The sequence below is a fragment of the Maribacter sp. TH_r10 genome, from assembly GCF_033101095.1.
GTDB classification, from domain to species: domain Bacteria; phylum Bacteroidota; class Bacteroidia; order Flavobacteriales; family Flavobacteriaceae; genus Maribacter_A; species Maribacter_A luteus.
The window spans coordinates 230687-288357 of record NZ_JAWMPY010000002.1; the positions used below are offsets into that span (position 1 = coordinate 230687).

The window sequence follows — 57671 nt, forward strand, 5'->3', positions numbered from 1 at the left end:
TGAATCGCCTACGATTTCTTTAGTTTCCTTCTGTTGTTCAGTATTTTCTTTCTTTGCTTGTTTGCAACTAAAACCTAAGATCAAAAGTAAGCCTAGGGTAATTAAATTGATTCTTTTCATGATTATGGATTTTAGATTAGAATGAATAGGATAATACTTTGCCTATTTAGACATTTGATGCAATAATAAAGATAAATGAAAAAAAATACGGTCTTAATGGATAATAATTCTTGATACTGACATTTGATTTATAAACATGTTTTTATGTTCTGGTATTGAAAAGTCTCTGAAATACCATGTTGAACGCATGATTATTTAATAAGATGGGTCAATACATTTACTTCATTATGAAGGGTTTTATGTACCGGGCATTTGTCCGCTATTTGAAGTAATCTATCAAGTTGTTTGTCGTCTAGGCTCCCTGTTATTTTAATTTCACGCCGAAAAGTATCGATTTTAGCATTGGATGATTCACAATTCTCACAATCCTTTACATGGGTTTTGCTGTATGATGTGTGTACTTCAACATTTTCTATATTCCATTTTTTGCGCTTTGCATACATTTGAAGGGTCATCGCCGTGCAGGCCGATAATCCTGCAGAGACCAATTCATAAGGTGACGGACCAAAATCGTTGCCGCCAAAGCTTACAGGTTCATCGGCGGTTAGGTAATGGTTGCCTACTTTCATACGGGTCGTAAATCCGTCTTCAAAATCCAGACTGGCCATAACCTGATGGTCGCTTTCTATTAGGTGTTCTTCATCATCGATTTTCAGGTATCTTTTTGCCCAACCGGCTATCATCTCCCCAACATATTGGGAATCTCTTTTTTTCATTAGTAAATGGTCGGCACTATCTAACGAAACGAAACTTTTTGGATGGTGAGCCGCTCTATAAATCTCCTCGGCGTTCTTAATGCCAACGGTCATGTCCTGTGGTGAATGCATGACCAGAAGGGCTTTACGCATATTTTTAACCGTTGTGGAAAGGGTGTTTTTTTGTAGGTCTTCTAAAAATTGCTTTTTAATCGTGAAATCCCTTCCGCCAATATTTACCAAAGCTTTTCCATTTTGTTCAATTTCTTCCAGACCACTTCGAAGAAGGTGCTTTACGTGTTTGGGATCCGATGGGGCCCCTATGGTGGCCACTGCCTCTATACTCGTTATTCGGGCCGCAGCGAAAATTGCTGCAGCACCACCTAAAGAATGGCCGATCAATAGGGTGGGAGCTTGGTAATGGGCAGTTAAATGGTCAGCTGCGGCAATTAGATCTTGAACGTTGCCGGAAAAATTGGTATCGGCAAAATCACCTTCACTTTCACCCAATCCGGTAAAATCGAACCTAAGGATACCAAAACCGTTCGCCGTTAGGGCCTTACTGATATTACGTATCGCAGTTAGGTTTTTATTACAGGTGAAACAATGTGCAAAAATCGCAAAGTTATGAGGTTGTTGCCTGGCTGGTAGTTCTAACCTACCGACCAATGATTTTCCTTCTTCGTTTTTGAAAACTAATTTTTGCAGATTCATTCCGTTCAAGTTTAGTGATATTTTCAATAAGTCGATAAATACCCGAAATACTTAATCAGAATGTTTTAAAGTGTGTTCGTTTTTTTTCGGAGATGGGTCTTGAACAGGATTCCGATTCTAAGGATATCATCCATATGCGTATTGAAATGGTTTTTTACATAACCCAATTCAACCTTAAAATCAGGGGAAAAGGTATAGCCGATTCCGCCATGCAACCGGTTTTGATTGAATATGGTTTGTTCTAGATTCAGAAAAACCTCATCAAAGACCTTGATATAAAAGTTGGCTCCTAAAGGGTGGGTGACCTGTAATCTATATCGCATTCTATTGATGAAATCGGTGACCCCATAATTGTTTATCCAACGGTGTTCCAATCGATAACGGTTAGATATGCTCAATTTCTTTATTTTCCTTTTAAGACATATCTCTTCATATGGTCGGTTCTCGGAAGTACTGATACTCGTTCGTGTTTCGGAATAATGGTGAACATAACCCGCACCTACCGAAATTTCCGGTGTTATTCGGTAACCAAGTCCTATTTTATAGAATTGGTTGTCCAAAACATCGAATATTTCATAATGGTGTAATCTGAATTCCGTAACAATATCAAGATTTTTTGAAATCTCATTATCCCCATACAACATGATCCATGATCCCCATTCATCTTTGCTTTGGGAACTTAAAATTGATGAGAAAAGTAAATAAAATAGTAAGATGCCCCTCTTCATGATGGTCATTTTTATGGTTGATAAAGATTTGGTTTCGCAGTGTCTATGTATGCAGAAAATACAGAGACAAAATTGGAAGCTGCAAATGTACTTTGGTGTTTAGAGGGAAAAACTGATAAAAGTCAATTTTAACCAAATTGATCAATCTTTTTTGAACCAAATCAAAATTGCATGTTTAAGCATTAAAAAACCCCTCTTTTTCGGAAGAGGGGTTTCTGTTTTTTTGGGGAGAGGGGTTGTTAATCCAGACTGAAAGTTTTTGTTTCTTTGAACGGACTAACATCTTGTTTTTCAATTTCTTCCCTATAAGGTTTCCATTTTTCATTGAAGAACGCATTGGTTTTTTGCAACGCTGATGTAAGCTCGTCGGCCGCAAATTGGATCATTTGGTTTTCGGTAGCCGTAATTCCGTTCTTACGGGTACGCACATAGCGACTGGCGTTACCTATACGCTGCATTACGGTTATCTCAGGATTTCTGGTGATACCTTGCCTTTTATCTTCTTTACCTAAATATAGTGCAATGATGCTGTCTATCGCTTTTTTTATGTCCTTTGAGGCTTTTATTTGATCTTTGTATTTTTCCTCGTCGAGCTCTTTGAATTCTTTTTGGTACTTATCGGCCACGGTTTTACTTTCGACCAATTGTTTTACGGCTTCTGCTGCAGTTTGGGTGAAGGATTCCAGCCTTTTTGAAGCTTCATAGACTTCATTGATTGATGTTGCTGAAACGTTTAACCTTGGATCGGATTTTACTTCGATCATGGTATCATCGGTCATTTCCCCGTAAGTGACCTTGACTTTATAGGTTCCGGGTTTTACATTGGTTCCACCACGCTCATTCTTGTTTTTAGGGATTTTTCTAGAAGGTCTGTCACTTCCTTTTTCATCCATTTCCCAGTAAATACGATGAAAACCTGCCTTTTCAGGGGTTTTCGTCTTAATGGTGCGAATTAATCTATCCCCATCATAAAACTGGAACATAATAGAGTCTTTTTTCTGGACACCGCTCAACTTTTTCTTTGCGGTATCTTTTCCTGAGACCGAGTCGGTCTTGTTCATTTCATTTTCCGTTGCATTATCATCTTTGTTTTTCTCGGACGATTTTTTCTTTCCTACCTTCAAATAATAAGTGATCATGGCCCCTTCTTTCCTGTTTTCGGCATTGTAAAGGGCGTCGGCACCAAATCTGCTCCCAGTTGGTTGTTGGTAAGCCGCTTGGTAGGCCGTGGGTGGACTGAAGATTTTGATATCTTTCTGTAAAATGGATTTATCGGCCGTAATGGCTCGCAATGGTCGAATATCATCCAACACCCATGCTGCACGACCAAAGGTTCCGATGACCAAATCGTGTTCCCTTGGTTGAATAACCAAATCTTTTGTAGAGACCGTTGGGAATCCTTCAGTCCATTTTTGCCACTTTTCCCCGGCATTGAAAGAAATATATAGTCCGTCATCGGTACCCAGGAACATTAGATTAGGGTTTTCTATATCTTCTATAATAGAAAGGGTATAGCTATTTACATCGGTGGCATCTACAATGCGCTCCCAGGTTTTTCCATAGTTTTTGGTGCGATACGCATAGGGCGTGTAATTGAACCGTCTGTAGTCGTTGGCGATTAATAAAGCTTCGCCTTTATTTTTGTTCGATGCTTTAATTTGTGCCACCCAACTCCCTTTAGGTAAGCCTTTTATGTTTTGGGTAACCTCGGTCCAATTGGCACCTCCATTTTGAGTGTAATGTACGCGCCCATCATCGGTTCCTACCCAAAGCATGTCTTTTTCCAGCGTTGATGGTTCAATAACTAAAATAGTACAATGGTTCTCGGCACCTGTGGCATCCATGGTAAGCCCGCCACTTTCCGATTGTTTTTGTTTTTCCGGGTCATTGGTGGTCAAATCTGGGGAAATAACTTTCCATGTAAGTCCTTTATCCGTGCTTTTATGTACAAATTGACTACCGAAATAAACGGTACTATTGTTAAACGGGTCTTGACCAATACCTGAATTCCAGTTGAATCTAAGTTTGGTTTCGGCATCTGGTGGAGTAGGGCGTACGATATAATTATTACCTGTTTGCCAATCATATCTGGATACATATCCTTGTTGGCTCATGGCATAACCGTATCTGGAATCATCTTTGTCAGGTACTACATCAAAGCCATCACCAAATGCTATTTCTTGCCAATAACTATTTCTTATTCCCTGCGCTTTCCATACATATGCTGGGCCTCTCCACGATCCATTATCCTGCATTCCCCCATATACGTTATAAGGGAATTCATTATCAGTGTTTATATGGTAAAATTGGGCAACGGGTAGATTGCCAATAAAACGCCAGGTTTTACCGCCATCTTTGCTAATGTTCAGCCCACCATCATTTCCATTTAGCATAAACTGTCCGTTGTCAGGGTGAATCCACCATGCGTGGTGATCGGGATGCACACCATTGGTGGCATTATAGGCAGGCATTAGCTGGGAAAAGTTCTTGCCCCCATCTTCAGAAACATTGACATACGTAAAAACCGAATAGACCCTATTTTCGTTCTGGGGATCTACGTAAATTTCGGAATAGTAGAAGGGGCGATTACCTATGTCTTGCTTATCATTGATTTTTTTCCATTTGAATCCGCCATCTTCCGATTTATAGAGAGCGTTCTTTTTTGATTCGATCAACGCATATACGATATTGGGCTTACTAGGGGCAATGGCTATACCGATTCGGCCCAATTCCCCTGGGGGAAGTCCGTCTTCCTCCGATAGTTTCTTCCAGTTTTTTCCTCCGTCATGGGTCATGTAAAGTCCACTGCCTTCGCCACCTGACTTAAAGAACCATGGGTCCCTTTTATGTTCCCACATGGCTGCGATCAATTTGTTGGGGTTGGTTGGGTCCATGATAAGATCCGCAACCCCTGTTTTGTTGTTCACGAAAAGAATCTTTTGCCAGGTTTCCCCACCATTGGTCGTTTTGTACACACCTCTTTCCGGGTGCTCGCCCCATGGTGAACCTATTGCCCCAACGTAAACGGTATTGGGATCCATTGGGTCTATTTTTATTCGATGGATGTGTCGGGTTTTTTCAAGTCCCATGGATTTCCAGGATTTACCTCCGTCCAAAGATTTATAAATACCATAACCACCGTTTAAACTATTTCGGGGGTTACCTTCTCCGGTGCCTACCCAAATCACAGAGGGATTGGATTGCTGAATAGCAACCGCCCCCACTGAAGCAGTAACTTCTTTGTCAAAAATGGGCTCCCATTTTATACCTCCGGAGGTCGATTTCCAAAGTCCGCCAGATGCCGTACCTACATACATGACATCGGGCGATTTCTGCACTACATCTATTGCGGTAACTCGCCCACTCATACCTGCTGGGCCGATGTTTCGGGGTTTTAGGTCTTGGACAAGGTCCATTTTAAAATCTTGGGCAAATAGCGAAATGGATGCTAAAAGCATCACTAGGGAAAGAGTTTTTTTCATTGGTTTTGGTGAGTTAATTAGTCTCGTAAATATAAATAAATCCTGTCGGTAATTTCTTAAATGGTTGTTAATGAATTCGATAAATGTCGTTTCCCAAGTAGTGGTCGATCAGGCTATTCCACCCGTGTCCAAACTTCGTTATTGTCATTGTTGGTACCTGTCAGAATCAGGGTGTCCCCTTTTACTTCCAATCCATAAGACCGCGTTTCGCCCAAAAGATATAAACTACTACTGTTGGAGAAAGTCGTGGTTTCTGAATAAATGGAATCGTTTAGGTCATAGTTACCACTTTGGTAAGAATCCATTTTGTTGGTAAGGATATTCGTCTCGGTCATGGACCAATAACCGTTCGCAATGGTTTTTATACGGTCGAAGGTGGCTGAAGGGGCCGGTTTTTTACCTTTTCGACTGTAGTATTTCCATTGTCCTAAGAGTTGGTCGTTTAGTTTTTCGGTTGATGTTTTACTTGTTGAAGCATGTCCGTTTTTTGCTGCTATTCTGGCAAGTCGTTTATTGATTTCCACTTTCGGGATAAAACGTCCTTTACGGAATACTGCGGAAAGCTCTTGTAGGTTGTCCAAGTTTTCGAGAGGATTAGCATTTAAGAGTATCAAATCGGCATCAAGTCCTTCCTTTACTTGACCAAAAACATCTTCTTTATTAAAATATTTAGCGGGATTTATAGTGCCGGATTGTATAATCTCCAGAGGTGTAAGTCCGGCAGCCAACAATCCATCTATCTCACGATGAATGGAAAAACCGGGAACATTGAAAACTTGAGGGGCATCGGAACCCAAAAGCATCCCATAACCATTTTTTTGTAGTTTAAAGATGAGCTGTTTACGAATGTCATCAAATTTTTCCCATTGCTTTTCATTGAATCCTGTGGAGGGGTCTATTATGGCGTTTTTGCGTTTGGACCACTCGGTCAAAGTCTCAATAGGCATGTAACGCATCTCTGGCTGTTGCAAGAGTTCATCAGTGGGAATAGGGGAGAACCATCGTTCGAAAAGGCTTTGGGTAGGTACCGTCCAAACCTTGTTCTCTTTCGCTAAGGCCACAAGTCCATCAATTTTAGTCGTATCGGCCAAAGGAACAAAATCATATCCGAAAAAACCGTTTTCTTCAGGATTTACATGGGCCGATTCAGGTACCAATCCTTCCAAAAAACCGTCAATATGGTCAATGGAAGCGTATTTACTTTTTAAGGCATTATCAATGCCGACATCAACAGGAACGTGCCCTGCAAAAGGAATATGAACTTGATGGGCGGTTTTAACGATTTCATCAAATACTTCATTCTTAATTCCCGGATGTATTTTTAAAAAATCGTACCCATCTTTTTTATATGTTTCTACTGCATGTACAGCTTCTTTGATAGATGTAACTGAATTGCCATTTAAAGAAGGGCTCGAGGTAAAAATCCTTGGACTTAATAGTTCGCCCGATTCAGTATTGCTTCGCAAAACCAAGTGGGTTGGGTGCCCCAACATTCCTCGTACCGTAGTGATGCCATTTGCGAGATAAAGGAAGAGCACATCTTCAATTTGCCCATTGTTTTCTGAAGGATGGGGAATATGGGCGTGCATTTCGGTAAGTCCCGGCATTAAATATTTTCCTTTGCCCAACACCATATTTTCATATTGTGCGAGATTTTCTTTATGGTCAGTAATGCTTTTGATCATACCGGAATCAATAACCACATCAAGATGCTCCCACATTTCGCCTGTAGCAACGTCAAGAACATTGACATTGATGATAATGGTTCCTTTTTCAGGTTGGTTGGTGCAAGCAAGAAACAATAACGCGAATACGAAAAGTACATATTTTCCCATGGTCATAAAATTAGGGCTGTTTCGTTAAAATTTAAAAAAGAGCTTGTGTTTTTTTACACTGTAATAGTAAAAGGTAAAAAGAACAATAAATGTGAAAATTATAATTCCACTTAAGATGTCTCAAAAAAATCACCTGTTAATTGCCTTTCGAACAAGGATAAAAACAAAAATCAATACAGAGTAACCAATAAAAAATGGGATGACGAACCGGATCCATCCTAAAACCAAGAACAGGCCAATAACAAGCAATTGAAAGCCCAGTCCAAAAGTCGATATAGCTGTCATGAACCATTTGGGCCATTTTTCGCTGTATGGTGCTTTAGGATCGAGCCAATAAACGATTTTATCGAAAACCCCGTAAAGCAATAGATAGGTGTTAAAAAAAAAGTTCACCCAAGTTTGTTTTTCCCCCTTCATGGCAACGGGAGCCGTAATCTCAAAGATTCGGCTTGTAGTGTCACCCTTATATTTGTTCCTTAAAATTACATAGTAATAATTATATAGGGTGCCTTGAAGTTCTAACCCTATAAATGCCGATAGCATATAGATCCAATGAATTTCCTCTAAGTGTCCAATGGTGAATATGAGCATGAAATTCAACACAAAGTCGGCGATAGAATCAAAATATCTACCCACATAAGAAGGGGTGTTTTTAATTCGTGCCAGTTCCCCATCAGCGGCATCCAAAATTGATTTGGTAATCAGGAAAAAAAAGGATGCAACATATTCATGTTCGAGAATACAAATTAGGGCAATGATTCCTGAAATAAAAAAGGCGATGGTCAAATGTATAGGGGTAACCGCCGTATTTTTGAATATTTTAGCGATGGTCATGGCTATTGGTCGCCCATAATCAGATAGATCTAGAAATTGGTCTGCTTTGGGCAATTTAGACATATAAATTCTTTGTTTATTGAATTGGTCTGATAACTTTTTTATTTTGTAATTCAGTGAGTTAAGGATTTGTTACGAAATTCCCTAATGCAGCATGTTTTATCTCTTCTTTTAAAATATATAATTATAGCATTGAGGTTTGGATGATATTTTATGGCCATTATCAGGATTTATATCACACCTTATAGTGTCCAAGCTTATTGCAATGCCTATATTTATGGGTATTTAGAATATATTAAAGATAAGGTTAATCAATGAGAAATATACTGTTCTTAATCATAGTAACAATTGTTTTTATGAATATGGGTTGCGCTAATAAAAGGGGTGATAAACCTAAGGTCCTCATTTTTTCCAAGACCATGGGGTATAAACATGCTTCTATTCCAAAAGGTATTGAGGCCATACAAAAATTAGGAAGGGAAAATGGCTTTCAGGTCGATACTACTAAGAATGCAACCTTTTTTACCGAGAAGTACCTTTCGCAATATTCAGCTATTGTTTTTCTGAGTACTACTGGGGATGTTTTGAATGAAAACCAGGAGACTGCTTTTGAACGTTACATTCAATCTGGTGGAGGATTTGTTGGCATACATGCCGCTACCGATACGGAATATGATTGGGAATGGTATACTAAAATGATTGGCGGTCAATTTCTGAGCCATCCTAAAGGCACACCAAACGCGGACTTTATCATTAAAGACCATTTGTTTATTGCCACGAAACATTTTACTGATACTATATGGAACAGGAACGAAGAACTGTATAATTTTAAGAAATTGAACCCGAAGGTGAATGTTTTGATTACGGTGGATGAAAGTACGTATGAAGGTGGGGAAAACGGTGATTTTCATCCTATGAGCTGGTATCATGAGTACGATGGAGGTAGAGTATTCTACACAGCGGCAGGTCATGCAGATGAAAGTTTCGAAGAAGAAAAGTTCGTTAAGCATATACTGGGAGGTCTCCTTTATGCCATAGGTGATAATTGAAAATAGGGTTTTTAAAGGGCTATTGGCCAACTTGTTTTTGATATGGGTGAATCGGGTATTGAACACCTTGGTCACTGACATTCCTTTCAAAGTTGTAGGATAGGGTTAATTGAAAATTGGAAAACATTTTTATGTGATATGTTGAAGCCTGTGGTTGTTAATGTTTGTTCAACCATTCTAAAGCTCTTTTGCGATTTGGAAAAATATCAGCATCCCATCCCAGCTTTTTAACCGCATAAACATAAAACTCCGCTTTTGTTTTGGCATCTATATCTTTGGGCTCTATTATTGAGACTATTGAACCAATAGGTATGTCCCACTCAGGAAAGAATCTATTTATAAGTTCAAATATTTGACCTCTGCCGAATTCTGTCATAACAAGTCTACAATCAGCCAAATATTTCACTGTGTTATGGTTTTTTGCGGATTCTACAATTATGAAAATGGCCTCGGTCAAAGTCTTGAAGTCCATAACACCTTCCAAAGTCAGTTCCATTATATTTTCCACGTTATTGTATTCAGATTTCCAGCCCATAATAATCTGTGTTTCACGATATATTAAGAATAAGTAGTAACTAAGCTTGAATGTGGAAACAATAACCCAATAGCACTTATATTATACAATCAAATAGTCATTTCTCACTTATGAAATTACAATGGAAACGTAATAGATGGTAACATATGTGAGTAACTTGATAGAATAATTTAAAAGAATGAAATAATCATAGTACTTCGCCCATTTTGATGGTTGAAGAAATACAAATTAGTAGGACTTTTGGTAAAATAATGGAAATTACTCGAAAATTGAACCAAAAGGAGAACCTGCTATTTTCTTCACGAATTCTTCATAACACTCTTATGCTTAAAAAGCGATGGATAAGGTAATCTTTGAAAGCATGATATTTGTTAGGTTTTTAATGGCGGATAAAGAATAGCTTTGCCTCATCAAAAAACAAATTATGAGCACTGACAAAACCTGTATCGTTTGTAAGAAATCTTCTAACGAAACCCCTGTAACTAAGTTCTACCATAAAGATAGTGAGTTTTATATATGCCCTCAACACCTGCCGGTTTTAATACATAACCCTCAAGATTTGATAGGCTTGTTAGATGGAGCTGACAAGTTGCAAGGAGGTTGAAATAGACCTGTTCGTTAATTCAAACATTTTTCTAGTATTCTTGGGCTATATGAACCAACAAATTGATAGCATCTGATTTTTTGGAGTCCTGTTATAGGTTAATGGCTAATTCACCTTCGTTGCCGTTAGGGCATAGACCATTGGTATTTTGTTGTCAAGGTGTTTTATCCTGTACTTATTTGGTGCGATCTCAATGGTCTTGTTAAAGCAATTATAGGGGGAGTAATCAAATTCGTCCAGTGAATTCAAGGTGAGACCATTTTTTATAAGACTATTGATCACTTCGCTAAAACCATGGTTCCACATTACGTATTCTTGGGTTATATCCGCATTTTTATCAGCGTAGGTTCCGATTTCAGTCTCGACGATCGCCCCTGAATTGAAGTAATTATACTTGATGTTTTCAAAATCATCATCGAACATCCAAACCACGGGGTGGAATTCAGCAAACACGAACTTTCCGTTTGGTTTTAGAAATCTAGAAATGATTTTGGCCCACTTATCCAAGTCGGGCAACCACCCAATAGTGCCATAACTGGTAAAAACAAGGTCAAATTCTTGATTTAAATGACTGGGCAAATCGTAAATATCGCAACATATAAAACGGGCATCGGATTTTGTCTCTTTTGCTAAAACCCTTGCTTTTTCAATGGCTTTATCAGATAGATCAACCCCGGTGACTAGGGCTCCGAGTCTACTTAAAGAAATCGTATCCTGTCCAAAATGGCATTGAAGGTGAAGTATGGATTTACCTTTGACATCCCCCAGTAAGTTCAACTCAATTTCATTTAATGATGATTTTCCGTTGATAAAACCTTTTAGGTCGTAGAATTCGGAGTTCAGGTGTACTTCAGTTTTGTTATTCCAGGATTCCTTGTTTATTGTCAGGTAATTTTTTTCTGCGTCCATTTTAAGGTCTCTTTTTTGAAACTTCCACATAAAAATTTCTGTCAACCTTAAAAGTGGAAAGATTCCCCTTAAAAGTTTTGGTCTGCCATTCGGGATTGGGTGTCAACCAATGTTCTTGGCCATCAATATAAATTCTTATGGGCATTTTAAAACCATCGACAACATTTGTATACCTGAATTTTAAGGTACTGTCGGTAATGGTATATTCTAATGAAGGAATCATGGTTGTGCGTAGGTATTCATCAAATATTGGGCTGAGTTCTATTCCGGTTTGGTCTATTAGATAATTCTCAATTTGGGTCGAGGTAACGGTTTGGTGGTAAAAGTCCCTATTAAGTCCACGTAGAACCTTTCGCCATTTTTCATCATCATTTACCAATTGACGAATGGTGTGCAACATATTGGCTCCCTTGTAATACATATCACCAGAACCCTCTTGGTTTACACCATATGGGCCAATTATAGGAATGTTGTTCCTGATATTCCTTCGTAGTCCGATTACGTATTCTTCAGCAGCGTTGGTTCCAAAATGGTAATCTAAATACAGGTTTTCTGAATAACATGTGAAGCTTTCGTGTATCCACATATCCGCAATGTCCTTATAGGTTATGTTATTGGCGAACCATTCATGGCCAGATTCGTGAATAAGGATATAATCAAATTGCAATCCCCAACCTGAAGCGGATAGATCACGCCCTAAATATCCGTTTTGGTAGTGGTTGCCATAGGTTACCGAACTTTGGTGTTCCATACCCAAATAAGGTACTTCGACCAATTTATAACTATCCTCATAAAAGGGGTAGGGGCCGAACCAATATTCAAAAGCCTTTAAGGTCATGGGAGCTTGTTTGAATTGTTCTTTGGCCTTGTTCAGATTATCGCGTAGCACATAATAATCCATATCCAATATGCCTTTTTCCCCTTGATATTTTTCCCCAAAGTGTACATAGTCGCCAATGTTCACATTTACTCCGTAATTATTGATCGGGTTTGCCACGAACCAATGAAAGGTGTTTGTTTCCTTATCTACTTTTCGTAGTCTACCGTTCGATACATCTATAAGGCCCTTGGGTACTTTTACGCTAATGGCCATACTATCTACTTCATCGTACATATGGTCCTTGTTTGGCCACCATGCACTGGCACCAAGACCTTGGCAACTTGTCGCGACGAAGTGCTTACCGTTATTATCGGTATCCCAACTGAACCCACCATCCCAAGGGGCATTCTCCGCTTCTTTGGGATGACCGGAATAATACACGACAATCTCGTTGTATTCACCTTTGATTTGCTTTTTCTTTAGCGTAATGAAATGTGCATTGCCCACAGATTTGACTTCTAGGGTTTTTCCGTCTTGGATGACCTTAGATATCTTCAATGGAGGTTGAAGGTCAATTTGCAATACTTTTTGGGCGTCCAATACTTTATAACGTATTAGGTTGCTTCCTGAAATAAATTTTTGGTCGGGTCTAACCTCGATATCCAAGTGATAGTAATTCAAATCCCACCAAGCGCGTTCCGGGGTAATACTGCCCCTTAATGTATCTTGATGGGTAAATTGTTGGGCAGAAAGGCCAAGTGAAAATAGTGCAATTAGTAATACTATTGTGTTTTGTTTCATTCTCAATTTATTATCTCATGATGGCATTCGGGAAAACTACGGGACTTTCAAAGCCATCAGCACTCACTGAGGATACCCCAAAAAGAGAATTATCGATTACGATACCCTTAAGTGTGAATTCGGTTAAGTTACCTACATTTCGGCTATGTTCCCATTGAGGGGCAGTGGTGTCCCTCCAATAAACCTTATAACTTGTGGCCCCATCAACCATACTCCATTGAAGCCTTGCAGATGGCTCTACGATACCACCTATTTTAACTTCTCTCGGGGCTGGGGGTGCCCATGCGATTGACGCTAGGTTTATTGCATTGACGGCTGTTAATTTTCGGGCGTAATCAAAATTCACATGCTCCAATACATCTCCATAGGCAATGCCGTTCTCCGTTCTTATATCTTGGTGTTGTTGGGTGTAATTCTCATGCGCTTCCATAATACGAATCCCTGCAAAACCGGCATCATTGAAAGGTCTGTGGTGTCCCCCTCGTCCAAAACGGTCCAAACGATAGACCATCATGGGATTCATCTCGGGCATATAGGTTTTTGTGGTTTTGTACACATAACGCGCCAATTGTCTTGAAATGCCGTCAACTTCACCCCCATAAAAGCGCCTGGCATTTCGTTCTTTTTCTGTTTCTGTTGGGGGTACGGGTTCTGAGAAAATACGGAATTCCCTGTTATCGATAACCCCGTCGACCCCTTTGATATTCCCGATCATATCATTGTTCAAAATTCCAATGATTTCCCATCCGTTTGACTTTGCATGGGCAGCAAGGCCCTTGCCGCCATAAAGTCCTTGTTCTTCCCCTGATAGCCCTACATAAATAATACTGTTCTCGAATTTGTATTTGGAGAGTACGCGCGCAGCTTCCATGGTGCCTGCCATACCACTTGCATTATCATTTGCACCTGGGGAATCATCAGTGAAATTGGTTGGATCGCTCACCCTGGAGTCGATATCACCACTCATAATAATATAACGGTTTGGGTACTTAGTCCCACGCTGGATGGCTACAACGTTTACGACCATTACATCGTGTACTATACGGTCATTGTCCCCTTTTTTAACCAAGTCTTTTTGGTAAAAAACTTCTAGGCAGTCCCCACATTCTTTAGATGTATTCTCGAACTCACTTTTTATCCATCTTCTGGCAGCACCGATTCCCCTTGTTTGGGAAGTGGTATCACTTAAGGTGTGGCGTGTTCCAAAGTTGACCAATGTGGTAACATCTGCCTTTATGCGCTCTGCGGAAACCGCCTCAATTATATCATAGATGCGTTGATCCGTTTGGGAACAAACCAAGATAGGGAGTAAGAATATTAGTAGATAAAATGATTTCTTCATTATAATTCAGTTTGATGTTTTATTGAAATAAGTTGAGTGATTAGGTCATTAGGGAAAAGTAACTAATATATGAATTTTGGCCAGAGGTATTTTCACCCATTTCCATTGCTGTTAAATAATACTATAAATCAAGGATAAAAGGATTGTTTCAAAAATGAAACGGAATCAATAAAAACATCAATATCATTGATGTATTGAAAATGTTTCACTCATGAAAATTAAATTATAAAAACAATTTAAACAAACATGGTATCCTAATCGGTAAACCGTTTCAGTACATTACGAACGTATTTTATATCATCTATAAATAATTTGGCATGTGTATTTTGTCTACCGACTTTTATTGTCACCGTACTTTCGGGTAATTCTTGGAACATAAATTCATCGGTCCAATCATCACCAATCGCAAGTACAAAATCATAATCACCTTCACCTAAAACACGCATGGTCGCACGCCCTTTATTCACATTACTGCTTTTGATTTCCATGACCTTGTTGCCGTTGAGGACACTTAGGTCATCATTGGCTATTAAACTTGTAAGAACGGTATTGAGTTCATTGGCCCTAAGGTTTCCGAAATCAGGGTCCGTCTTACGGTAATGCCAAGCAAGGGAATAATTCTTTTCTTCAATGAAACTCCCTGGGGTCCTGTCTACAAAAGATTCCAATACGGGGCGAATTTTTTCCATCCAATCGTTTTTGACATTTTCGAGCATTCTGAAGTCTTCTCCGTTTTGGGAAATCCATACCCCATGTTCAACGATCATATTGTATTTTTTGGGTAAGAACCATTTAGTGAATGTTTCCTTATCACGACCACTTACCAAATATACTTCCGTATCTTTTAAAGCATTCAAGGCATCTAAAAGGGCATAAAGTTCTTCATCAGGGCCAGCTTTTTGCGGGTCTGCATGAAAACCGGAAAGTGTTCCGTCATAATCGAGGAACAGCATTTTTTTCTTGGCGTTCTTAAAATCATCCAAAACAACACTTAATCGATGTTCGGTCAACCTTTTGGATACATTGGCGGCATCCCTTTCTTTTTGTTCTTTTAATGATGACATGAAATCATTGGCCCATCGTTCAACATTATAGCGTTCCAAACGTTTCTGCAACTCGGTGTTTCGGTCAATTTGTTCTTCTTTTGGCATGTTTATGGCCTCATAAATAGCGTCTGCCGTTTGTTCAAAATTATTTGGATTGACCAAGAGCGATTCATTCATCTCATTCGCGGAACCGGCCATTTCACTTAGAATAAGTACCCCGGTCTTATCGGTCCGTGTGGCCACATATTCTTTGGCCACGAGGTTCATGCCATCCCGTAATGGGGTTAGCCATGCGATATCACTCGATGTGTATAGGTCAATTAGGTTCTCAAAAGGTACTGAACGATAGAAATACCAAATAGGGGTCCAGCTGACCGTGGAGAAGTCCCCATTAATGCGCCCGATCAATTCATCTACCTCTTTTTTCAATAATTGGTATTGGGGCACATTGGACCTGGATGGGACGGCCAGTATGATCAATCTGACTTTCTCTTTATATTGTGGGTATTTGTTCAAAAAATATTCAAAGGCATTCAATCTTTTGGCGATTCCCTTGGAGTAGTCCAATCGGTCAATCGAAAGTATTAATTTGGCATCAGGTGTTGAGCGTTTATGGTTGTTTAATCGTTGCTGTAAATCTGATTGTTGTTCCGTTGTGTTCTTTTCATGCTCTTTGGCAGCTTCACTGAACTTTTTATAATCTATGCCCATTGGGAAAGAATCGACCTTGATGATCCTCTTATCTTGGTAAATATCATTAAAACTTACTTCCAAGCCCAGTAGACGCCTTACGGAACTTAAAAAATGACGTTCATAGTCATAGGTATGGAAACCGATTAAATCAGCGCCCAACAGCCCTTCAAGCACTTCTTCCCGCCAGGGTAGGGTCCTAAAAATCTCGAACGAAGGAAAAGGAATATGTAGAAAGAAACCTATTGAGATATTCGGGCGTTTTTCGCGCACCATCTGGGGCACCAACATCAATTGGTAATCATGTACCCAAACGGTATCATCGTCTTCGGCCTTTTCCAAGATGGCATCGGCAAATTTTTGGTTTACGGCTTTATATACATTCCAACTTTCAAGTTCAAATTCTGAATACTCCAAAAAATAGTGGAAGAGCGGCCAGATAGTTCGGTTGCTAAATCCAAAATAAAATCCGTCTACCTCATCTGAGGTCAGGTTTACTTTTGAGGAACCGTGCTCGGCCAAGGCTTTATCTATTTGCGGAGCCAATTCTTTGGGAATATCCTCATCGGTAAGACCGCTCCATCCAATCCAAATACTATCGCTGCCCGAATGTACCGATTTCATACCGGTCGCCAATCCCCCAACACTTGGTATTGCAGAGATACTTCCATTGCTAATTTGTAATTGTACAGGTAATCTATTTGAGATTATGATAGTTTTTCCCATAAAGTGGATTATTTTAAAGTGATTTGTCTTTTGTTTCTATAAATTTCGTCAAATTGCATGGCAAAAGCAACTAATAAAAGACTTTTAGAGGATAATTGAAATATGGACAACTTGGATTACGGAATTATTGGAAATTGCAGGAGTGCTGCCCTAATATCGAAAACTGGATCTATTGAATGGTGCTGTTTGCCAGAGTTCGATTCATCATCTGTCTTCGCCAAATTATTGGATGAGGAAATAGGAGGGAGTTTTGAAATCAAGGTTTCCGATAAGTATACGATAAAGCAACGTTACAAGAAGAATACAGCGGTATTGATCACTCGTTTTTCCGATGAAGGGAATGTTTTCGAAATCCATGATTTTATGCCCCGCTACCATGATGAAGATGGTAAATACCATGCTCCTCCTGAATTGGTCAGATTTATAAAGCATATAAAAGGGAAGCCTGTTTTTAAAGTGTTGTACAACCCTAAATTGGAATATGCACAAGGGGAGACCAAAACCTACATTAAGGACGATTTTATAGTAAGTTTAACCAAAACCGTAAAATTCGATACGGTTTTCCTCTATACATCTTTTGATAAGAACGCTGTTTTGGAGGGTCAAGAAATCAAGTTGACGAAAAACGGATATTTTCTTATGGGTTATAATGAGAAAATCCTTCAACCGACAACAAGAAAAGTGTATCTGGATCTTGAACGAACCAAGGTTTATTGGTTAAATTGGACGAACAAGACACCGACTTATAAAAAATACAACCAACAAATATCCCGTAGTGCCATTACATTGAAATTGCTGAGTTATGACAAGACGGGAGCTGTTTTAGCCGCAGCGACAACTTCTTTGCCAGAAACCATTGGCGAGGTGCGGAATTGGGACTATAGATTTTGTTGGATCCGTGATGCTTCTATGGTAATACGGGTGATGGGAGGCTTAGGCCATAGAAACGTAGCGAAGCGTTACCTACAGTTCATTATTGACCTGATGCCTGACAAGGATGAAAAGCTTCAAATAATGTACGGCATCAATAAAGAAAAGAAATTGACCGAAGAAACCTTGGACCATTTGAGTGGTTATAAAGGTTCTAAGCCCGTGAGAATTGGAAATGCCGCATATAAGCAAAAACAGAATGATATCTATGGTATTCTAATGAATGTCATTCATGCCCAGTTGGTAGAGTTCAGTATCGATATTGACAATGGGGAAGAACTATGGGGGATTACCAAAGGTATCGTTTGGATTGTTTCAAGACACTGGAGGGAGCCCGATAAAGGTATCTGGGAGTTCCGCACGGAGGATAGGCATTTTACCTTTTCCAAGGTACTTTGTTGGGTCGCCATAGATCGGGCGGTGAAAGTAGCGAGAATACTAAAAAAGACAAGGAAATTAGAGAAATGGCTTATCCTGGAAAAGGAAATCAAAGCCGATATTTATGAGAATGCATGGAATGATGAGGTAAATGCCTTTACCCAATCGTATGGTTCGTCACATTTAGATGCTTCTGTATTGTTGATGGAGTCTTACGGCTTTATAGATGCGAAAGATCCAAAATTCGTAAGTACCGTAAAAGCCATTGAAAAAGACCTAAGCAATGAAGGGTTGTTGTATCGGTACAAAAATGAGGACGATTTTGGATTGCCTTCATCATCGTTCACGATTTGTACTTTCTGGTTTATCAATAGTCTTTTCAAAATCGGTGAAGTTGAAAAGGCCAAAGAACATTTTGAAAGGCTATTGACTTATAGTAACCATTTAGGGTTGTTCAGCGAGGATATTGATTTTAAGACAAAAAGGCTTTTAGGTAACTTTCCTCAAGCCTACTCACATTTGGCATTGATTGAGTGTGCAATTAATTTCTCGACTAAGGAAACTGAAGAACGTATTTTGGAATCTATGCGCGATTGATTTTTATTGCCTCGATCAATTAGTTCCCTTTTTTTAAAAGGTTAGGTTGTGGCTCTAAGTAGATTATATTCGGATATTATCTGCAATGCTTTTTATCTTTTTCAGGAGTCCGTTCAAATCTTTTTTAGAGGTAAACGGATTCATGATCGTGGTTCGTAGATAGTGGATACCCCTAAGTTTGGTCTGTACAATGTAATATTCACCATCTTCCAAAAGATGTTGCCGAATAGAGGCATTGAGCGCATTTAGCTCAGTAGTGTCTTTTGACCCTGTTATATACCTGAAGCAGACGATATTGGACATAGGTTCAATGGCTAGTTCAAAATCGGGATGATCACTGACCAGCGAACCGAAATACTTACCCAAATCATAAAGTACGGTAACATTTTCATCAAAGATATCTTCTCCATAGGTTTTTAGAAGGGTGTACCATTGTATGCCCATCATGGTTTTGGTACATTCAAATGTTCGTTTGGCAAGATTGTACCAATCTTCATGCTCCGATTGTTCTAAAAGATAATCGGCCTTTTGGCTAAAAGTCGTGTGTGAGTGGTGACCTTTTTTATAGAGTAAGGCTGTGGTAATGGTGGGCATCATCATCATCTTATGACCGTCTATGACTACCGAATCGGCATGTTGTATGCCTTTTACGGTATGCTTGTACTTACTTGAGAATATTGAAGCGCCCCCGTGGGCACCATCTACATGTAGCCAAAGCTTATGGTTAGAGCAGAAACTGGCCAAAGTTTCTAAATCATCGTACATTCCGGTAGCTGTAGAGGGCGCGCTGCCGACGACTGCAAAGACTTTTATATTTTCTTTTAAAGCTTTTTTATAATAGGTTTCCAAGAGGGAAACATCCATATTGAAACCTTTTGATGCAGGTATTTTTATAATTCCTTTGGTTCCCAGTCCCATAATCTTGGCAGCACGCTCAATGCAGTAATGGGCCTCTTCACAAACCATGATACCCAAATTCTGGTTTTGCCCCTCATTCCATATGTCAATATCTAAAATGGCCTTTCTTGCCGATAATAAAGCGGTTAAATTGGCCAAAGTACCTCCTGAGGTTAAAAATCCCCTTGAATTTTCATCATAGCCGATTTTGGAATTGATAAATTCGGTGATGATTTTTTCCATTGCAGTCGGTACCATCCCCATTTCATAAACCGCGGCACCATTGTTTAACGAAGCGCTTATTAAAGCGGACAGGGATGCTATTGGTGCTGGTGGACAAACTTGGTGCCCGATATACTTTGGGTTATGTAAATGGATTGAACGTTCAATGATCTCAGGGAATAACTTTGGGGTTTTTCCATCTTTCAAAAAACCTTTCCAATACGCATACTCATCTTCCGGCGGACTCCAACGAATGACCTTCTCTGATTCTCGATTGATAGAAGAATTGAAATGGTCGGCCAACTGATCAATCAGTACATGCCCCTGTTTTCTAAAGTTTTCAGGGGAATAGGCCATTTTTAGAATATCATTCTTCATCACAATGGAATAGACTTTGTTTTATCATTTGACCAATAAAGTGACCTTGTTTTGTGTTGAAGAATCTTCACCCACAAAAATGTCGAATTCACCGGGTTCAACGAAACTGTTTCCTTTAGCATCGAAGATTGAAAGATCCCCAGGGGAAATCTCAAATTCAATGGTTTTTGATTCTCCTTTTGCCAATGCCGTTTTTTTGAATTTTCGTAATGTTTTTATCGGTTTGCTAAGGCTTGCCTCTTTATCGCTGATATAAAGTTGAACAACGGTTTCCCCATCATAATCCCCGTTGTTGGTTATTTCTACACTAACGGTGTTCTTTTCGGATTTACCTATTGTTCCTTTATTCAGTTTGGGTGTTGAATAGGAGAATTTAGTAAAGCTCAGTCCGTATCCGAATGGGTAAAGGACTTCGCCATCAAAATAGCGATAGGTGCGTCCTTTCATGTGATAGTCCTCAAAAGGAGGTAGATCCTTAACGGATTTATAAAAAGTAACCGGTAATTTCCCTGATGGGTTGTAATCCCCGAAAAGAATGTCCGCCACTGCGTTTCCTCCTGCTTGTCCCGGATACCACGCTCCAATTATTGCTGGAAGGTTTTCCTGCTCCCAATTAATGGCCATGGCGCTTCCACTAGTAAGTACAAACACAATTGGTTTTCCCAATCCATGAAGTTCTTTAAGCAACCTTTGCTGTGGTTTGGGCATTTTAAGGTTTGTTCTATCGCCTTTAGAGAAGCCTTGGATATCTATTGGCATTTCCTCACCTTCCAATCGGGCTGAAATACCGCCTACATATACCACAACATCACTTTGGCTTATTTTTTCGAGCATAACCTGTTTGCCTTGCAGTTGCTCTTTGTTCCATGTTAATTGTAATGCGGATACCCAAGGGTTATCGCATTTGTATTCCAATACGAAATCATAGGCCTTGTTTTTACTTACTGTAAATGCCGCATTTTTTGTAGGGGTATCACCTTCTTTAGGGCTTTTTGCCAATTCTTTCCCGTCCACCATAAAACGATAAGATCCTCCCTTATCGTAAATATCGAAGGTTATATCCCCACTGAAATCAGGTTGTAATGTGCCACTGTATCGAATAGAAAACTTACCGGGGGTCAGTATGGAAATCGGGGCGGCACCTCCCCATTCAAAGTCAATTAGATCATCGGATTTTATGGCGACTGGTTTCCCTTCCAAATTGGAATTGTCGTAATATTCCGTTTTTATTTTCCCTTTGAAATAATTGTTCCCGATAATATCGAAAATGGGTTTATCATCGGCTAGATTGGTTCCCTTGAAATAATGTACGGTTGTTTTTTTTGATACTTTTTCTTGAATTCCCTGTAGAACCGTTTTCCGGTTGGTCGGGGTGCCAAAATAATTACCCAATAAAAATTGTTTGTCATTCGCATTGGGGCCAATTACGGTAATGGTCTTGACCTTTTTGTAAATGGGTAAGGTATTATTTTCATTCTTTAATAAAACCATAGATTCCCTAGCTGTCTGCAGCGCTAATTTTTGACTGGTCTCCGATTCGATTTCGGAGGCTGGTATATCATAAAAAGGAATTTCTTCCGAAGTATTCAAAAGCCCTAGTTTAATTCTGGCAAGAAACAATCTTCTAACGGCGATATTGATCTCATCCTCAGAAATCAATCCAGCTTCCACGGCCTTTTTTAAATGGGCATATGTTGAACCGCAATTTAAGTCACAACCTGATTGTACGGCTAAGGCCGATGCCTCTTCTGCGGTATTTACGATTTTATGGCGTAAATAGATATCCTCTACCGCACCACAGTCGGATACGACATACCCGTCAAATCCCCATTTTTTACGTAAAATATCATTCAAAAGTAGCTTACTGGCGGTTGCAGATTCACCTAAATATCTATTATAGGCCGACATTACGGAGTAAGATTTGCCTTCGATAACGGCAGCTTTGAAAGCTGGTAAATAGGTTTCCCATAAATCTTTGGCATCAGTATATGCATCAAAACTGTGTCTGTTGTATTCGGGGCCACTATGAACGGCGAAATGTTTTGCAGTTGCAATAACCTTGTAATAGTTAGGGTCGGTACCTTGAAGGCCTTTTATGAATGCAACACCGAATCTTGAGGTCAAATAAGGGTCTTCTCCATAGGTTTCCTGTCCTCTTCCCCAGCGTGGATCCCTGAAAATATTGATATTGGGAGACCACATGGTAAGCCCTTGATAGCGATTTCTTTGACCAAGTTTAATGCTTTGATTGAATTTTGCCCGGGCCTCGGTACTTATCGCGTTGGCGACCTCATGAATGAGTTCAGGGTTCCATGTAGCGGCCATTCCTATGGCTTGGGGGTATGATGTAGCCGCGCCGGCTCTTGCCACACCATGCAAACACTCGTTCCACCAATTGTATTCAGGGATACCCAAACGTTCGATCGCAGGGGCAACATCTTGCATTTGACTTATTTTTTCATCAAGTGTTAGCCTGTCGACCACATCTTGGGCACGTGAATCAGGGGATAATTTGGCATCTAGGAAGGGGTATACATTGTTTTGTGCAAATAAACCCAGTTGGGTAAAAAGAACAACAACAAGAAGAAGAAATTGATTTTTCATTAGTTTGGAATGAATGGTTTTTAATTAGATTTCAGCAAGTGAATTTAAATATAAAAGAGAGAACCCAAGAATGAATCTTGCATTTAATCCTAGATAACTACTAAAGGTTTTCGAAGGCCATATTTTAAACTTTTTATATAGCGATAAATTAAACAATTGGTTTATGTTTTGTTAAATTTGCGATTGTATTTAAATAACACATAACATGAAATTAAAAAATATTTTATTAGGGTTCCTTTTGGTTGGATTTCTTTGGTCTTGCCAAGAAAAAATGGAGGAAAAGCCACCTGTAAAGGCTGAAAAGAAATTTGAGTATATCGCCGACCAATTCGCCGATATCAAGGTATTGCGATATCAAATCCCGGGATTCGATGAACTTACTTTAAAAGAAAAGGAATTAGTGTACTATATGACACAAGCAGGGTTGGCCGGTCGCGATATTATGTGGGACCAAAATTATCGACATAATCTTGAGATAAGGGATGCGTTGGAAAATATATATACTACTTATAATGGGGACAAGACAACCAAAGACTGGCTGGCGTTCCAAGAATATTTGAAAAGGGTTTGGTTTTCTAACGGAATACACCATCACTATTCCAATGATAAGATAAAACCAAATTTTAAGGCGGACTTCTTAACCTATTTATTGAAAGAAACAGATACAAAATTGGAGGGAGAGGCCTTTGATGTTATTTTCAATGATAAGGACGCTAAAAAAGTGAATAAGAAAAAAGGAGTGGACAATGTAGCTTCTTCTGCCATTAATTTCTACGGACCTACAATAACCGATGCCGATGTTGATGCTTTTTACAAAACAGCTTATAAAGGTCCAGAAGGTCGACCTATTGAGGCTGGATTGAATTCAACTTTGGTACGTGAAAATGGAAAGCTTGTTGAAAAAGTGTGGAAATCAGGTGGTCTTTACGGTAGCGCCATCGACGAGGTCATTAAATGGTTGGAAAAGGCCAAAGGGGTAGCCGAAAATCAAAAACAGGCCAAAACCCTAGGATTGCTTATTGATTATTACAAAACGGGTGATTTGAACATTTGGGATCAATATTGTATCTCATGGGCAACTTCCACCGAAGGCAATATCGATTGGATCAATGGTTTTATCGAAGTGTACAATGATCCAAAAGGGTATAGAGGTTCTTATGAGAGTATTATCCAAGTTAAGGATTTTGAAATGTCAAAGCAAATGGCCGTACTTTCTGAAAACGCCCAGTGGTTCGAAGATAATGCCCCTTTAATGGATTCCCATAAAAAGAGTGATGTGGTAGGGGTTTCATATAAAACGATAAACGTGGCCGGTGAGGCCGGTGATGCATCTCCCAGTACACCTATAGGCGTGAATTTGCCCAATAACAACTGGATCAGACAAGAGCATGGAAGTAAATCCGTTTCTCTAGGGAATATCATCAACGCCTATAATAATGCGGGCGGAAGTGGTAGACTTCATGAATTTGCCTATGACGAGGAAGAAATTGAGCTGGAAGAGAAATACGGACAGCTAGCCGATAAATTGCATACTGCCTTGCATGAAGTTATCGGACATGCTTCCGGATTGATAAACCCAGGTGTGGGCCAACCTAAAGAAACCTTAAAGAATTATGCGTCTACCATGGAAGAGGGTAGGGCCGATTTGGTTGGGCTCTATTATCTAATGGATCCAAAACTACAGGAACTTGGTTTGGTCGATGACTGGCAAGCTGTAGGTAAAGCCGCGTACGATGGTTATATTAGAAATGGATTGATTACCCAGTTGGTGCGTATTGAGCTTGGAAATGATATCGAAGAAGATCATATGGTCAATAGACAGTGGGTTTCTGCCTGGGTATATGAAAAAGGAAAAGCAGATAATGTAATCGAAAAGATTGAAAAAGACGGTAAGACCTACTATAACATAAACGATTACAAAAAACTTCGGGAATTGTTCGGTGAGTTGCTACGTGAAGCACAACGAATTAAATCTGAAGGTGATTTTAAAGCAGCACAGGATTTGGTCGAAGGTTATGGTGTAAAAGTTGACCAAGCCTTGCACGCGCAGGTATTGGATCGTAACCAACAGTTTAAATCGGCCCCTTATAGCGGATTTGTAAATCCGGTATTGGTTCCTGAGACCAATGAAGCTGGGGAAATTGTGGATGTCAAAGTAACACAGCCCGATTCTTTTGAACAGCAAATGTTGGATTATTCCAGCAAACATAGTTTTTTGGAGTAATTACATGATATAGCTTAGTTAAAAGCAAAAAAAATCCGTCCGGACGATGCTGTCAGGACGGATTTTTGTTTTTAGGAAGTTTTCTATTATTCGGTAACTGCCCTATATGCATTTACCCTTCCTTTACCATGGTAGGCACTAACACCATTACCGTCGATCTTGTCTGCAGTTCCGGTTAGTTGCTTAGTCACCTCATGAGGATTCATTTCACCACCATTTTTACCAATGATCAATGCCGCAATTCCAGCAACATGGGGAGAGGCCATACTGGTACCTGCACTCCAGCTCCAACCTCCTGGAATCGTACTTAAAACCATGTCATAATACCATAAAGAACTAGGACTGTCGAAATCACCTCCGGGAGCCGAAACGGTAACGTGGCTTTTACCATAATCTGTATAACTGGCAGGGACATCCAGGTCAGTGGTAGGGTCTTCTGCCCAGCTATAGGGAGCCGTCGCAGAAACCGAAATCACGTTGTTTAGACTGGCAGGGAGCTTGGTCGTTGACCCATTTCCATCAAAATTAGCACCGCCATTTCCAGCAGATACAACAATTGTAGTTCCGTTTTTATAAGCAAAATCAATTGCCCTTTGTTGTGCATGTCGAATTTCAGAAATATACTTCGCTGGCACTTTTGTAACAGAGCCATCTTCTAATGTAATAAAACCATTTTTGTTAAATGTGGCACCAAGGCTCATATTGATTACATCAGCGTCGATCAAAGCCGCATAGACAATACCGGCATTGATACTGCTGAATGGACCAGAGCCAGAAAATTCCGAAAGAACTTTAACAGCAACGATTTCTGCGTTTGGGGCAACCCCGATGACCCCTATTTCGTTATCTGCAGCTGCTATAGTACCTGCCACATGGGTGCCATGGTTAAAATAAAAGCCATCAGCAACATTCCAATCTTCTCCGTCTATGAAAGAGGCGCTTAGTGAGGTGTTTAGATTTGGCGATATATCAGGGTGTTCTGCATCTATGCCTGAATCAAGGACGGCTACTCTGACACCTGATCCAGTTTGCCCTGTGTTCCATGCCTCTGGGGCATCAATGGCATCCATACCCCATAGGTAATCGAAGAAAGGCTCATCACTACCTATACTGAGAGGAGATGCCTCCGGGTATAGTTCAGGGTCAATCCATTGTACATTAAAGTCCGGTACTACAGACCTAACCTTAGCTTTGGTTGCGATCTTACTGCTAATGGTTTCGGTTGAGGATATAATGGCAACACCGATTTCCGGTATCATTGATTTAACAGTGGCACCTAAACTTTCCATTTCGGTTTCGAAACCATCTGGAATGCTTTCATTTTTTAATAGGACCACATAATCCGATTTAGAGGAGGTTTTTGCATAAATCGCATTTATTTCGGTGTCATTTATTGCCTCATTTTCTGTTGAACACGAACTGAAGAACAAAAATGCCAAACATGTTGGCAAAAAGATTTTCTTTAAATTTTTTAGATTTTTTTTCATATTTCTCTTTTAGTTTGAATTAATTAGAGGCAAAATATTAAATAATTTAACAAAAACCTAAAATTAAGTTAAAATCAAAAGAGTAGGTTGAGGCCTCTTTCATGAACGTAGCCTTCAATTGCCATAAAACAAATAAACCACTCCGATTTGGAGTGGTTTATACTTCAGGATAGTTCCGAAGATCAATCTGAATTAGTCAAAGGTGTAACCGTTATCTGCAGCGATTTTATCGGCAATTTGTGTTTTTAAAGCCACTACATTAGGGTTATTGGTATATTTTGTAAAACGTTTAAGTCCCATTAACATCATACGTTGCTCATCACCTTCAGCAAAGGAAATAATGGCTTCCTTACCTTTGGATATAGCTGTCTCTATAGCATTGTACAAATATAGTTTCGACATGGCAATTTGAATGGTCTGGCTTTCCTCACCAAAACGTTTTGCATTTTTCTCCGTTCTTAGGATAGTCGATTCCGCCATATATATTTGAATTAGGATATCAGCGGCCGACATCATTAATTGCTGATGGTTTTCCAGTTCGGTACCGTATTTTTGAACGGCACTACCGGCGACCATTAGAAAGACTTTTTTCATTTTGGCGATCATATCCTTTTCCTCTGCGAAAAGGGCAGAAAAGTCAGGCGTATCGAATGAAGGGATCCCCATTAATTCCTCACCTACCTTTGTTGCGGGTCCAAGGAGATCTACATGGCCTTTCATAGCCTTTTTAACTAGCATTCCTACTGCCAACATTCGGTTTATTTCATTGGTGCCTTCGTAGATTCGGGCGATACGGGCATCTCTCCATGCTTTCTCCATAGGAGCGTCAGCACTGAATCCCATTCCACCGAAAATCTGTATGCCTTCGTCGGTCGTGCTCTGAACGTGTTCTGATACCGCAACCTTTAAGATAGAACATTCGATGGCATATTCCTCAACACCTTTCAATTCGGCCTCTTGATGGGAGTTACCTGCGGCTTCCCGCATGGCTATCCTATCCTCGATGTTCTTGGCAGCACGATAACTGGCCGATTCCCCGGCATAAGTATTTATCGCCATTTCGGCAATCTTGGCTTTAATGGCCCCAAAATTAATAATCGGGGTTTTGAATTGTTTTCGTTCATTGGCGTACTTCACAGATTCCCCAATGATACGTCGTTGGGCATCCAAACAAGCGGCTGCCAATTTTATTCGACCAACATTCAAGGCATTCATAGCGATCTTGAAGCCATTTCCACGTTCAGAAAGCATATTCCCAACAGGCACTTTGGTCTCGTTAAAGAACACTTGACGGGTAGAGGAGGAGTGGATTCCCAATTTCTTTTCCTCATCACCTAAAGAGATTCCATTTTCAGGATCATTTTCTACTATAAATCCGGTAATGTACTTATCGTCTTCAATACGTGCAAAAACGATGAACATATTGCAAAATCCGGCATTTGATATCCACATTTTCTGTCCGGTTATGGAATAATATTTTCCATCATCGGAAAGAACCGCTTTGGTCTTACCTGAATTGGCATCAGATCCAGCTCCAGGTTCTGTGAGGCAATATGCCCCGAACCATTCTCCAGAAGCCAATTTCGGTACGTATTTTTGTTTTTGTTCTTCTGTACCGTACAAGGTTATCGGCATGGTTCCAATTCCTGTATGGGCACCGAAAGCCGTACTGAATGAACCGGTTGCACCTGAGATATAATCACAAACCAACATAGTAGACACGAACCCCATTCCCATACCACCATATGATTCTGGTACAGCTACGGATAAAAGTCCAAGTTCACCTGCTTTACGCATACATTCTTCGGTATATCCATAGTCTTTCTTTTCAAAACGTTCCCAATGGGCCCAAAGTTCACGATCAACAAATTCCTTAGTGCTGTCGCGCATCATTCGTTGCTCTTCCGATAGGTCTTCCAACGTGAAAACATCCTCACATTGGGTTTCTATTACCAGGAATTGACCTCCTCTTAAAATCTCTTTTTCAGGTTTAATTGTGCTCATAGTTTTTTAGATTTAAGAATCAAGAGTCAAGAATTAGGACGTTATTGAAGTCCAACTTGAAATCCTGAAATCATTTTTTGTAATTCTTGAATTTTATTTTCTAGTTTTTCAAATCTTTTCTTATCGATATATTTTAATCGATAGGCAACGATTAATTGTGTTTCCCATTCATATGCAGACCCCAAGCTATCTTCAATAAATTTATTGAAATGTTTATTGGTCGATTTACTTGTTCCTTCTGCGATGTTCGAAGGTATAGATACTGCACAACGGGTTAATTGAGATATTAAATTGAACCTTTCAGAATCAGGAAAAGTTCCGACCATTTGATAGGTTTCATTCACGAGATCCATTCCGTTTTGCCAAATTTTAAGCTTCTTGAAATTATGCCTAATCATTTGTAAGGTATCTAAGGTCTTTTCTCTTGTTTCTACTTATGTCTAAGAAAGGAACTCATAGATTCCTGCAGCGCCTTGCCCCGTTCCGACGCACATGGTTACCATACCATATTTACCTTGCATGTTCCTTTTCCTCATTTCATCGAATAATTGAACGGATAACTTACCTCCGGTACATCCTAAAGGGTGCCCCAATGCAATTGCGCCACCATTCACATTGACGATTTCTTGGTTGAGGTCCAGCTCTCTCATTACGGCCAGGGATTGGGAAGCAAAGGCTTCGTTCAATTCTATTAATTCTATATCATTCTGTTTTAGTCCCGCTTGTTTCAAGGCTTTTGGAATGGCCTTTACAGGGCCAATTCCCATAATTCTGGGCTCAACCCCTGCAGCAGCATAATTAACCAATCGGGCTATGGGTTCCAAATTCAACTCTTTTACCATTTCCTCACTCATGACCAACACAAAAGCGGCACCATCACTCATTTGGGATGAATTACCTGCTGTTACACTACCTCCAGCAGCAAAAACCGGGCGTAATTTTGCCAAGGCCTCTTTACTTGTTCCTGCCCTTGGGCCTTCATCTTTGGTCACCGTATATTTCTTGGTTGCCTTTTTTCCATTTTCATCTAGATAAGTTTGTTCAACTTCTATTGGTGCGATTTGATCTTGAAAACGATTTTCAGCTTGTGCTTTCAATGCCTTCATATGGGAGTTATAAGCAAATTCATCTTGGTCTTCCCTGGACACTTTGAATTCATTGGCAACGGCCTCTGCTGTGTTTCCCATTCCCCAATAATAATCTTCATGCCCCGATTTTACCAAATCGTAATTAAGTTCGGTTTTATAACCTGTCATGGGTACGGAACTCATGCTTTCGGCACCACCGGCAATTATACAGTCGGCCATACCAGCCTGTATTTTAGCAGTAGCTATACCAATAGTTTCAATTCCGGAGGAACAAAATCGATTTACCGTGACACCTGGAACATCAACAATATCTAACCCCATTAAAGAAATGAGACGGGCCATGTTTAGTCCTTGAGAGCCTTCGGGCATTGCGTTGCCCACGATAACATCATCAATTCTTTTTTTATCGAAGTCAGGCAACTCCTTCATCATGTATTCGATGGTTTCCGCTGCAAGTTCATCGGTTCGTTTAAAACGAAATACACCTTTTGGTGCTTTGCCAACTGCGGTCCTATATGCTTTTACTATATATGCTTGTTTATTCATGGTTCTTATTGTTGTTTTAAAACAAGAGTCTAGAGCCTAGATATCTAGAAATTAGACTTTTTATTCTTTTAAATTATCTATAAATGCTCCAATCATTTTTTGAATTTGTAAAATTTTATCTTCCAATTCCGAGAATCTACTTTCCTCAATATATTTTTCATTGTACGATATGATTAATTGGGTTTCCCATTCAAAAGCCGATCCTAAACTGTTTTCAAGGTACTTTTTAAAATGTCTATTCGTACTTTTACTTGAGCCCTCAGAGATATTCGATGGGATTGAAACTGCACATCTATTCATTTGACTGGTGAGATTGTATCTTTCTGATTCAGGAAATGTCTTTGTCATTTGATAGCTTTCAGCAACGAGTTTAATACTTTCTTGCCAAATTGTCAATTTTTTGAAATTATGCCTTCCCATCGGTCTAGTCTCTAGATTCTTATCATCTCGTTATCTGTATTTAATTTCTTAATGGTTTCCCGGTCTTCAACATGTGTTGAATTCTTTCCAAAGTCTTACGTTCTGTACATAAACTCAAGAAAGCTTCCCGTTCAATATCAAGTAAATATTGTTCACTCACCAAAGTAGGTTCAGAAAGGTCACCGCCCGCCATCACATAGGCCAGTTTGTTGGCTATTTTCTGGTCGTGCTCACTTATATAGTGGCTTGCTTCCATTGCATCGGTTCCGACAAGGAACATTCCCAAGGCTTGTTTTCCAAGTACTTTGATGTCTTTTCGTTTCACAGGTTTAGTGTATCCTGTTTCTGCCATTAATTTTGCATAAGCCTTGGCAGTGGCAATTTGTCTATCCTTATTTACGACAACAATATCCTTTCCTTTTTGTAGAATACCCAAATCAAAAGCTTCATAGGCGGAAGTTGATACTTTTGCCATGCCTATTGTTAAGAAATATTCTTGAAGTACATTAAGTTCTACATCATTTTTCTTAAAGGTATCAGAAGCCCTGACTGCAAATTCCTTAGAACCACCGCCACCGGGAATAACACCTACTCCAAACTCGACCAATCCGATATAAGTTTCAGCTGCCGCAACCACTTTGTCAGCATGCATGGATAGCTCACACCCGCCTCCCAAGGTCATTCCATGTGGGGCCGATATGGTAGGGATAGATGAATAACGCATACGCATCATCGTATCCTGGAACATTTTAATTGCCATATTGAGTTCATCATATTCTTGCTCAACGGCCATCATGAATATCATTCCTATATTGGCGCCTACCGAGAAGTTGGCACCTTGGTTACCAACAACCAATCCTTGGAAATCTTTTTCGGCCAAATCGATCGCTTTGTTCAAGCCGGCCAATACATCTCCCCCTATGGTGTTCATTTTGGATTGGAATTCCAGGTTCAAAATACCATCACCAAGGTCCTCAATGACCACACCGCTGTTCTTGAACACTTCATTCGATTTTCGAATGTTGTCCAAAATGATAAACGCATCCTGTCCCGGTACTTTTGTCATGGACTTAGAAGGAATATCATAAAAATAGGTGGCTCCTTCCTTAACGGAATAGAAAGATTCTATGCCAGCAGCTACCATTTCAGTAACCCAGGCAGCAGGTTTTTCACCTTCTGCATTCATGATTTCAAGTCCCTTTTTAAGTCCGATCGCATCCCAAATCTGGAAAGGTCCGTGTTCCCAGCCAAAACCGGCTTTCATGGCATCGTCGATTTTATATAGCTCGTCTGATATTTCGGGAATCCTGTGGGACACGTAAGCGAACAAAGCTGCAAAACTTTTCCTGTAAAATTCGCCGGCCTTGTCCTTACCTCCGACAAGTACCTTAAAACGATCAACGACCTTATCGATGGTCTTCGTTAATTCCAACGTGGCGAATTTTGCACTTTTTTTGGATCGGTAGTCCATACTGTCCAGATCCAACGTCAATATTTCACTCTTACCATCTTTACCCTTTACTTTCTTATAAAAACCTTGGCCTGTTTTACTTCCCAACCATTTGTTTTCCATCATGGTATTGATGAAATCAGGTAATTTAAAGAGGTCATGCTTTTCATCTTTGGGGCAGTTTTCATAGATACCATTGGCCACATGAACCAAGGTATCGAGACCTACCACATCTACGGTACGGAAAGTGGCCGATTTAGGTCTGCCGATCACAGGACCGGTCAACTTATCGACCTCTTCAACGGTCATACCCATATCCTTAACGGTATGGAAAAGGCTTTGAATACTGAAAATTCCTATACGGTTACCTATAAAAGCAGGGGTATCTTTGGCGACTACGGAAGTTTTACCTAAAAACTTCTCACCATATCCATTTAAGAACTCTAAAACTTCAGGGGATGTTTTTGGTCCAGGTATGATTTCGAACAATTTCAAATAACGGGCAGGGTTGAAGAAATGGGTGCCACAGAAATGTTCTTGAAAATCATCACTGCGTCCTTCGGACATGAACTTGATGGGGATCCCAGAGGTGTTTGATGTGATCAATGTTCCTGGTTTCCTGTACTTTTCAAGGTTTTCGAATACTTTTTTCTTAATGTCCAGACGTTCTACCACAACCTCAATGATCCAATCTACATCGGCCACCTTGGCAATATCATCCTCTAAATTACCGGTAGTAATCCTTGAGGCGAATTTCTGATGGTAAATAGGTGAGGGTTTCGATTTTAAGGCGGTCGTCAACGAATTGTTCACTAATCGGTTACGAACTACCTTATCTTCTAAGGTTAGACCTTTTGCCTTTTCTTTCTCATCGAGTTCACGGGGAACGATATCTAGCAATAATACTTTGACCCCGATATTGGCGAAATGGCATGCAATACCACTTCCCATTATTCCAGAACCTATTACGGCTACTTTTTTAATATGCTTGTTCATGTAGTTAAAGCTGAATTAATTTATTTTAGTTTTTTGTGTATATAGTTTTTTCCGCGATAAGCTTATTTATGGTTTCCATGACTTCGAAAAAGGAATCTAGTTTATCATCGGAAACATTAGCCCGTACAACTTCGTTGAATTTCAATACCACATTTTTAGAATCCCTTCTTTTCTCAAGCCCAAAATCGGTAAGGTGTATCAGTACACCCCTGCCATCTTTTGGGTTAGGCTTTCTAAGGATCAACCCCTTGTCTTCCATGCTTTTTAAGATTCTGGAAAGACTCGTTGCTTCCATTCCCATTTTCGGCCCAAGTGCCGTAGATGGAGTTCCGGTTTTAGGGTCTATACTTAATAATGTAAACCCTACTGCCATTGTTGAATCAAAAGTTTTGGCCCTTTCGTTATACATTCTTGCCACTGCTTGCCATGTGGCTCTCAATGCATAATCAATCGTTACTTCTTTCATATTCTACATATTGGCTGTCACCAAATATATAAAAAAATACTATGCATGCATAATAAATTGAAATAAAAAAAAGAACCTATGTTATTTTTTAAGAATGGTTTAAGCTGGGTTGGTCGGTTATGAAGGGCTATTAATGGCCATAAATATCATTGTACAAATCAATATATTTATTTTTTACGATTTTCCTGCGAAGTTTTAGGGTAGGGGTTAAGTGCCCATCTTCGATACTCCAGACATCTGGTGTCATCCGAAATTGTTTCACTTTTTCCCATTTCGCGAAATCTTCATTGGCCTTGTCAATTTCTTCTTGAAAACGGGCTATGACCTTGTGGTCCATAATAAGATCTTTGTTGTCCGTAAATTTCCTGTAGTGTCTAGATGCCCAATCGTGCAAGAATTCAAAATTTGGCTGTATAATGGCTGCAGGCATTTTTTCACCTTCACCGACTACCATGATCTGTTCTATAAAGAGTGATTGTTTAAACCTATTTTCCAAAAGTTGGGGGGCAACATATTTACCTCCCGAGGTTTTGAACATTTCTTTCTTCCTATCCGTGATTTTAAGGAAACCGTCACTATCCAATTCCCCAATATCACCGGTATGGAAATAACCGTCTTTCAATACCTGATTTGTTCGTTCCGGATCTTTGTAATACCCAAGCATTACTTGGGGCCCTTTGATACAGATTTCCCCATCTTCGGCTATTTTAACATCTGTATTTGCCAAGGGCTTGCCAACAGAACCAATTCTGAACCCGTGATTACGCATATCGTTTACCGAAATTACGGGAGAGGTTTCAGTTAAACCATAACCTTCCATGACCCCCATCTCGGCGGCATTGAAAATACGGGCCAACCTAGGTTGTAAGGCAGCACTACCAGAGGCTATTAATTTAAGATTGCCACCCAATGCTTCTTTCCACTTACTGAAGATCAGCTTACGGGCCAATGCCAATTTCTTTTCATATAACCATCCGTTTTGGCCATAAGGTTCGTATCGAAGGCCAACATTTACGGCCCAGAAGAATATGGATCTTTTAACCCCCGTTAAATCGGATCCTTTTGCGATGATCTTGTCATATACCTTTTCCAAAAGCCTAGGCACGGCTGTCATTATATCGGGTTTCACCTCTTTCAAGTATTCACTTATTTTGTCTATAGGGGCAAAATATATACTAACACTCCGGTATTGGTACAGATACATCAGCATTCGCTCATAGATATGGCAAACAGGAAGAAAACTCATTGCGACGGCATTCCCGTCATTAATGGGTAGGCGCTCTGAACTTTGAATGGCATTGCTGACTACATTGTGGTGGGTAAGCATAACCCCTTTTGGTTTTCCGGTAGTTCCGGAAGTATAGATCAAAGTAGCAAGGTCATGTGGCTTTACCGCGTCTTTAAGTTTTTCTACTTCTTCCTGGTTACTTGTGTCAGCTCCTTTTTCCAAGACGACATCCCAATTTGTGCAATTGCTGATTTGGTCAAAGGAAAACACCTCTTTTACAGTCTCCAGTTTTGATTTTACAGAGAGGATTTTTTCATAAACCTCGGAACAGGAAACAAAACAATATTTCGCTTCTGAATGATTGAGGATATAAAGGTAATCTTCCTCGGAAATTGTAGGGTAAATGGGGACGTTCTGCGCACCTATTTGTAATACACCGATATCCATTATATTCCATTCCGTTCTATTGGTCATGGAAATTATGGCAATCTTATCGTTGGGTTTTACGCCCATTCGTACCAATGCCCTACTAATGGCATTTGCCTTATCAACATATTCTTGCGTAGAAGTGCTTACCCACTCACCATCATATTTAGTGACGAGGGCATTTTCTAGGTTGAATTTTTCAAGTTGGTAATAAGGAAAGTCAAATAATCTGGTAATCTCTCGCATATTTTTATTCTCAAACAATATTGCAAATTAGGAAAAGCAAATGGTATTTTAAAATAAGATTGATAAAATAATTGGTGGTAATCTACGAATACTTCATTTTATTCGATTCAATTACTTCTGAAATTATCGATTTGGCATTCATTATCATAAGATGTTGAATGATTGAACTCCTTCATATATTGCTGTTTAGATATTGACAGGTGTTGTTAGGCTAAGTTTTTGTTGGAAAAATAAAAAATTGAATAATTTCATATCAAATTCAAAAAAAATATTTCTATGAGTAGGTTTTTTATGTGCTGTTTAATGGTTTTTACGCTGGTTTCCTGTACAGAAAAGAAGGATAAAATACCTGTTTACGCATGGACCGGTGGTCCCGGCCAAGCGACCGATCAAGAGTTGAGAACTGAATTTGAAGATTTAAAGGATAAAGGGATTGACGGACTCATGTACAATGGTGGTCATAATCCTGAAACATATAAAAGGGTAGGTGCACTGGTAAAAGAAGCCGGTATGGAATTCCACACATGGATACCTACAATGGTGCAAGGGGAAAATCCTAAAATAGATACGAGTCTTTATGCGGTAAATAGAAAAGGTGAATCCGCTTTTGAAAAACCGGCTTATGTGGATCATTACAAGTTTCTGTGTCCCAATAAAGAAGGAACGTATGATTTTTTGGCAGATTTATATGGAAGTATAGCTGCCGTAGATGAGGTAGACGGTATTCATCTCGATTTCATACGTTTTCCCGATGTAATTCTCGCTAGAGGACTTTGGGAGAAATATGGATTGGTCATGGATCAAGAATTCCCTGAATACGACTATTGCTATTGTGGTCAATGTACTTCTGACTTTAAGGAGAAATACGGTATCGATATCAAAGAAGTTGAAGATCCTTCCCAAGTGCAGGAGTGGAAACAGTTTAGGTATGATTTGATCACCAACTTGGTCGGTAGGCTATCCAAGGTAGTACACGGTAAAGGAAAGGTTATCAATGCGGCTGTATTTCCCGGTCCGTCTATAGCAAAGAAATTAGTACGCCAAGAATGGGATAAATGGGATTTGGATGCTGTTTATCCTATGAATTACAATGATTTCTATTTAGAAGGTCCAGAGTGGTTGGCACCGATCACCAAAGAAGAAGTGGCGGCCGTTAATGGGGAAAAACCAATTTATAGTGGACTCTTCATCTGTCCAAAGCCAGAAAATAAGACAAATGAAAAAGATCCCGAAAACCATGGCTTATTACCTTCAGAGATAGGAACGGCCATTAAGGGTTCTATGGAAAACGGTGCTACGGGTATTTGTTTATTTACCCCAGGGAGGATGACACCAGAACATTGGGAAGCTTTTGAAGAGGCCATTTATAAGGACTATTCAAAAAAAGAAGATAATAATTAGTTGTTTGAGTTATGTTGAGTTAGAAAAAAAGGAGCCATGTTTTTTTGGCTCCTTTTTTATTTTGTTCAATACGAATAAACTATCAATTGTGTTCCTCAACCCATTTTCGGGCGTTGATAAAGGCTTTGATCCATGGTGAAACTTGGTCGTTATTACGTTCTGGGTAGTAGGCCCAGTTCCAAGGGAATATCGATCGTTCTATATGGGGCATAGTTACCAAATGCCTGCCGGTTTTATCACATAACATAGCTGTATTGTAACTACTTCCATTGGGATTGGAAGGGTAACCTTCATAACCATATTTGGCGACTATATCATAACTGTCCTCTGCATATGGTAAATTGAATTTGCCTTCACCGTGCGATATCCAAACCCCTAATGTGGTACCTTCCAAATCGGATAACATTACCGAATTGTTCGATTGTACCATAACTGAAGTGAAACTACTTTCGTGTTTATGGGAATCGTTGTGCAACATTCTACCATGTTCTTCATGATCGGGATTAATAAGATCCAATTCCATGAACAATTGACAACCGTTACATATGCCAACGGATAGTGTGTCGGGTCTTGCAAAGAAATTCCTTAAGGCAGTATTTGCCTTTTCATTATATTTAAATGCACCGGCCCATCCTTTGGCACTACCTAAAACATCGGAGTTGGAAAAACCACCAACGGCGCCAATGAATTGAATATCTTCCAAAGTCTCACGACCGGAAATCAAATCGGTCATATGAACATCCTTAACATCAAAACCAGCTAAATACATGGCGTTGGCCATTTCGCGTTCAGAGTTACTTCCTTTTTCACGAAGAATAGCGGCTTTTGGCCTGGATTTACCAATTTTGGGCAATTTTCCATCAAAATCCTTGGGGAAAGAATAGGTCAAAGGTTGGTTTTTAAAGTTTTCAAACCTTTCTTCGGCAAGATTGTTCGCTGTTTGTTTTTGATCTAGCAGATATGAAGTTTTATACCATGTGTCCCTTAATGAATGAACATTCAGTCCCATTTCAACTCCGTTGTTCAGAATATTCAGTCTTGGTTTGTTTGTGACTTTCCCGATTTTTTTGACATCGATATTTACGTTCTTTAATAGGTCTTCAATGGTATCGTCCTTGGATTGGAAAACAATCCCGGAATTTTCGGAGAATAGCAGTTTGATGGTGTCTTCCTCATTCAGGGCCGATAGGTTCAGGTCGGCACCTAAATTCACATTGGCAAAACACATTTCAAGTAAGGTGGTTATCAGACCGCCTGAAGCAACATCATGTCCCGCAAGTATTTGTCCGTCCCGTATCAATTGTTGTATTGCATTGAAAACCGTTTTTACGTATTCCGTATCAACAACGTTCGGTGTTTCGTTTCCAATTTTGTTACGAACTTGTGCGAATGAGGAGCCGCCGAGTTTATAGTCGTCCTTTGATAGGTTGATATAATAAACAGATCCGCCATTTTTCTGTAAAACAGGCTCTATTACCTTTGAAATGTCATCACAGTGGCCGGCTGCTGAAATAATTACGGTTCCGGGAGAAATAACATCCCCGTCTTTGTATTTCTGTTTCATTGAGAGTGAATCCTTTCCTGTAGGGACATTGATTCCCAAACCAATGGCAAATTCAGATACGGCTTGTACTGCTTCGTACAAACGGGCGTCTTCACCTTCATTTTTACATGGCCACATCCAATTTGCGGATAATGAGATGGATTTTAACCCATCTTTCAATGGAGCCCATATGATATTGGTCAACGATTCGGCAATACTGTTTCTGCTTCCGGCAACGGGGTCGATCAATCCTGAAATAGGGGAGTGGCCAATAGAGGTGGCAATACCTTCCTTACCTTTAAAATCCAAGGCCATTACCCCACAATTGTTGAGGGGGAGTTGTAGTGGGCCTGCGCATTGCTGTTTGGCGACACGACCACCTACGCAGCGATCCACCTTGTTCGTTAGCCAGTCTTTACAGGCTACGGCTTCTAATTGTAGCACTTGTTCCAAATACTCATGAAAATGTTCCAAGGAGTATTCGGGATTTTGATATTTTCTATCAACGGTTATGTCGTTCATTATCGTTTTTGGGGAGCTACCGAACATGTCTTCCAAATCAAGGTCCATGGGTTTTGCTCCGGTCTTGCTCGATTCGAATGTGAATTTATCGTCACCTGTTACATCACCTACTTCGTACATGGGTGAGCGTTCACGATCGGCGATCCGGTGTAGAAGGTCTACATCCTTTTTACCAATGACGAGTCCCATCCTTTCTTGGGATTCATTGCCGATGATCTCTTTCGCCGATAAAGTCGGGTCTCCAACTGGCAATGCGTCTAAATCGATTTTACCACCGGTATCCTCAACCAGTTCGGATAAACAGTTAAGATGTCCGCCTGCTCCATGGTCATGGATTGAAACTATTGGGTTTTCATCACTTTCCACCATGCCACGAACCGCATTGGCGGCCCTTTTCTGCATCTCTGGGTTAGAACGCTGAACGGCATTCAGTTCAATGGCCGAGCTGAACTCTCCAGTGTCCGCGCTGGAAACAGCGGCACCACCCATTCCTATTCTATAGTTGTCCCCACCCAAGATTACTATTTTATCGCCGGTATTGGGAGTGTCCTTCAAGGCTTGTTCCGCCTTTCCGTAACCAATTCCACCAGCTTGCATAATGACTTTGTCAAAGCCTAACCTACGGGCTTCCTCGGTATGCTCAAAAGTAAGTACGGAACCTACGATCAATGGTTGGCCGAATTTGTTTCCAAAATCGGAAGCCCCATTTGAAGCCTTTATAAGGATATCCATTGGGGTTTGGTAAAGCCATTCCCTTTCTGGCATGGCCTTTTCCCATGGGCGATTTTCTTCAAGTCGCGAATATGATGTCATATAAACGGCGGTACCTGCCAATGGCAAGGAGCCTTTACCACCGGCCAAACGATCACGTATTTCCCCTCCTGACCCTGTGGCCGCACCATTAAAAGGTTCAACGGTTGTGGGGAAATTATGGGTCTCGGCTTTTAAGGAGATAACCGATTCAAATTCTTTTTCTTGATAGAAATCGGGCTTGTCGGCACTTTTCGGAGCAAACTGTATGGCTTTGGGGCCTTTTACAAAGGCTACGTTGTCTTTATAGGCTGAAACTATATCGTTCGGATTTTCTTGTGAGGTTTTCTTTATGAGCTTAAAGAGTGAGGAAGGCTTTTCTTCCCCGTCTATTTTAAAGGTGCCATTGAATATTTTATGACGACAATGTTCTGAATTCACTTGACTGAATCCAAATACTTCGGAATCGGTAAACTTGCGCCCTATTTTTTTGGATAATCGATCAAGGTATTTAACTTCCTCGTCACTCAACGACAAGCCTTCCTGTTCGTTATAAGAAGCAATATCGGCGATTTCCTTAATGGGTTCGGGAACAACATCGATCTTAAATATTTCCTGTGTCAAGGAATTGAATTTTTGGGAAAGCATTGGGTCAAAATCGGTGAAATCAGCATTTACTGTTTCAAATTCTTCGATTCGGATAATACCTTCAATTCCCATATTCTGGGTAATTTCTGTTGCATTCGTGCTCCATGGGGTAATCATGGCAGCCCTAGGGCCAACAAAAAAGGCGTCGAGAGACGCCATGTTTATCTTAGGTTGGTTACCGAATAACCATGTGAGTTTGTTTGTGTCTTCCTGAGAAAGTTCTTGAGCTGTTTGTACGGCAAAAACTTTTGTGGCTACATTCCCGAAAAAGTGAATCATTTATTGTGTCTAGTGTTGATTTTTAAAATACAAAATTAAGGTTTTAGACGCTATGTTTTACGGATATCGAAAACACTTTTAAACAGTAGTTGTTAATGAAATCAGTAGTTATTGTTCCCCTTTGGTTAATGTCCAAAAAATAGACTATTTTTATTTTTTACTAAGTATGATAATTAGATTTTTATAATAAAATATATTAAAGTATGTTTATTAAACTTGGTATGATAATGTTTATTTCAATTTTTTTTAATAAAGGAGAATTATAATGGCCAAGAATAAGTTGGATACCCAGGCACTTGAATATTGTATTGAGATGATTGGTGGAAAGTGGAAGCCTATAATTCTCTTTCACATTTCAAAAGGAACAAATCGATTCAGTAAACTCATTCTGGCTATTGAAGGAATTAATAGGCAAATGCTCAGTAAGCAATTAAAATCACTCGAAAAGTCCGGTGTGATTGACCGAACACTTTATCCTGAGATTCCACCAAGGGTAGAATATGTATTGACCCCGAAGGGAAGATCACTTTTACCGGTAGTGCAATCAATGAATAGATGGGGAAAGAAGCAATATGCCGTAAATACTGAAACTTCCGGACCTCCGAATAACCAACAGTTACCCTTATTCTAATGTAGGGCCTACCAAGGTGCTTCTAATTTACAGAAAAAAAGCCTATCGGTTCTTATAGACTGATAGGCTTTAATTTTTATTGTTTTTTTAGTTACTTCTTTCCAAGAGTGCCATGTAAAAACCATCAAAGCCGGTCTTCGAAGCATATATCTTGTTTTCTTTGGCCAAGGTGAATTCCTTACCTTCTTCCGAGGCAAGGAAAGATAGTACTTGTTCGGAATTTTCTTGTGGTAGTATGGAACAGGTTGCATATACCATTTTACCTCTCGGTTTTACCATTTTACTATAACTTCTAAGAATTTCTTGTTGCGTTTTAGTGATTTTTTCTAGAAAATCAGGTTGTAGTTTCCATTTGGCATCAGGATTTCTACGCAATACACCAAGTCCGGTACATGGGGCATCTATAAGAACACGGTCTGCACTATTGTACAGTTTTTTAATGACCTTGGTAGACTCGATGGTCCTTGGCTCTATATTGTGGGCGCCATTTCTACGGGCTCTTCTTTTTAATTCTTTTAATTTGTTGCCATAAATGTCCAAAGCGATCAATTGTCCCTTGTTTTCCATCAAAGCGGCCAAATGTAGGGTTTTGCCCCCTGCACCTGCGCAAGTATCGATTACCCGTTGACCGGGTTTTACATCCAAAAATTCCGAGACCAGTTGGGAGGAGGCATCCTGAACCTCAAAGAACCCATCTTTAAAGGATTTTGTAGTAAAAACATTGGCTCTTTCGATTAGTTGTAAGGCAGAAGCATATCCTTTTATCGGTTCGGCCACAATACCATCATCAAGTAATGCCTTTCGTAGTTTTTCTTTTGTGGTTTTTAAGGTGTTCACCCTTAAGATAACACTAGCTTGTTGGTTTAATGCTGCAATTTCCTTGGACCATAACTTATCGCCTAAGGCTTTTTCTCCCAATTCATCTAACCAATCGGGAATGGATTCTTTAAACTTCCTTATTTTGGAAAGTTCATCGAATTTGCCTTTGATCCTTCGTGTAGGCACCGGTTCCAATTGTTTCCAATCTGGCAGTTCTATTCCTTTTAAGACTGCCCAAACGGCGAACATCCTAAAAAGATTCGCCCTGCTATATGGGGCCTTGACCTCGGCTATTTCGGCATACAGACGTTTCCAACGAACAATATCATAGGTTGTTTCTGCGATAAACCCTCTATCGCGAGAGCCCCAACGTTTATCCCTTTTCAATGTTTTTTCTACAACCTTATCAGCATATTCACCATCGTTAAAGATATTTCCAAGGGCATCTACAACTGCAAAAACTAAATTCCTATGAAGCTTCATAATTAAAAAATATGGCAGCAAAGGTATCGTTTTGGCTGCTATTCTGTCTATTTTTGAAAAAAATTATTGCTATGCGATATTGTATACCTATTCTTCTTCTCTTTATTATCATTGGCTGTGCCGATCAAAAAGAAACGAAACCCTTCGTTTCCGTACACGTAGAACCGCTTTTTGAAGACTCATTGAGTATTAGGGCCATTGAGCTTATGGATAACAGTTTGGCCTTTGGTGCGAATAAGGGTGTTTTCGGTAGTATAGATTTGAATACTAAACAGGTTCGTACCAATATGTTGAAGCAAGATTCCATACTTCCTGAATTTAGGGCTGTAGCCCATACGGCAACCGATTTTTTTATGCTATCGGTAGGTAGTCCTGCCTTATTATATAAAACCGGCGACAATGGAATGGAGTTGGTTTATAAGGAAGAGGGGGAAGGGGTTTTTTATGATGCCATGACCTTCTGGAACGATAATGAGGGTATTGCCATTGGTGATTCGGTAGATGGTTGTTTGTCAATTATTATTACGAGGGACGGCGGACTGTCATGGAATAAGATACCTTGTACAGAGTTACCTGGGGCAGTGGATGGGGAAGGGGCATTCGCGGCCAGTAATACCAATATCAAGACCATTGGTGAGAAAGCATGGGTGGCTACCACAAGTGGCCGTATTTATTTTTCAGGGGATAAGGGAAAGACCTGGGAGGTTTTTAAAACTCCTATTCAGAATAAGGAAGTTGCCCAAGGGATTTATTCTTTGGATTTTTATAATGAAAGCTTAGGGATTGCCATAGGTGGTGATTATACCAAGACAGAAGGGAATATTGCTAATAAGGCCATATCCTTGGATGGAGGTAAAAGCTGGAGCTTACTCGCTGACGGTCAGGAGCCAAATTACAAGAGTTGTGTTCGTTTTGTCCCCAATTCAGGCGGTAGTGGGATTGTTGCGGTAGGTTTTACAGGGATTTCATATAGTAGCAATAAAGGAGAAAACTGGTCAAAATTATCAGACGAATCTTTTTACACGGTGCGTTTTTTAAATGATTCCATTGCTTATGCCGCAGGTAAAGATAGAATTGCGAAATTGGTTTTTAAAACAAAATAGAGGCCAATTGGCCCCTATTTATTGAATTCGAAATCAAAATATGTAAAATACTATCGCTGGCCGTTGGTCTTTTTTTGGCGGTACTGTTTTAACAAGTGTCGCTTAAACCCGTTCTCTGATTTTAATAATAGGAAGGTTTTTTTGGCGGAAATCACTTTACGTATATCTTTTAAAAACTGCTTGTTCACCTTGTTCTTTTCATCTTCCAAGATTATCAAATCTTCCAACAGGGAATTCACTTCTTGATCCGAAAGGGTTTCCATGTCGTTTGTCTTGCCATAGATTAGGTTTCGTTCCTTATTCCTAAAGGCATCCATTTTATCCTGATAGGTATTGTAAATGGGCCAAAAAGCCTCAGCTTCAGTAGGAGTGAATTCCAATTGTTCGGTAAGGTATGCGACTTTGAGTGTCCTTATTTTGCTCTTATCCGGTTTGCGCTGCCCAAAAATGAATGTTGTGGTGAATAGCATCAACATTACAATAGCTATGTTTTTATAGTTATTCATTATCCAATAAATTTAATTCTTCAATATTATCAATATCATCATCCAGGTAATCGATGATGTTTTCTTCATTAAACTGATACTCTAGGATATCGGCAACTTCAAGGTCATCAACAGGGATCACTTCTGCTATTTCATAAGTGGAAAACCCAAAATCGGTTTGATCAAAATATTCTTCGATATCTGCCTTGGCCAAACTTTCAAAAGTAGGTTCAGACGATTGGTTATATTGTAATGCGATTGTCAAGAGGATAGCTGCGGCAACTGATGCAGCGGCATAATACAGGTTATTGCGCCATGGTTTCAGTGTAATCACTTTTTTCTCTTCCTCTTCTAGTTTTTCTATGATATTTGAGTGCAGACCATCAAAATAATTGTCAGGTATTTTGAATCCGTCAGAATTAGAATTAGGCAACATCCGGGCCTCCTGATCACCTTCGGAAGTAGAAATACGTTCCATAAGCTTATCGGTAAATCCATCGAGGTAACCTTCTGGGATTTTAAAGTCTTTATGATTGTTTGCCTTTTTCATTTCTATACTTTGACTGTCAATTGTTTAAAAGGTTTAATCTTCCTTTAGAAATTTCTCAAGTTTCTTAATCGCCAAGTGATAAGAAGCCTTTAACGCACCAACAGAAGTCTGCAAAACCGCTGAAATTTCTTCATATTTCATTTCTTGGTAATACTTCATATTGAATACCAACTTCTGTTTTTCAGGAAGACTGGCGATGGCCTTTTGAAGTTTGAGCTGTATTTCATCCCCGTCAAAATAAACATCGGCCTGTAGGTTGGCAACCATTCTATCTTGTAGTTCAGTATCCGAGATGCCTTGGTTCTTTGATTGTTTTTTTAAAAACGAAAGGGCTTCATTGGTGGCAATACGGTACATCCAAGAGTATAATTGGCTTTCCCCTTTAAAACCGTTGATATTCTTATAGACCTTTATAAACGTATTTTGCAAGACATCATCCGTATCGTCATGGTTCAACACGATTCTTCGAATATGCCAATAGAGGCGTTCTTTGTAAGTGTTGACCAACACTTCAAAGGCCTTTGCTTGGGTCTTTTCTTGCCTTAACTTATCGACTAAAGTCTCCTCGGTAATCAAATTACAACTCTTAAGTTTTGGTATTGGACTAAAGTTAAGGCAAAAGGTTTAATCTGTATATCGAAATACCGTTTAGAATGATTGCATTTCCACCAACTTTCTGTAAACTCCTTTTTTTGCTAAAAGCTCGATATGTGTCCCTTGTTCAACAATTTTTCCTTTTTGAAGTACAACAATTGAACTTGCCTTCTGAATGGTGGATAAACGGTGAGCGATAACGATAGATGTTCTATGTAACATCATTTTTTCCAATGCATCCTGTACCAAGCGCTCACTTTCGGTATCCAAGGCTGAGGTGGCCTCATCGAGGATCATTATTGGTGGGTTCTTAAGAACGGCCCTAGCAATGGAAATACGTTGCTTTTGACCTCCACTTAGTTTATTTCCGCTGTCCCCGATATTGGTGTTATAACCATCGGGTAGTTGGGATATGAATTCATGGGCATTGGCGATTTTTGCCGCTTCGATGATTTCTTCATCAGTGGCATTTTCCTTGCCCATACCAATATTATTGCCAACGGTATCGTTGAACAGGATGGAATCTTGTGTAACCAATCCCATTAAATCTCTAAGGGATTTTTTTGAAATGTCCTTTATGTTCTCGCCGTCAATAGCTATAGCCCCTTCATTAACGTCATAGAACCGGGTGACCAAATTGGCAATGGTACTCTTGCCACTTCCAGATTGCCCTACAAGGGCTACGGTATCCCCTTTGGGTACTTTTAGATTGAAATTCTCGAGAACATATTCTTCTTCATATTTAAAAGAAACATTTTGAAGTTCGATCACATTTTCGAAAACGTTTTTCTCAATGGCATCTTTTTTATCTATAATCGGATTTTCTGTTTCAAGGATTTCTAGAACCCTTTCCGCTGCCGCATTTCCTTTTTTAACACCGAAAGAAGCTTTACTAATGGCCTTGGCCGGGGTTAGGATGTTGTATGCAAGTCCCATATAGGCAATAAAGGTAGAGGGGTCAAGGGTTTTGTCTACCAATACCATTTTGCCACCAAACCATAATAATACACCTATGACCAATATCCCCAAAAATTCTCCCGTCGGAGAGGCCAAGTTCTGACGGTTCAATAATTTGTTGGAAAACTTGAAAAATCGTTCGGTAGAGGTAGTGAATGTTTTATAAAAGCGTGATTCGGCATTAAAGGCCTTAATGACCCGGAGTCCGCCCAAAGTTTCTTCCACGATGGATAAAAATTCCCCTTGTTCCTTTTGTACCCGGTCTGATTTCTTTTTCAAGGATTTACCGATTCGCGAAATTATGGCACCGGCAATCGGAATAAAAATGAACACAAAAAGAGTAAGTTTGGCGCTGAAGCTGAACATGATCAAAATGGTGAACACAATGGTCAGGGGCTCGCGCACGATCAATTCCAAAATTGAAAGGAACGAATGTTGAATTTCCAAAACATCGGAAGTAATTCGAGCGATTACATCCCCTTTACGTTTTTCGGAATAATAGGAAATGGGAAGTTCCGTAATCTTATGGTACATTTGGTTGCGAATATCTTTCAAAACCCCATTACGCAGGAATGTAATAAAGTACATAGCGGCGTAGTTGAAGAAATTCTTTAAAAGGAAAAGTACCAGTACCAGTCCTATAACAAGAATAAGGCCTTTCATTGGGTCATCCCCGGAATATTCCGTGACCCTGTAGTTAATATAGTCCTGAAGATAACCCTTCACATGTCTAATGCCAGTGTATACCGGCTCTTTAAGCACCTTTGCTTTAGGTTTAAAAAGAACATCGAGCATAGGAATCAAGGCCGCAAAAGAAAGGGCACTGAACAAGGCATACAGGATATTGAAGAAAATATTGAGAAAACCATATTTTCTATAAGGCTTCGCAAAGCGAAGGATTTTCTTAAAGTACTCCATTAACCGAGTTTCAATTCACTTACGATACGATCAACTTTTTGATCGAGCTGCTTTCTTACCTTTTCAAAATCACCTGCGTTCCCCAATTCGGCATTTACACTGAAGTAAAATTTGATTTTTGGTTCTGTTCCACTAGGTCTTGCTGCCATTCGGGTGCCATCTTCGGTAGTATAAATCAAAACATTAGATTTCGGGATGTCAATAGATTCCGTTTCCCCGGTAATCATGTTTTTAGCTACGGAGCTATCGTAATCGTGGATCCACTCTACTTTTGAACCATCGATTTCCTTGATAGGGTTTTCCCTGTAATCGACCATCATTTGTTTAATTTCCTCGGCTCCACTGATTCCCTTTTTTGTCATTGAAATCAATTTTTCCTTGTAGAAACCATAATCAACATAACATTGGATCAATTCCTTATAAAAAGAACTTCCTTTTGCTTTGGCATCCGATGCGATTTCACAGGCCAATAGGGTAGCGGTAACGGCATCTTTATCCCTTACAAAGTCACCGACCATGAATCCGAAACTTTCTTCCCCACCACCAACAAAGTATTGTTCTGGAAAATCCTTGATCATTTTGGCTATCCATTTAAAGCCGGTCAAAACGATTTTATAGTCAACGCCATAGGCTTTTGCCAAAGGACTCATCATAGGTGTCGAAACAATGGTCGATGCGATGAATTCATTGCCTTCCATGCCTTTTTCCTTACGTTTTTGCAACAAGAATTTGGTCATCATCACCATAGTCTGGTTCCCGTTGAGCAATTCCATTTCCCCTTCAAGATTTCTAACGGCGATACCTAACCGGTCACTATCCGGATCTGTACCTATTACCATATCGGCACCAATTTCTTCGGCTTTCTTAATGGCCATGGCAAGTGCTTCGGGCTCTTCAGGGTTTGGCGATTTAACCGTTGGGAAGTTACCGTCTGGTTTTGCCTGTTCCTCTATGATCGTTACGTTCTTGTAGCCTGCCCTTTTCAATACTTCGGGAATGGCCGTGATCGATGTGCCATGTAATGATGTGAAAACAATCTTGAAATCATCCTTTCCTTTTGCATTGAAGCTACCATTGGCAACTGATGCGGACATAAACGCTTCATCAACATCCTTATCTATGTATTCGATTAAATCTGCATTTGCCTCGAAGTTGATATCCTCATAGGCCAATTTGTCGATTTCTCCGATGATTTCACCATCTTGTGGAGGTACGATCTGTCCCCCATCGGTCCAATATACCTTATATCCATTATATTCTGGTGGGTTGTGTGATGCCGTTAAAACGATACCTGCGTGGCAATTAAGGTGCCTTACCGAAAATGACAATTCAGGGGTAGTTCTTAATTCGGAAAAAAGAAAGACTTTAATGCCATTGGCAGAAAGTACATCGGCCACGGTTTTTGCCAAAGTATCACTATTGTGACGGCAATCATAGGCAATCACAACTTTTATTTCTTCGCCAGCATATACTTTTTTTAGATAATTACTGAGGCCTTGGGTACTTTTACCCAAAGTGTATTTGTTGATCCTATTGGTCCCAACGCCCATAATACCTCGCATACCGCCCGTACCGAATTCCATGTTCTTGTAAAAACTATCTTTTAATCCGTCTGGATCGTTATCGATTAGGTTTTGAATTTCGGTTTTGACATCAGCATCGAAAAAATCTGAAAGCCAGCTCTTGGCAGCGTTTAAAATAGAATCCATTTACTTTTTATTTTTATAGGTTAATTTACGAAGAATATTGTTCATGCTCTTGGGCAAGATTCAATTCCTCCAATATATTGTATCTTTTTTCATCTTTTCGTGATCGCACCATTATTTCACCAAGAAAACCAGCTAGGAACAGCTGGGTTCCTATAATCATGGAAGTCAGTGATATAAAAAATTCCGGACGTTCGGTAATCAATCGGGCCGTGGGATTTATAAAAAGCTTGTCCACACCTAAATACAGTGCAAATCCGAAGCCAATGATGAACATCAACACGCCGAGCGCTCCAAAGAGGTGCATAGGGCGTCTTCCGAATTTGGAAACGAACCAGATCGTGATCAAATCCAAAAATCCGTTTATAAAACGTTCCATTCCGAATTTTGTTTTACCATATTTCCGAGCTTGGTGCTGTACTATCTTCTCGCCGATATTCCCGAAACCCGCACTTTTTGCCAAAACCGGTATATAGCGGTGCATTTCACCCCGTACTTCAATATTTTTTATCACGTTTTTTTTATAGGCCTTTAGACCGCAGTTAAAATCGTTAAGCTTAACTCCCGACGTTCTACGGGCAGCCCAGTTGAACAATTTTGATGGAATGTTCTTGGTGATTACGGAATCGTATCTTTTTTTCTTCCATCCGGATACAAGGTCGTACCCTTGATTTTGGATCAGGTCGTATAATTCTGGAATTTCCTCAGGGTTATCCTGTAGGTCGGCATCCATGGTAATGACCACATCACCTTGTGCGGCTTTAAAACCGGCATGTAAAGCCTGTGATTTCCCGAAATTCTTTGCGAACCGTATGCCTTTTACATTTGGGTTGTTTGCGGAAAGTTCAGAAATAATGGCCCAGGAAGCATCAGTGCTACCGTCATCAATGAACAGGATTTCATATAAAAAACGATTGGATTGCATAACTGCTACAATCCAATCGTGTAGTTCTTTTAAAGATTCTTCTTCGTTAAGTAGTGGTATTACTACGGATAGGTTCATTTAAAACTTCTGAAATTCTTTTCAAAAGTACAATTTTGGCTTAGAACTCGTCGCAACTTTTTTATTTGAACCCAAAAAAGAACATATTTTTGATTCATTTCTAGTGCATTAAGAAGTATTCTTTAATATGCAGGTTTTTGTTTTTTCAAGATCAATCCACTTATGAGGCCAAGAATCAAACCTATGATTATGTTCATTATAAGTATGAAAGGATAAGTGAGCCAAGCAAAACCTTTTTGCATTTCAATCCCTTGGTCTATTTGTTCTTCGGTTAAATTTGGATTATCTGCCATGGCTTTAACCTTTCCAATTTCATACATTTTATCCATGTAGTCTGGTTCTATGACGTTGGATAGTAAGAAGAAATAAATCAAACCGATGATTCCTGCTATCAATGCGATTCCGGTACCTATTTTTAATGCTTGTGAGATGGTCAAATAACCCTCGTTGGCCTTTTTAAATTGTAATATCCCTAAGAATATGGCCGCTACTGTAAGAGCTAAGCTAACGCCACGGATAGCCCATCCTTGGTCGTAATGCATGTCCATTGAAAATAGCATGAGTCCGAAAATTACACTGACAACACCCAGAATCACACCGAAATTTAATGCGAATTTCCCTGTTTTTGGTTCGTTTTGTTCCATTTTTTATCTAAGATTTAATTGGTTTTCTATATTAGTGGATTAATTGTAATTAATGTTACACTTAAAGGTACGAATATTTATTTTTTCTTTTTTGAACAAATAATTGTGATTTTGATAAAAAAACGTAAATTTGCAGCCTTAAAATGAATGCCTGTCGGAATGGGCGTTTTAAAGATTTTAAAAATGAAAAAAGGAATACACCCTGAAAATTATAGATTAGTTGCGTTTAAAGACATGTCGAATGAAGAAGTGTTTTTAACAAAGTCAACTGCTAACACCAAAGAAACTTTAGAGGTTGATGGTGTTGAATACCCTTTGGTGAAATTGGAAATTTCCAGAACATCACATCCTTTCTACACTGGTAAGGCTAAATTCTTGGATACAGCTGGTCGAATTGACAAATTCAAGAACAAGTACAAGAAATTCCAAAAAGAGGAAAAAAAGGAAGAAAAATAGAATAAAACCATTATTCTACAATAAACAGACGCCCTCGATAGTTAATATCGAGGGCGTTATTTGTTTACATTCAAATTTAAACTATGAATTATATTCTTTTTGATGGGCCTGTTAGGGATTCATTGTTGCCATTCACCTTTACTAGGTCTGTAGCCGATATTCGCATGGGTATCCTGACCATTCGGGAAAAGTGGGAAAAATACTTGAATACCACCACGACAACGGTAACGGAGGATTATCTATCAGAACGATATCCTATGGTGGAAATGGAGGAAAATGTATTGATCAATGCGTCTTTCTTGCCTAATAAAAATCTAGTTGAAAAGGTGAGATCCCTTAAACCCAACCAAGCCATCTTATATGGTGAGGATGTAATAGCCTTTTACTCAAGAGAAGGCCAAGAAGTTGATTTCTCAACGTTTGAACAAATAGTCTTTGAGGAAAATGTATTACACATAGAGCATACATGGGATATTTTCTCAAAAAACGGGGAGGCACTTCAGGCCGATTTTGATTTAATAACCGAGGGGAGAACCAGTGAACCTTTATCAAATACCAATAGTGTAATACACCCTGAAAATATTTTTATTGAAGAAGGTGCCAGTGTTGAATTCAGTATTTTAAATGCTACGGAGGGGCCAATTTATATAGGCAAGGATGCCGAAGTTTGGGAAGGAAGCCTTATACGTGGCGGTTTTGCCTTGTGTCATAATGCGGTGGTGAAAATGGGAGGCAGAATGTATGGACCAACAACTGTGGGGCCCCATGGTAAAGTTTGTGGGGAAATTAGTAATTCGGTCATTTTTGGTTATTCGAGTAAAGGACATGAAGGGTATCTGGGCAATTCGGTTTTAGGGGAATGGTGTAATATTGGGGCCGATTCCAATAATTCCAATCTCAAGAACAATTATGCCAAAGTTCGTTTATGGAACTATGCAACCGAAAAATTTGAGCAAACAGGGCTTCAATTCTGTGGTTTAATGATGGGCGATCATAGTAAGACCGCGATCAATACCATGTTGAATACGGGAACGGTCATTGGTGTCAATGCCAATATATATGTACCGGGCTTCCCAAGGAATTTTGTCCCAAGTTTTAGCTGGGGAGGAGCATCCGGCTTTACCACATATTTGCCCCAAAAAGCATTTGAGGCGGCGAAAGTGATGATGGCGAGAAGGGGAGTGGAATTTAACCAGCAGGATGCCGATATTCTCAATCACGTTTTTGAACTGACCAAAAAATGGAGAAACTACAAAAGTTAAAAATTACCGAAAGCTGTTGAAAATTGTCGAAACGGTTATTTTGTAATATCCTTTTCCTTTAAGTAACAACTTCTAAAATTGGTATATTTGCACCCCTAATAAAAAATTTGCTTAGGGTGCCCAATGCAATTCCGTATGAAGAAAGTAGCATTTTATACGCTAGGATGTAAACTCAATTTCTCAGAAACCTCGACTATTGCAAGAGATTTCCAGAAAGATGGTTATGAACGAGTAGACTTTTCTGAGAAAGCCGATATGTATGTAATAAATACCTGTTCGGTTACTGAGAATGCCGATAAACGTTTTAAGTCCATAGTACGGCAAGCGATGAAGGTGAACCCAGAGGCTTTTGTTGCGGCCATTGGTTGTTATGCACAATTGAAGCCGGAGCAATTGGCAGCTGTTGATGGTGTTGATTTGGTTTTAGGTGCTACGGAGAAATTCAAAATTGCGGATTATGTCAATGATCTTTCCAAGAATGACTACGGGCAGGTACATGCCTGTGAGATAGAAGAGGCTGATTTTTATGTGGGGAGCTATGCCATAGGCGATCGTACACGTGCTTTTTTGAAGGTGCAAGATGGTTGTGATTATAAATGTACATTTTGTACCATTCCTTTAGCTAGGGGTATTTCCCGAAGCGATACTTTGGAAAACGTGCTTAAAAATGCCAAGGAAATTTCCGAAAAAGGAATAAAGGAAATTGTACTTACCGGAGTGAATATCGGTGATTTCGGTAAAGGTGAATTCGGCAATAAAAAGCATGAACATACTTTTCTTGATTTAGTACAGGCATTGGACAGGGTCGAAGGTATTCATCGTTTACGTATTTCTTCCATAGAGCCAAACTTGCTGAAAAATGAAACTATTGATTTTGTGGCTGAGAGTAACTCGTTCGTGCCTCATTTCCATATTCCTTTACAGAGTGGGAGTGATGGTGTATTAAAGCAAATGAAACGTAGGTATCTAAGCTCGCTTTATGTAGACAGGGTCAATAGGATAAGGCAGACCATGCCACATGCATGTATTGGCGTAGATGTTATTGTTGGATTCCCAGGGGAAACCGATGAACATTTTTTGGAAACCTATCGTTTCTTGAATGAACTTGATATTTCTTATCTACATGTATTTACTTATTCGGAAAGGGATAATACACCTGCGGCAAGTATGGAAAATCCGGTTCCGTTGAAAGTCAGGGCGAAAAGGAGTAAAATGCTCCGTGGATTATCGGTTAAAAAACGAAGGGCATTTTATGAAAGTCAGTTGGGGTCGACAAGGACGGTATTGTTCGAAGGGGAAAACAAAGAAGGCTATATTCACGGCTTTACAGAGAATTACGTGAAGGTAAAATACCCATGGAACCCTAATTTGGTAAACACCTTACAGCTGGTGGAACTTACCGAAGTCGATGTTGATGGAATAGTGCGAATTAAATTTGTTGAACGTGCCGTTACGGCATAAAAAAACCTGTTAAGTACTGATTTTCCCAGTGCCGAACAGGTTTGGATACTTTGTTCAGGTAGTGTTTAAATACGAATTCCTACCGGAAGCATTTCTTTGTACTGTCTGTTTTTTCTCAAGAATCCCGCAATTTGTGGACTCGTTGGTACTACTCTTAATTTTTGCTCTTGTATATGATGTAAAACAGACTTGATAAAATCCTCTTTAAAACCTTCTTTAGTGATTTCTTCTGGGACTACTAATTTGGTCAAAAACACTTTACGCTCTTGTGAAGAATATTCGATCTTAGCAAGGTGACCTTCAACAGTAGTTTCAAATTGGCGTAAGAAACTATTGTCTTTAATTACTACTTCGTTCATATAGTTTGTTTTTAAAATTCGTATAGTCAGAAAAAGTCACGATAAGATTAAATGTTATCGTAATTTCATATTTTTACGTGGTTGTTGATGTTTCCTAAGGGTCATTCCAGAACAGAATACAAAAGTACTAATAAAAATACGATTTTCCTAAGAAATCCGTAAGGTTTAGCTATATGAGTCAAGAAAAAACGCAGGTTTACCTTATGCCGGGTATGGCGGCCAATTCATCAATATTTGAAAATATACATTTGCCTAGGCAGGATTTTGAGACGCATAGATTGGAATGGTTCGTGCCTGACGATCGAATGTCCTTGAATGCATACGCCGAGAAAATGGCAAGGAATATAAAACATGAGAATCCTGTACTGATCGGCGTTTCCTTTGGAGGGATTCTGATTCAGGAGATGGCCAAATTTTTGGATACAAAAAAATTGGTTTTGGTTTCCAGTGTAAAGAAGACCGAAGAACTACCGCGAAAGATGCTTTTTGCCAAATATACCAAGGCCCATAAACTATTGCCGACCGGTTTAGTGAATAATGTTGAATTATTGGCCAAATATGCTTTTGGGGAATCGGTGCATAAACGACTCGAGCTTTATGAGCGTTACTTGTCTATTCGGGACAAACATTATATCGATTGGTCAATTGATCAAATCGTTAATTGGAACCAAGTGGAATGTCCTGGCAACCTGGTTCACATACATGGGGATAAAGATGCTGTTTTTCCAATTTCGCATATTAAGGATTGTATATCTGTAAAGAACGGCACACATACCATGATAATACACCGTGCCAAATGGTTTAATGAGCATCTGCCCACAATTATTATGCAATAACCGAGTTTGTATATTGTGCAAGAACGTATACATTTATTGGTAAATGGGTACCAAAGTGGTTTTTTGACCAATGGTGATGTATTACGTTAAAGAAGTATGATATTGATTTTTATTGTGTTTCTTTAGTACCTTTGAGTTTAAATTAATCTGGAGATATGAAGATTTTAAAAAATATATTGATGTTGTTGGGCGTGTTTTTTGTAATTACCACCCTCATTTTCGCCGTGCAGGAAAGTAATGAAACGGAAAACCAATTAATTGAAGATGTTGCTGAAAATGATGGGGATAAAAGGGTATCCGATACCTATAGGATTTCTGCTATCGAGATTCCGGAAGATTTGAATTTTGCCGGGGAATTGGTGCCTCAGGATGATCCTGAGATCATGGAGCGTATAGATAGGGAATTTTTAGTGAATACATATTGGCAGTCAAACGCACTTTTATTAATGAAGAGGGCCAATAAGTATTTTCCCGTAATTGAGCCAATTCTTGCCAAAAATGGTATTCCTGATGATTTCAAATACTTGGCGGTAGCTGAAAGTGCCTTGACCAATGTGGTTTCCCATGCCGGTGCTACCGGTTTTTGGCAAATCATGAAAGGTACGGGTAAGGAATACGGCCTTGAGGTAAATGCGAACGTCGATGAACGTTACCACTTGGAGAAATCTACCCAAGTTGCCTGTGATTATTTGAATAAGTGGAAGAATAAATATGGAAGTTGGACACTTACGGCTGCAGCATATAACGCAGGTCCCGGGGCTATCAATAAATTTATGGGAATCCAAAAGGTAGAGGATTATTATGATCTTTTACTCGGACAAGAGACGGGAAGGTACGTTTTCAGGATTATGGCGATAAAAGAAATTCTTTCAAATCCTGAAAAATACGGCTTTGAAATTGAAAAGGAAGATATGTACAGTGCCGTTCCTACGTTTAAGGTCGAGGTCGATGAGCCTATTGCCAGTTTTGCCGATTTTGCACAGAAGTATGAGATTAATTACAAAATCCTAAAAAGGCACAATCCATGGCTTAGGGAGCCTCATTTGAACAATGCTTCAGGAAAGAAGTACATCATAGAAATTCCGAATAAAGGCTATTACAAGTCCGCTAAATAGTTATGTTTTCTTTTTTAAAAGAAAACCTTTGGTCAATACTTTTAGGGGTTAATTATGTGCTGGTCGTTCTTTTTTCCTTACTTATCGTACTAAAGAACAAAAACCCGGTTAAGACCCTTTCATTTTTGTTTATACTGGCCATTCTTCCTTTTTTCGGTATTTTCATTTATTATTTTTTTGGTCAGGATTACCGAAAACACAAAATTTTCGAGAAGAAGTATATTTTCGATAATGAATCATTGAAAAGATGGAGTGAAAAATTCGGTCTTAATAGGGTGGAGCGCTTTGATTTTAAGAAAGAATACGGCGATGGAGCCTATAAAATCTATAATTTATTACGTAATAATGGGAAGGCGGTACTCACTTATGAGAATGAAGTAAGTATTTTGGTCAATGGGGAACAAAAATTTGAACGACTGAAGATAGATCTTGAAAATGCAGAAGACCATATTCATATGGAGTATTTTGTATTTAAGGATGATGAACAGGGGATCAAGATAATTGAATTGCTTTGTAAAAAGGCAGAACAAGGAGTACGGGTGAAGTTGCTTTATGATGATGTGGGTAGTGCCATTTCATCAAAATCAAAAAAAGTTATGACAAATAGTGGTGTACTGCACCATGCTTTTTTGCCGGTACTGTTCTCGAATTCAACGAGTAAGATTAACTATAGGAACCATCGTAAAATTGTAGTTATAGATGGTAAAATCGGTTATTTGGGTGGAATAAATATTGACCAAAAGTACAATAATGACTATTCGAATATTCGATATTGGAGAGATACACATTTGAGGATACAAGGAGCTGCCGTTGGAGCCTTGCAATCCTCTTTTTTCTTAAGTTGGAATTTCACCGCCAAGGATGATATTGAATTGGAGGAAAAACATTTTCCCAATTCCAGACCAATTGCCCAAGACCCCGTTGCGGTACAAATCGTAGCGAGTGGTCCCGATACAGACTGGGAGAATATTATGGAGGCCATGTTCACGGCCATAAATACGGCAAAAAAAAGAATTTATATTACAACACCCTATCTCATTCCGAACAGTCAGATACTTACGGCATTGACCACAGCTTCGAGAAGTGGTGTGGATGTTAGGATCATTATTCCCAAGAAATCCGATTCATGGGCGGCTCAATACGCCACGGATTCTTATATTGAACAATTGGCGCGTTCCGGAATCAGAATTTTCAGGTACCACAAGGGTTTTGTACATGCAAAGACGATGATCATCGATGATTACTTTTCAAGTATAGGTACGGCGAATCTGGATTATCGTAGTTTTTCGTTGAATTTTGAAATCAATGCCTTGATTTACAACACTCGAATAAATCAACAAATGGGGGAAATATTCCTTAACGATCTGTTGGATACCGAAGAAGTGGACTATGAAAGATGGATAGAGCGTGGATTGACCCGTAAAATTCAGGAATCTATCAGTAGATTATGGGCTCCTTTGCTCTAAACTAAATCTTTTTCATTTGCTGCTGCATCATTTTGATTTGATCGGTAAGCATATTGCTCTTGTCTAGCTTTTTAGCCTCGTTCAATAGCATGGTAGCTTCCCTTTTTCGACGTTTCTGCATGGCAATGCCTGCTAAACTCAATTTGGCCATGGCGGTGTCATA

Annotated in this window: 45 protein-coding genes (2 of these 45 running past the window's edge); 13 read left to right on the plus strand and 32 right to left on the minus strand. The window is 39.5% G+C overall.

Translation table 11 applies throughout. The annotated features are described in order from the left end of the window. The 6 genes from R3X28_RS06325 to R3X28_RS06350 all read right to left on the minus strand — a co-directional run. On the minus strand, positions 1-120 hold the start of the coding sequence (locus tag R3X28_RS06325; protein WP_154369679.1) for a YceI family protein. Its footprint begins 522 nt before the window's first position; the window shows 120 of its 642 coding nt (coding positions 1-120); it begins with the start codon at positions 118-120; its stop codon lies beyond the left edge, outside the window. A 191-nt stretch (positions 121-311) separates the two neighbouring features. Further along, a complete protein-coding gene (locus R3X28_RS06330) occupies positions 312-1529 on the minus strand; it encodes a bifunctional alpha/beta hydrolase/OsmC family protein (RefSeq protein WP_317663383.1) in 1218 nt (405 codons plus the stop codon). 65 nt (positions 1530-1594) lie between these two features. Beyond that, on the minus strand, positions 1595-2257 hold the full coding sequence (locus R3X28_RS06335) for a DUF2490 domain-containing protein (RefSeq protein WP_317663385.1): 663 nt from the start codon (positions 2255-2257) through the stop codon (positions 1595-1597). 239 nt (positions 2258-2496) lie between these two features. After that, positions 2497-5739 carry a VPS10 domain-containing protein gene (locus R3X28_RS06340; protein ID WP_317663386.1) on the minus strand — a complete coding sequence of 1081 codons (3243 nt, stop codon included), beginning with the start codon at positions 5737-5739 and terminating at the stop codon, positions 2497-2499. A 113-nt stretch (positions 5740-5852) separates the two neighbouring features. Then, entirely contained in the window at positions 5853-7574 is a 1722-nt protein-coding gene (locus R3X28_RS06345; protein ID WP_317663388.1) for an amidohydrolase family protein, read from the minus strand. 129 nt (positions 7575-7703) lie between these two features. Next, complete coding sequence (locus R3X28_RS06350; protein ID WP_317663390.1) at positions 7704-8471, minus strand: CDP-alcohol phosphatidyltransferase family protein; 768 nt, start codon at positions 8469-8471, stop codon at positions 7704-7706. Positions 8472-8722: 251 nt separating this feature from the next. On the opposite strand from R3X28_RS06350, the gene R3X28_RS06355 reads away from it, so the two are divergent. Continuing rightward, the gene (locus R3X28_RS06355) at positions 8723-9457 is read left to right on the plus strand and encodes a ThuA domain-containing protein (protein ID WP_154369667.1); all 735 of its coding nucleotides are present in this window, start codon (positions 8723-8725) and stop codon (positions 9455-9457) included. 157 nt (positions 9458-9614) lie between these two features. On the opposite strand, the gene R3X28_RS06360 is transcribed toward R3X28_RS06355, so the two are convergent. After that, positions 9615-9992 carry a hypothetical protein gene (locus R3X28_RS06360; protein ID WP_154369665.1) on the minus strand — a complete coding sequence of 126 codons (378 nt, stop codon included), beginning with the start codon at positions 9990-9992 and terminating at the stop codon, positions 9615-9617. A 424-nt stretch (positions 9993-10416) separates the two neighbouring features. Here R3X28_RS06360 and R3X28_RS06365 point away from each other — a divergent pair, with 424 nt between their 5' ends. Further along, a complete protein-coding gene (locus R3X28_RS06365; protein ID WP_154369663.1) occupies positions 10417-10596 on the plus strand; it encodes a hypothetical protein in 180 nt (59 codons plus the stop codon). A 105-nt stretch (positions 10597-10701) separates the two neighbouring features. On the opposite strand, the gene R3X28_RS06370 is transcribed toward R3X28_RS06365, so the two are convergent. The 4 genes from R3X28_RS06370 to R3X28_RS06385 all read right to left on the minus strand — a co-directional run bounded on the left by R3X28_RS06370 (position 10702) and on the right by R3X28_RS06385 (position 16930). Beyond that, positions 10702-11505, minus strand: coding sequence for a class I SAM-dependent methyltransferase (locus R3X28_RS06370; RefSeq protein ID WP_317663394.1), 804 nt, complete (start codon positions 11503-11505; stop codon positions 10702-10704). 1 nt (position 11506) lies between these two features. Next, on the minus strand, positions 11507-13126 hold the full coding sequence (locus R3X28_RS06375; protein WP_317663396.1) for a M1 family metallopeptidase: 1620 nt from the start codon (positions 13124-13126) through the stop codon (positions 11507-11509). A gap of 10 nt (positions 13127-13136) precedes the next feature. Continuing rightward, complete coding sequence (locus R3X28_RS06380) at positions 13137-14468, minus strand: M28 family metallopeptidase (RefSeq protein WP_317663398.1); 1332 nt, start codon at positions 14466-14468, stop codon at positions 13137-13139. Positions 14469-14722: 254 nt separating this feature from the next. Then, complete coding sequence (locus R3X28_RS06385) at positions 14723-16930, minus strand: bifunctional alpha,alpha-trehalose-phosphate synthase (UDP-forming)/trehalose-phosphatase (RefSeq protein ID WP_154369655.1); 2208 nt, start codon at positions 16928-16930, stop codon at positions 14723-14725. A 102-nt stretch (positions 16931-17032) separates the two neighbouring features. Between R3X28_RS06385 and R3X28_RS06390 the strand changes: the two genes are divergently transcribed. Continuing rightward, complete coding sequence (locus R3X28_RS06390) at positions 17033-18835, plus strand: glycoside hydrolase family 15 protein (RefSeq protein WP_317663400.1); 1803 nt, start codon at positions 17033-17035, stop codon at positions 18833-18835. A 63-nt stretch (positions 18836-18898) separates the two neighbouring features. Here R3X28_RS06390 and R3X28_RS06395 read toward each other — a convergent pair whose 3' ends face one another. Both R3X28_RS06395 and R3X28_RS06400 read right to left on the minus strand, forming a co-directional pair. Next, positions 18899-20332 carry a pyridoxal phosphate-dependent decarboxylase family protein gene (locus R3X28_RS06395; protein ID WP_154369651.1) on the minus strand — a complete coding sequence of 478 codons (1434 nt, stop codon included), beginning with the start codon at positions 20330-20332 and terminating at the stop codon, positions 18899-18901. 24 nt (positions 20333-20356) lie between these two features. Then, positions 20357-22936 (minus strand): glycoside hydrolase family 3 C-terminal domain-containing protein, encoded by a 2580-nt coding sequence (locus R3X28_RS06400; protein WP_317663403.1) that lies wholly within the window; start codon positions 22934-22936, stop codon positions 20357-20359. A gap of 205 nt (positions 22937-23141) precedes the next feature. Between R3X28_RS06400 and R3X28_RS06405 the strand changes: the two genes are divergently transcribed. After that, positions 23142-25160, plus strand: a complete 2019-nt coding sequence (locus R3X28_RS06405) for a dipeptidyl-peptidase 3 family protein (protein WP_154369647.1) — start codon at positions 23142-23144, stop codon at positions 25158-25160. An 86-nt stretch (positions 25161-25246) separates the two neighbouring features. On the opposite strand, the gene R3X28_RS06410 is transcribed toward R3X28_RS06405, so the two are convergent. The 8 genes from R3X28_RS06410 to R3X28_RS06445 all read right to left on the minus strand — a co-directional run bounded on the left by R3X28_RS06410 (position 25247) and on the right by R3X28_RS06445 (position 35517). Then, positions 25247-26647, minus strand: a complete 1401-nt coding sequence (locus tag R3X28_RS06410; RefSeq protein ID WP_317663406.1) for a S8 family peptidase — start codon at positions 26645-26647, stop codon at positions 25247-25249. Between the two features lie 192 nt (positions 26648-26839). Further along, a complete protein-coding gene (locus tag R3X28_RS06415) occupies positions 26840-28651 on the minus strand; it encodes an acyl-CoA dehydrogenase family protein (RefSeq protein WP_317663408.1) in 1812 nt (603 codons plus the stop codon). A gap of 41 nt (positions 28652-28692) precedes the next feature. Continuing rightward, positions 28693-29049, minus strand: coding sequence for a four helix bundle protein (locus tag R3X28_RS06420; protein WP_317663410.1), 357 nt, complete (start codon positions 29047-29049; stop codon positions 28693-28695). Between the two features lie 42 nt (positions 29050-29091). Next, complete coding sequence (locus R3X28_RS06425; RefSeq protein ID WP_317663412.1) at positions 29092-30285, minus strand: acetyl-CoA C-acyltransferase; 1194 nt, start codon at positions 30283-30285, stop codon at positions 29092-29094. A gap of 60 nt (positions 30286-30345) precedes the next feature. Then, a complete protein-coding gene (locus tag R3X28_RS06430) occupies positions 30346-30705 on the minus strand; it encodes a four helix bundle protein (protein WP_317663414.1) in 360 nt (119 codons plus the stop codon). Positions 30706-30745: 40 nt separating this feature from the next. After that, a complete protein-coding gene (locus R3X28_RS06435; RefSeq protein WP_317663416.1) occupies positions 30746-33151 on the minus strand; it encodes a 3-hydroxyacyl-CoA dehydrogenase/enoyl-CoA hydratase family protein in 2406 nt (801 codons plus the stop codon). Positions 33152-33176: 25 nt separating this feature from the next. Next, positions 33177-33617, minus strand: coding sequence for a MarR family winged helix-turn-helix transcriptional regulator (locus R3X28_RS06440; RefSeq protein ID WP_154369634.1), 441 nt, complete (start codon positions 33615-33617; stop codon positions 33177-33179). A 130-nt stretch (positions 33618-33747) separates the two neighbouring features. Then, positions 33748-35517 carry an AMP-dependent synthetase/ligase gene (locus R3X28_RS06445; protein ID WP_317663420.1) on the minus strand — a complete coding sequence of 590 codons (1770 nt, stop codon included), beginning with the start codon at positions 35515-35517 and terminating at the stop codon, positions 33748-33750. A 276-nt stretch (positions 35518-35793) separates the two neighbouring features. On the opposite strand from R3X28_RS06445, the gene R3X28_RS06450 reads away from it, so the two are divergent. Further along, the gene (locus tag R3X28_RS06450) at positions 35794-36918 is read left to right on the plus strand and encodes a hypothetical protein (protein ID WP_317663422.1); all 1125 of its coding nucleotides are present in this window, start codon (positions 35794-35796) and stop codon (positions 36916-36918) included. An 82-nt stretch (positions 36919-37000) separates the two neighbouring features. On the opposite strand, the gene purL is transcribed toward R3X28_RS06450, so the two are convergent. Beyond that, a complete protein-coding gene (gene purL, locus R3X28_RS06455; RefSeq protein WP_317663424.1) occupies positions 37001-40660 on the minus strand; it encodes a phosphoribosylformylglycinamidine synthase in 3660 nt (1219 codons plus the stop codon). A 265-nt stretch (positions 40661-40925) separates the two neighbouring features. Here purL and R3X28_RS06460 point away from each other — a divergent pair, with 265 nt between their 5' ends. Then, positions 40926-41291 carry a helix-turn-helix domain-containing protein gene (locus R3X28_RS06460; protein WP_317663426.1) on the plus strand — a complete coding sequence of 122 codons (366 nt, stop codon included), beginning with the start codon at positions 40926-40928 and terminating at the stop codon, positions 41289-41291. An 87-nt stretch (positions 41292-41378) separates the two neighbouring features. Here the strand turns inward: R3X28_RS06460 and R3X28_RS06465 are convergent, their stop codons facing one another. After that, positions 41379-42593, minus strand: a complete 1215-nt coding sequence (locus R3X28_RS06465; RefSeq protein WP_317663428.1) for an RsmB/NOP family class I SAM-dependent RNA methyltransferase — start codon at positions 42591-42593, stop codon at positions 41379-41381. A 71-nt stretch (positions 42594-42664) separates the two neighbouring features. On the opposite strand from R3X28_RS06465, the gene R3X28_RS06470 reads away from it, so the two are divergent. Next, on the plus strand, positions 42665-43696 hold the full coding sequence (locus R3X28_RS06470) for an oxidoreductase (protein ID WP_317663430.1): 1032 nt from the start codon (positions 42665-42667) through the stop codon (positions 43694-43696). 50 nt (positions 43697-43746) lie between these two features. Here the strand turns inward: R3X28_RS06470 and R3X28_RS06475 are convergent, their stop codons facing one another. From R3X28_RS06475 to R3X28_RS06505, 7 genes are all read right to left on the minus strand, one after another. Further along, complete coding sequence (locus tag R3X28_RS06475) at positions 43747-44202, minus strand: hypothetical protein (RefSeq protein WP_317663432.1); 456 nt, start codon at positions 44200-44202, stop codon at positions 43747-43749. Next, complete coding sequence (locus R3X28_RS06480; RefSeq protein ID WP_317663434.1) at positions 44195-44731, minus strand: hypothetical protein; 537 nt, start codon at positions 44729-44731, stop codon at positions 44195-44197. The genes R3X28_RS06475 and R3X28_RS06480 overlap by 8 nt, the downstream gene beginning before the upstream one ends. A gap of 33 nt (positions 44732-44764) precedes the next feature. Continuing rightward, entirely contained in the window at positions 44765-45307 is a 543-nt protein-coding gene (locus tag R3X28_RS06485; RefSeq protein WP_317663436.1) for an RNA polymerase sigma factor, read from the minus strand. Positions 45308-45379: 72 nt separating this feature from the next. Next, positions 45380-47200, minus strand: coding sequence for an ABC transporter ATP-binding protein (locus tag R3X28_RS06490; protein ID WP_317663438.1), 1821 nt, complete (start codon positions 47198-47200; stop codon positions 45380-45382). After that, the gene (locus tag R3X28_RS06495; RefSeq protein ID WP_317663440.1) at positions 47200-48909 is read right to left on the minus strand and encodes a phospho-sugar mutase; all 1710 of its coding nucleotides are present in this window, start codon (positions 48907-48909) and stop codon (positions 47200-47202) included. Before R3X28_RS06495 ends, R3X28_RS06490 begins: the two co-directional genes overlap by 1 nt. 25 nt (positions 48910-48934) lie before the next feature. After that, positions 48935-49909, minus strand: a complete 975-nt coding sequence (locus R3X28_RS06500; protein ID WP_317663442.1) for a glycosyltransferase family 2 protein — start codon at positions 49907-49909, stop codon at positions 48935-48937. Positions 49910-50031: 122 nt separating this feature from the next. Then, positions 50032-50553: a DUF4199 domain-containing protein gene (locus R3X28_RS06505; RefSeq protein WP_154369608.1), complete on the minus strand. Its 522-nt coding sequence runs from the start codon at positions 50551-50553 to the stop codon at positions 50032-50034. 183 nt (positions 50554-50736) lie between these two features. On the opposite strand from R3X28_RS06505, the gene R3X28_RS06510 reads away from it, so the two are divergent. The 3 genes from R3X28_RS06510 (at position 50737) to mtaB (ending at position 53732) form a co-directional block, all read left to right on the plus strand. After that, positions 50737-51009, plus strand: coding sequence for a type B 50S ribosomal protein L31 (locus R3X28_RS06510; RefSeq protein WP_154369606.1), 273 nt, complete (start codon positions 50737-50739; stop codon positions 51007-51009). An 83-nt stretch (positions 51010-51092) separates the two neighbouring features. After that, complete coding sequence (locus tag R3X28_RS06515; protein ID WP_282055191.1) at positions 51093-52271, plus strand: GlmU family protein; 1179 nt, start codon at positions 51093-51095, stop codon at positions 52269-52271. Between the two features lie 135 nt (positions 52272-52406). After that, positions 52407-53732 carry a tRNA (N(6)-L-threonylcarbamoyladenosine(37)-C(2))-methylthiotransferase MtaB gene (gene mtaB, locus R3X28_RS06520; protein ID WP_411556596.1) on the plus strand — a complete coding sequence of 442 codons (1326 nt, stop codon included), beginning with the start codon at positions 52407-52409 and terminating at the stop codon, positions 53730-53732. Between the two features lie 65 nt (positions 53733-53797). Here mtaB and R3X28_RS06525 read toward each other — a convergent pair whose 3' ends face one another. Further along, positions 53798-54091 carry a GNAT family N-acetyltransferase gene (locus R3X28_RS06525; RefSeq protein ID WP_154369594.1) on the minus strand — a complete coding sequence of 98 codons (294 nt, stop codon included), beginning with the start codon at positions 54089-54091 and terminating at the stop codon, positions 53798-53800. Between the two features lie 173 nt (positions 54092-54264). On the opposite strand from R3X28_RS06525, the gene R3X28_RS06530 reads away from it, so the two are divergent. The 3 genes from R3X28_RS06530 to cls all read left to right on the plus strand — a co-directional run bounded on the left by R3X28_RS06530 (position 54265) and on the right by cls (position 57508). Beyond that, the gene (locus R3X28_RS06530; protein ID WP_154369593.1) at positions 54265-54927 is read left to right on the plus strand and encodes an alpha/beta fold hydrolase; all 663 of its coding nucleotides are present in this window, start codon (positions 54265-54267) and stop codon (positions 54925-54927) included. 155 nt (positions 54928-55082) lie between these two features. Beyond that, entirely contained in the window at positions 55083-56042 is a 960-nt protein-coding gene (locus R3X28_RS06535) for a lytic transglycosylase domain-containing protein (RefSeq protein ID WP_317663450.1), read from the plus strand. Between the two features lie 2 nt (positions 56043-56044). Continuing rightward, positions 56045-57508 carry a cardiolipin synthase gene (cls, locus tag R3X28_RS06540; RefSeq protein WP_154369589.1) on the plus strand — a complete coding sequence of 488 codons (1464 nt, stop codon included), beginning with the start codon at positions 56045-56047 and terminating at the stop codon, positions 57506-57508. 1 nt (position 57509) lies between these two features. On the opposite strand, the gene R3X28_RS06545 is transcribed toward cls, so the two are convergent. Beyond that, positions 57510-57671, minus strand: the 3' end of a protein-coding gene (locus tag R3X28_RS06545) for a DUF2892 domain-containing protein (protein ID WP_154369587.1). 354 nt of this gene lie beyond the right edge of the window; 162 of the gene's 516 nt are visible here — the last part of the coding sequence; its start codon lies beyond the right edge, outside the window; its stop codon occupies positions 57510-57512.

Excerpts from the sequence above, each read along its gene's own strand:
- R3X28_RS06330 (WP_317663383.1), bottom strand. The coding sequence starts at position 1,529 with ATGAATCTGCAAAAATTAGTTTTCAAAAACGAAGAAGGAAAATCATTG.
- R3X28_RS06335 (WP_317663385.1), bottom strand. The coding sequence starts at position 2,257 with ATGAAGAGGGGCATCTTACTATTTTATTTACTTTTCTCATCAATTTTA.
- R3X28_RS06340 (WP_317663386.1), bottom strand. The coding sequence starts at position 5,739 with ATGAAAAAAACTCTTTCCCTAGTGATGCTTTTAGCATCCATTTCGCTA.
- R3X28_RS06345 (WP_317663388.1), bottom strand. The coding sequence starts at position 7,574 with ATGGGAAAATATGTACTTTTCGTATTCGCGTTATTGTTTCTTGCTTGC.
- R3X28_RS06350 (WP_317663390.1), bottom strand. The coding sequence starts at position 8,471 with ATGTCTAAATTGCCCAAAGCAGACCAATTTCTAGATCTATCTGATTAT.
- R3X28_RS06355 (WP_154369667.1), top strand. The coding sequence starts at position 8,723 with ATGAGAAATATACTGTTCTTAATCATAGTAACAATTGTTTTTATGAAT.
- R3X28_RS06360 (WP_154369665.1), bottom strand. The coding sequence starts at position 9,992 with ATGGGCTGGAAATCTGAATACAATAACGTGGAAAATATAATGGAACTG.
- R3X28_RS06365 (WP_154369663.1), top strand. The coding sequence starts at position 10,417 with ATGAGCACTGACAAAACCTGTATCGTTTGTAAGAAATCTTCTAACGAA.
- R3X28_RS06370 (WP_317663394.1), bottom strand. The coding sequence starts at position 11,505 with ATGGACGCAGAAAAAAATTACCTGACAATAAACAAGGAATCCTGGAAT.
- R3X28_RS06375 (WP_317663396.1), bottom strand. The coding sequence starts at position 13,126 with ATGAAACAAAACACAATAGTATTACTAATTGCACTATTTTCACTTGGC.
- R3X28_RS06380 (WP_317663398.1), bottom strand. The coding sequence starts at position 14,468 with ATGAAGAAATCATTTTATCTACTAATATTCTTACTCCCTATCTTGGTT.
- R3X28_RS06385 (WP_154369655.1), bottom strand. The coding sequence starts at position 16,930 with ATGGGAAAAACTATCATAATCTCAAATAGATTACCTGTACAATTACAA.
- R3X28_RS06390 (WP_317663400.1), top strand. The coding sequence starts at position 17,033 with ATGGACAACTTGGATTACGGAATTATTGGAAATTGCAGGAGTGCTGCC.
- R3X28_RS06395 (WP_154369651.1), bottom strand. The coding sequence starts at position 20,332 with ATGAAGAATGATATTCTAAAAATGGCCTATTCCCCTGAAAACTTTAGA.
- R3X28_RS06400 (WP_317663403.1), bottom strand. The coding sequence starts at position 22,936 with ATGAAAAATCAATTTCTTCTTCTTGTTGTTGTTCTTTTTACCCAACTG.
- R3X28_RS06405 (WP_154369647.1), top strand. The coding sequence starts at position 23,142 with ATGAAATTAAAAAATATTTTATTAGGGTTCCTTTTGGTTGGATTTCTT.
- R3X28_RS06410 (WP_317663406.1), bottom strand. The coding sequence starts at position 26,647 with ATGAAAAAAAATCTAAAAAATTTAAAGAAAATCTTTTTGCCAACATGT.
- R3X28_RS06415 (WP_317663408.1), bottom strand. The coding sequence starts at position 28,651 with ATGAGCACAATTAAACCTGAAAAAGAGATTTTAAGAGGAGGTCAATTC.
- R3X28_RS06420 (WP_317663410.1), bottom strand. The coding sequence starts at position 29,049 with ATGATTAGGCATAATTTCAAGAAGCTTAAAATTTGGCAAAACGGAATG.
- R3X28_RS06425 (WP_317663412.1), bottom strand. The coding sequence starts at position 30,285 with ATGAATAAACAAGCATATATAGTAAAAGCATATAGGACCGCAGTTGGC.
- R3X28_RS06430 (WP_317663414.1), bottom strand. The coding sequence starts at position 30,705 with ATGGGAAGGCATAATTTCAAAAAATTGACAATTTGGCAAGAAAGTATT.
- R3X28_RS06435 (WP_317663416.1), bottom strand. The coding sequence starts at position 33,151 with ATGAACAAGCATATTAAAAAAGTAGCCGTAATAGGTTCTGGAATAATG.
- R3X28_RS06440 (WP_154369634.1), bottom strand. The coding sequence starts at position 33,617 with ATGAAAGAAGTAACGATTGATTATGCATTGAGAGCCACATGGCAAGCA.
- R3X28_RS06445 (WP_317663420.1), bottom strand. The coding sequence starts at position 35,517 with ATGCGAGAGATTACCAGATTATTTGACTTTCCTTATTACCAACTTGAA.
- R3X28_RS06450 (WP_317663422.1), top strand. The coding sequence starts at position 35,794 with ATGAGTAGGTTTTTTATGTGCTGTTTAATGGTTTTTACGCTGGTTTCC.
- purL (WP_317663424.1), bottom strand. The coding sequence starts at position 40,660 with ATGATTCACTTTTTCGGGAATGTAGCCACAAAAGTTTTTGCCGTACAA.
- R3X28_RS06460 (WP_317663426.1), top strand. The coding sequence starts at position 40,926 with ATGGCCAAGAATAAGTTGGATACCCAGGCACTTGAATATTGTATTGAG.
- R3X28_RS06465 (WP_317663428.1), bottom strand. The coding sequence starts at position 42,593 with ATGAAGCTTCATAGGAATTTAGTTTTTGCAGTTGTAGATGCCCTTGGA.
- R3X28_RS06470 (WP_317663430.1), top strand. The coding sequence starts at position 42,665 with ATGCGATATTGTATACCTATTCTTCTTCTCTTTATTATCATTGGCTGT.
- R3X28_RS06475 (WP_317663432.1), bottom strand. The coding sequence starts at position 44,202 with ATGAATAACTATAAAAACATAGCTATTGTAATGTTGATGCTATTCACC.
- R3X28_RS06480 (WP_317663434.1), bottom strand. The coding sequence starts at position 44,731 with ATGAAAAAGGCAAACAATCATAAAGACTTTAAAATCCCAGAAGGTTAC.
- R3X28_RS06490 (WP_317663438.1), bottom strand. The coding sequence starts at position 47,200 with ATGGAGTACTTTAAGAAAATCCTTCGCTTTGCGAAGCCTTATAGAAAA.
- R3X28_RS06495 (WP_317663440.1), bottom strand. The coding sequence starts at position 48,909 with ATGGATTCTATTTTAAACGCTGCCAAGAGCTGGCTTTCAGATTTTTTC.
- R3X28_RS06500 (WP_317663442.1), bottom strand. The coding sequence starts at position 49,909 with ATGAACCTATCCGTAGTAATACCACTACTTAACGAAGAAGAATCTTTA.
- R3X28_RS06505 (WP_154369608.1), bottom strand. The coding sequence starts at position 50,553 with ATGGAACAAAACGAACCAAAAACAGGGAAATTCGCATTAAATTTCGGT.
- R3X28_RS06510 (WP_154369606.1), top strand. The coding sequence starts at position 50,737 with ATGAAAAAAGGAATACACCCTGAAAATTATAGATTAGTTGCGTTTAAA.
- R3X28_RS06515 (WP_282055191.1), top strand. The coding sequence starts at position 51,093 with ATGAATTATATTCTTTTTGATGGGCCTGTTAGGGATTCATTGTTGCCA.
- mtaB (WP_411556596.1), top strand. The coding sequence starts at position 52,407 with ATGAAGAAAGTAGCATTTTATACGCTAGGATGTAAACTCAATTTCTCA.
- R3X28_RS06525 (WP_154369594.1), bottom strand. The coding sequence starts at position 54,091 with ATGAACGAAGTAGTAATTAAAGACAATAGTTTCTTACGCCAATTTGAA.
- R3X28_RS06530 (WP_154369593.1), top strand. The coding sequence starts at position 54,265 with ATGAGTCAAGAAAAAACGCAGGTTTACCTTATGCCGGGTATGGCGGCC.
- R3X28_RS06535 (WP_317663450.1), top strand. The coding sequence starts at position 55,083 with ATGAAGATTTTAAAAAATATATTGATGTTGTTGGGCGTGTTTTTTGTA.
- cls (WP_154369589.1), top strand. The coding sequence starts at position 56,045 with ATGTTTTCTTTTTTAAAAGAAAACCTTTGGTCAATACTTTTAGGGGTT.